Source organism: Amycolatopsis sp. NPDC003861 (assembly GCF_053605405.1).
The window spans coordinates 1-54,022 of the sequence record NZ_JBSGJD010000022.1 but is presented as its reverse complement, the minus strand read 5'-3'; the positions used below and the strand labels follow the sequence as shown (position 1 = coordinate 54,022).

Below are 54,022 nucleotides of genomic sequence, written 5' to 3'. Positions count from 1 at the left end.
GCTCGATGAGCCATTCGACGTAGTCCAGCATCTCGCCGTCGCCGATCTGATGGCTGCCGTAGGTGAACAGCTTGGTGTAGAAGTGATCCGCCGCGACGCCGTCGTGGGTGTTGAGGTCCGCGCCGCTGAAGGTGTTCGGGATGCCGGTGACGAACTCCCAGTTCGGCGGCACCTCCCAGAACACCACCGGCGCGCCGCACGCGTCGAGGGCGTGCATGATCGTGCCGCGGTCCGGGATCGCCACCGGCCCGAGCGTGATCCGCCCGCCGAGGTGCTCCACCCACTCGGCCGCGCTCGCGGTGTGCGGCACGGAAATGTGCGGCATCCACCCCAGCGGCGCGCCCTGGACCGCGCGGTAGAGCCCGCCGACCGGGAGGCCGTTGAGCGCGCCGATGGAGTAGCGGCCGTCGGACGTCGCCGGATCTCGCTGAGTGGTGTACTCCCAGCCGAAGAGGGCACCGTAGAATCTTTCCGCCACGGCCTGCTCCCGGCAGGCCAGCTCGATCCAGCACGGAATTCCGGCCGGGACCGGGGACGGGGTACTGGACGGGCCGATTGCCATGGGTGCTCCTCCCGATACCCACCGGATTCTAGGCGTGATCCGTGAGTTTTCCGCCAAGAATTCGCCACCATGCGGGCACGGCCCGGCGACGAGGACCCGGAAGGAGCAGCGGGGGTGCGGTGGTCGTCGCGGCGCACGGAGGTCGTGCCGAGCCCCAACATCTGGTACTACCAGGCCGATTACGAGCTGGAGAACCGCGCGCAGGACAGCGGCGGGGAGATCTGGCGGGTGCTGCGGGAGGAGCACGACTGGGCCGGTCTGGACGTGCTGGACGTCGGCTGTGGTGACGGGTTTCACTTGCCGCGCTTCGCCCGGGACGCGCGCTCGGTGCTCGGAGTGGAGCCACACGAGCCGTTGGTGCGGAGCGCGCTGAAGCGCATCGAGGGACTGTCGAACGTGGACGTCCGGATGGGCCGCGCGCAGCGGCTGCCGGTCCGCAGCGCGAGTGTCGACATCGTCCACGCGCGCACTGCGTACTTCTTCGGGCCCGGCTGCGAGCCCGGGCTGGCGGAGGCGGAACGGGTGCTGCGGCCGGGCGGCGCGATCCTGATCGTCGACCTGGACGTCACCAGCGAGCCCTACGGCCGCTGGATGCGCGCCGACCTACCGCACTACGACCCGGGCGCCGTGGAACGGTTCTTCGCCCGGGCCGGGTTCGGCTGCCGCCGCGTCGCGACCGAATGGCGTTTCGCGACCGCCGCGGACCTCGAAGCGGTGCTGAAGATCGAGTTCAGCCGGCCGGTCGCCGAACAGGCGATCGCGGAGTCCTTGCAGCGTAACGGGAATCGCGCCGAGGACCTGACGTTGCCGGTGGGCTACCGCGTCCACGCGCGGGTCAAGCCCACCGGCCTCGTCCTGCCTGGTCACTCCGCCTTCTCCGGCGAAGCGGACTCGTCCTCGTCCTCGCCGAGGATGCCGTAGAGCGAGCGCCGGGCGTCGTTGAGGACCTCGGCCGCGCGGGCCTGCTGGCTCTCGGAGCCCGCGCGCATGATCTGCACGACGGCGGCGGCCAGGTTCTTGCCCGCCTTCGCGAGCCCGACCTCGACCGGGTCGACGTCCTGCGCGATCTGCTCCCACGGCGGGGTGCTGTCCTGCTCTTCCGCGGCGGTGCGGCCGGCGTCGGTCAGCTCGAACAGCTTCTTGCCGTTCTCGTCCTTGCTGATCACCAGGCCTTCGTCGGCCAGCATCTGCAGGGTCGGGTAGACCGAGCCCGGGCTCGGGCGCCAGAAGCCGCCGGAGCGTTCGCCGATCTCGCGGATGATCTCGTAGCCGTGCCGGGGCTGCTCGGCGAGCAGCGCCAGGATCGCGGCGCGGACGTCACCGCGGCGGCTGCGCCGTCCGCCGTGACCCCGCCGGTGCGGGCCGTGGCCGCGACCGCGTCCACCGGGGCCGAAGCCCGGGGGGAATTCGCCGAAACCACCGAAGGGCCCGAAAGGTGCGCGCCCACGTTCGTGAGCGAAGGGGTGTCGTTGCCTACGCATGTCATGTTCCTTTCTCGAACTGTTGCGACACGTTCACGATATATCGAAAACGGTCGCCTGGCAACCGGTCTTCGGTGACGCCGGTCACCTGGGAAGATCGGCGGGTGCCGGAAACCATCGACGAGATCGACGCGCGCCTGCTCCAGGCGCTGGGGGAGGACCCGCGGTCCACGGCGGTCGCGCTGGCCGAGCGGCTGGGCCTGTCCCGCAACACGGTGCAGGCCCGGCTCGTGCGGCTGGAGCAGCGCGGCGTCCTAAGGTCGTTCGAGCGCCGCATCGACCCGGCGCGGCTGGGCTACCCGCTGCGGGCGTTCGTCAACGCGCAGGTCGACCAGCGGCGCCTCGCCGAGATCGGCACCGCCCTCGCCGCGATCCCCGAGGTCACCGAGGTGTGCGGGCTGACCGGGGCCAGCGACCTGATGGTGCAGGTCGTGGCCGTCGACGCCGACGATCTGTACCGGATCGCCGGCCACATCCTGGCCTCGCCCGGCGTGGAGCGGACGAACATCTCGCTCGTCATGCGCGAGCTCGTCCCGTACCGGCTGGCGCCCCTCCTGGAGCGCGTGCATTCTGCGCAGCCGGAGGCCTGAGTCCTCGGGATCCGGTGCGCATTCTGCGCACCTGCGGCGGCATCGGTTGTGCGATGCGTCCACCAGTGCTGTCCTGGTGTGCGCTTCCTGCACGAAAGGTGTCGACGATGACCCATGCCCCCGTGACCGCCCCGGCGCTCACCGCGATCGAGCAGCGGGTCCTCTGGCTCGCCACCGCGATCGTGCACCAGGCCAACCGGGTCCGGCCGAACCCGTCCGGGCTCAAGGTGGGCGGGCACCAGGCGTCGTGCGCGTCGCTGGTCTCGATCATGACGTCGCTGTGGTTCCGGCACCTGCGCCCCGAAGACCGTGTCTCGGTGAAGCCGCACGCGTCGCCGGTGCTCCACGCGATCAACTACCTGCTCGGCGAGCTGGACGAGGCCTACCTGCCGACGCTGCGCGAGTTCGGTGGCCTGCAGAGCTACCCGAGCCGCGCCAAGGACCCCGACCCCGTCGACTACTCGACCGGCTCGGTCGGCATCGGCGCCACCGCCCCGATCTGGGGTGCGCTGGCCCGCCGCTACCTGACCACGCGCGGCTCCGACGCGGGCACCGGGCGGCAGTACTCGCTGGTCGGCGACGCCGAACTCGACGAAGGCGCGATCTGGGAGGCTATCCTCGACCCGGCCGTCGCCGAGCTCGGCGAGATCGTCTGGATCGTCGACCTCAACCGCCAGTCGCTCGACCGGGTGGTCCCGAACATCGCGGCCGGGCGGCTGCAGGGCATGTTCGACGCGGCCGGCTGGCAGGTGCTGACCCTGAAGTACGGGCGGCTGCTGGAGGAGCTGTTCACCCGGCCCGGCGGCGCCGAGCTGCGCGCCCGCATCGACGGCATGCCGAACCCCGAGTACCAGCGGCTGTTGCGCTGCGACGCCGCCCAGGTGCGCGACCGGCTGCCCGCGGGGAACGCCGCTTTGGGCGAGCTGGTCGCCTCGCTGGACGACGAGACGCTGCTGGCCGCGATCCGGAACCTCGGCGGCCACGACCTCGGCTCGCTCGACGAGGTCTTCGCGTCCATTGCGGACGACCGGCCGACGGTGATCTTCTGCTACACCGTCAAAGGTCGCGGCCTGCCCACGCAGGGGCACCCGCAGAACCACTCCTCGCTGCTGACCGTGGCCCAGATGGAAGAGCTGGCTGCTTCGCTGGGTACGGACCTCGCTTCGCCGTGGGAGGGCTTCGCTGCCGGGTCGCCCGAAGCCGCGTTGTGCGCTGAAGTCGCTTCGCGCCTTCGCCGTCCGGACGTTCCTTCGGCGCCTTCGCTGGACCTGCCGGTCGACATCGGACGTACACCGTCCGGGACCGCGACGACGCAGGCAGCGCTCGGGCGCGTCTTGCTCGATCTGACGCGCGAAGCGCCCGAAGCGGCGAAGCGCGTGGTGACGGTCAGCCCCGACGTCAGCTCGACGACCAACCTCGGCGGCTGGGTCAACAAGGTCGGCGTCTGGTCGGCGACCGAGCGCCGCGACTGGTTCGAGGACGACCCCGAGACGATCATGCACTGGCGGGAGAAGCCGACCGGCCAGCACGTCGAGCTGGGCATCGCCGAGACGAACCTGGTCGGCCTCCTGGGCGAGCTCGGCGCGACCTGGAGCCGCTGGGGCGAGCCGCTGCTGCCCATCGGCGTCATGTACGACCCGTTCGTCGAGCGCGCGCTGGAACCGTGGTCGTTCGGCATCTACGCGGGCGGGCAGTCGATCCTGATCGGGACGCCGTCCGGTGTCACGCTCGCCCCGGAAGGCGGCGCGCACCAGTCGATCACCACGCCGTCGATCGGCATCGAGCAGCCCGGCTGCGTCAGCTACGAACCGGCGTTCGCGATCGACACCGAGTGGACGCTGCTGGCCGCGCTCGGCCGGCTCGGCAAGCCCGGCGGGACGTCGTCGTACTTCCGGCTCTCGACGCGCCCGGTCGACCAGACGCTCGCCCACGTGCCCGCCGACCCGGCCGCGCGCGAACGTCGTCGCCGTCAGGTCGTGGCGGGCGCGTACCTGCTGCGGCGCGCCGCTTCACCTGCCGTCACGCTCGCCGCGATGGGTGCGCTGGTGCCGGACACCTTGGCGGCGGCCGAGCGGCTGGCGCAGGTCGGCGTCGAGGCGGACGTCGTCTGCGTGACCAGCCCGGGCCTGTTGTTCGAGGCTCTCCAGGCGCGGTCGGGCCGGGGCGGCGCCGAGTCGTGGATCCTGGACCAGGTCTTCCCGGCTTCGCGGGCCAAGCCGCTGGTGACGGTGCTCGACGGGCATCCGCACACGCTGGCGTTCCTGGCCGGGATCAACCGGGTGCCGTCGGTCGCGCTCGGCGTCACCGGCTTCGGGCAGTCGGGGTCGCTGGAGGACGTCTACCGCTACCACGGCATCGACACGGACGCGATCATCCGGGCCGCACTCGACGCCGTCAGCTGAAGGTGGCGCCGGCGAGCAGGGTGTCCATCTTGGCGTCCCAGCCGGGGAAGGACCCGTACTGGACGACCAGGACCTTGCTCGTCGGCAGCCACCACATCCGGACCTGGTTGTTCTGCGCCGAGTTCTCGCAGGTGACCTGCCAGCGGCCGTACTCGGCCTTCTTGGGCCCGATCGGCGCGAAGCCGGAGTCGAGGAGCTTGCTGTCCTTGGCGCCCGAGGCCTTCCCGGGCGGCGAAGCGGGCGTGATGCAGGTCGGCAGATCGGTGCCGGTGTACCAGCCGAAGGGCCGCTTCGTGCTCGGCGGGTTGATCGGGGCATCGGGGTCCGTCTTGCGCAGGTCCAGAACGCGCGCTTCGCAGACCGCGGTGCCTTCGGCGATGCAGCCGTCGAGCAGGCCGTCCGGGCTGTGCTCGGTGTAGGTCGCGCCCGCCGGCAGAGGCAGGTGCAGGGCGCCGACGTTCGCCTGCGGCCCGCTCGGCTTCGCGGGCACGTTCTCCGCCGGGGTGCTGCAGGCGGTGACGCCCAGGGTGAGGGCGACAACCAGGACAAGGTGCCGGAGGGACACGCGCTCACCTCTCTCGTCGGACGCGGTGCACGGTGGATCATCCCTGTGGGTGACCCGGCCCCGCCGACCGGGGGCGGCCCGTGACCTGGGGTACACCTGGTGGGGGCGCCACGGGCAGCCCCGGCGGGCGCGTGGGACACTGGTCCGGTTATGACTGCCCTTCCCCTCGTCTTCGACGCGCCCAAGCGCGGCCTGCCGCCGCGTCACCTCGCCGACCTTTCGGTGTCCGAGCGTGCGGATGCCGTCGCCGAGCTGGGGGAGAAGCCGTTCCGCGCGAAGCAGCTGTCGAACCACTACTTCTCCCGTCTGACCGTGGACCCGGAGGAGATGACGGACATCCCGGCGGCTTCGCGCGCGCGGCTCGTCGAGTCGCTGATGCCGACGCTGCTGACCGAGGTCCGCGCCCTGGCGGCCGACAACGGCGCGACGCGCAAAACGCTGTGGCGCGCCCACGACGGCACGCTCCTGGAGAGCGTCCTGATGCGGTACCCGGACCGCGCGACGCTGTGCATCTCGAGCCAGGCGGGCTGCGGCATGGCGTGCCCGTTCTGCGCGACGGGCCAGGGCGGCCTGGACCGCAACCTGTCGACGGCGGAGATCGTCGACCAGGTCCGTTCGGCGGCGGCGGTCATGCGCGACGGCACGATGCCCGGCGGGCCCGGCCGGCTGTCGAACATCGTCTTCATGGGGATGGGCGAGCCGCTGGCCAACTACAAGCGGGTGGTGGCGGCGGTGCGGCGGATCACCGATCCCGCTCCTGGCGGCCTGGGGATCGGGCAGCGTTCGGTGACCGTGTCGACGGTGGGTCTGGCGCCGGCGATCCGCAAGCTGGCGGACGAGAAGATGCAGGTGCGGCTGGCGGTGTCGCTGCACACGCCGGACGACGAACTGCGGGACACGCTGGTGCCGGTGAACAACCGGTGGTCGGTGGACGAGGTGCTTTCGGCGGCGCGGTACTACGCCGATACCTCCGGTCGCCGGGTGTCGATCGAGTACGCGCTGATCCGGGACATCAACGACCAGCCGTGGCGGGCCGAGCTGCTCGCGAAGCGGTTGCGGCAGCACCTGGGGCAGCTGGTGCACGTGAACGTGATCCCGCTGAACCCGACGCCGGGCAGCAAGTGGGATGCGTCGCCGAAGCCGGTGGAGCGGGAGTTCGTGCGGCTGGTGAACGCCGGGGGAGTAGCGTGCACGGTGCGTGACACGCGCGGCCAGGAGATCGCCGCCGCCTGCGGGCAGCTTGCTGCCGAAGGCTGAGTTTTCGTTTCGGTTATGGAGAAATCGTCGTGATGTATGCGCCCAGCCTGCTGGACCCGGCTGCGGAATCGTTGAAACTGTCGGACTTCACCGGCGCCACGGACGTCGCCCGCCAGGCGCGGACGCTGCTCGGCGAGCGGTTCAGCTCGGTGACGTTCATGTACGTCCTGATGCGGGCGTACGAGGTCGAGTACAACGCGGCGCGCGACGCTTCGCGGTGGCACGAGTTCCACGGCGGCCCGCGGGCGCTTTCGGATGCCGATCTGGAGAAGCTGCTCGCTCCGTGGCTTGCCCGCTGACCGGCACGAATGGCGGCAGACACCCCGCGGCCGCGGTGTTAGAACGGTAGGCATGCCGCATCGGATTGCTCGATACGCCACGGTCGCTGTCGGGGTTGTCGCACTGAGCGGCGCCGGGGTTGCTCCCGCGCACGCCGTCAGTGGCCCGATCCGGAGCTTCACCTTCAGCGGGACCACGCTGACCGCGGTCAACCAGTATTCCTACTTCCCGCTCGGGCCCATCATCCCGTTGCCCGTCTCGATTTCGCGGCTTGCCGACGGTGGCGCGCAGGTCGTGGCCAGCGGCAAGGGTGTCGTGCAGTACGTGTGCCAGGGGACGGCGATCACCACCTACACCGCCAACGGCGCGGAACTCACCGTGCCGTGCGGCTGACCGGGGACGCCAGGGACTCCGACAACGTGACCAGCTCGCGGGCGTCCTCGTCCAGGCTGCCGCCGTCCGGGATGGCGATCGGCATCGGCTCCTCCGGGACCTGGTCCCGGCGGGCGTGGGCGCGCAACGCCTCCGTCAGCCGGTCCGGTAACGGCCCTTCCAGGCGAGCCACATACGGGCTGATCCGGACCAGTCCGTCGCGGCATTCGATCACCCTGCGGTAGTACCGGCGGTGGACGCCCAGGACGCTCAGCGTGTCCCAGTGGCCCCGCGGGGTGCGGCTCAGTGCGTCCTCCGGGAAGGCCTCGTGCAGCTTTGTCCACAGAGGACGGAGGCGGTGGTACGTGCGCAGGTGCTGCCACCACACCCTGGCCGCCGCCAGGCGGGTGGCGACGCCGGGGTAGGACAGACCCACCACGAGCAGGATCGCGCTCGGGAACACCAGGAACACCGTGCCCTGCACCAGCAGCCAGGGGATCGCCGCGCCCGTCCAGCGGACCAGGACCACCGCGATCAGGGTCGCTCCGCCCAACGCGCCGATCGCGAAACCCACCGACGCCACCGACAACCCCCGCGCCAGCCGCGGGGCCGCGCCGCGCGCGTAGCGGCGTGCGAAGAAGCAGGCGCTCGCGATGCCGTACGTGAGGTACAGGTCCGCCGCGAGGTAGAAGACCGATACCGCGGCCCGGGGGTACTGCGCCGGCGGGACGTCCGGCATGAGCACTGTCACCGTGGCCATCACCAGGATCGCCGTGGCCAGCGGAATCAGTTCCAGCAGCGCGCGGCGCCGGGCCCGCGCGGCCGGGAGGGCCGAGAACAGGAAGAAACACGCCAGGGAAAAGACCAGCCCGCACAGGAAGATGTGCTGGAACAGCAGCGGCACGATCCGCCCCGGGTCCGGCTGGTTGACGTCGCCCGCCAGCAGGCCCAGCGGGTACGCGGCCGCGAAGCAGGCCAGGCACGCGGTGACCATCCAGCGCGCGATGTCGCCCGGTGCGCGTGTCAGCTGGTAGATCTTCCACAGCAGCGCCGGGAACAGGATGACGCCCTGGAGCACGATCAGCGTGACTTTGCTGTTCACAGCCAGCCCAGCCGTTCGTCGAGCGCCGCGTCGATCCGCCGGGCGGCGCCCTCGTCCGACGACGGCGGTGCCACCCGGTCGAGGACCGAGGCCCACTCCAGGATGATCGTCGCCACCGTCTCGGCCTCTCGCTCGTGGTCGGTGTCGTAGGACGTGCGCAGCAGGGCGCGCCGGACTGCCTCCGGTTCCAGGCCCGGCGCGAGCTGGGCGACCAGGTCGGGGTTCTCCGCGGTGGCGCCGTGGCCGGCCAGCATGTGGCCCAGCTCGTGCAGGATGATGTGGCGCTGGTGGGCCTTGCTCGTGTCCTGCTGGTAGACGATGTAGTCGGCCTGGGCGGTGGCGATCCAGGCGCCGAACGGCCCCGGCACCGGGATCCGGTGCGGCAGCAGCCGGATCGGGCGGCCGCGCTGCTCGCCGACGCTGCGGCACAGCTCGAGGACGTCCAGCGGGGGCCGGATGCCCAGTTCGTTCAGCAGCCGCCTGCAGCGGCGCCGCAACTCGCGTTCCTTCACCAGCCGCCTTGCCATCGCCGTCGGAGCACACGGACGGTAGCCCGTTCCACCCTTACGGTAGACGACGGCACCCCGGACGATCATCGCCCGCCCTGGGGACCCGGAGCCGCTAGCCGGTCTCCAGCGCGATCTCGCACAGCGACGCGCGCAACGGCGAACTGCCGCTCACCGGGTCGCTCGGTCCCTGGCTCAGCACGAGGTTGAGGTTGGCGCTGCCCTCGCCGGTGACCGGGTAGCCCGGCTCGCCGAGCCCCGCCGCCGGCTGCCACCAGCCGTGCTGGCCGCACACCACGCCCGGGTCGAGGTTGACGTTGAACTTCGCCCGCGCGCGGACGCTGCCCCGGGGCGTCTCCAGCCGCACCCAGTCGCCGGCGGTGATGCCGCGGGCCGCCGCCGTGTCCGGGTGCAGCTCGACCTGGGGGTCGGGGGCGGACTTGCGCAGGCTCGTGATCGCGCGGTGCTGGGTCTCGCAGAAGAACAGCGACTTGGCGCAGGTCAGGACCAGCGGGTAGCGGGCCGCCAGGTCCGGCCGGGACAGCGGGCCGATCGACGGCTCGTCGTAGGTCGGCAGCGGCGGATAGCCCTTCCGGAGCAGCGTTTCGGAGTACAGCTCGACGACGCCGGAGGGCGTCCGGAAGCCCTGCCGTTCGTACTTGCGGTAAACCGTCTTCAGCGGCAGGCGGATGCCCTCCGGGGTGGCCCGCAGCTGGTCGAGGCTCAGGCCGCTCGGGGCGAGCCGGTGGCGCCAGGCCGCCTCGATGTCGCCGTCGAAGAAATGCTCGCCCAGCCCGAGCGCGACGGCCAGGTCGAAGATGATCCGCAGGTCCGGACGCGCTTCGCCGCGCGGGGCGACCAGCCGACGCCGCAGCTGGACGGTGGCTTGCGCGTCCTGGCCGGTCTCGAACCCGATCCGCAGCGCCTCGGCTTCCCACGCGCTCGTCGCCGGCAGCACGATGTCGGCCTGCTCCGCGGTCGGGCTCATGAACAAGTCCGTGTGCACGAAGAAGTCCAGCGCGCGCAAGGCGTCCCGGCCACGCGCGCTGTCGCCGTGGGCGAGCACCAGGTTGGCGCCGAAGTTGACCAGCGCCCGGGCCCGGTACGGGATACCGTCCAGCGCCGCCCGGTAGAAGTCCTCGCCGGTGACGTACTCGAACCGCGCCGGGCCGAGCGGCCGTTCGCCGACGCCGATGGCCTTGGCCCGCTGCCCGTCCGGCAGCAGCGCCGCCCCGTCGACCGGGTTCGCCGGCACGGGCGTGAACAGCACGTTCCCGCCGGGCACGTCGAGGCAGCCGGTGAGGGCGTACAGCTGGCCGATCGCCCGGACGGTCTGCGTGGCGTTGCTGTGCTGCTCCAGCCCGCTCCAGGTGTAGAACGCGACCGGGCGCGCCTCCCACAGCAGCCGGGCCGCGGCGGTGATCCGGTCCGCGGGGACGCCGGTGATCCGCTCGGCGACGTCCGGGGCGAACCGGGCGCACTCTTCGGCGATGAGGTCCCAGACCCGGCGGGTCGCCACCCCGGCCGGCACCGGTGTGCCGGGGGCCAGCAGCTCGCCGGTGTCGGTCCGGACCGACCACGGCGCGTTGGTCCAGCGTTCGACGAAGTCCGGGTCGTACCAGCCGTTTTCGATCATCTCGTGGGTGATCGCCAGCGCGAGGGCGGCGTCCGTGCCGGGCCGGACGCGCAGCCAGTGGTCGGCCTTGCTCGCCAGGCCGGCCCGGCGCGGGTCCACCACGACGAGCTTCGCGCCCCGCCGCAGTGCCGCCGTCGTCGCGGTGGCGTGCGCGAGCCGGGACACCGACGGGTTGTACCCCCAGTAGAGGACGCAGCCGGCGTGGTCGAGATCGGGCAGGTAGGCGCCGGGCACCGGCTCGCCCCAGGTGTACGTGGTGGCCAGGTGCCGGCCCCAGCCGCACAGTTCCATGTAGCTGACCAGGTTCGGGCTCCCGAAGGCCCGCCGGAGCCGGGTCAGCCAGTCGACCGAGTCGGACATCGCCGACGTCGACGGCGAGGCGCTGCCGAACACGACGGCTTCCGGCCCCGACTCGGCGGCGACCGCCGTCAGCCGCGTCGCGACGGTGGCCAGGGCCTCGTCCCAGCCGATGCGCTCCCAGCCGGGGTCGGCCGCTCCCTTCGGAGCGGTCCGCCGCAGGGGTGCAGCAGCCGGCCGGGGTGCTCGACGATCTCCGGCGCGGCCTTGCCCTTGACGCAGAGGGCCTGCCCGGTGGGGTGGCCGGGCAGCGGGCGCAGGGCGAGCAGGCGCCCGTCCTCGACGGTGGCGGTGGCTCCGCACCGGGACACGCACAGCGGGCAGAAGGTCGCCACTTCGGTCGCCATCGGCGCACCTTTCGATACGTCCGTCCGGAGCATTCATCGTGGCACCGGCGCACCCGGGTGGCGCACTACAAGTTGACAAAGGACTTTTCGTGGGGAATTCGCCGGTTTTAATTCGGTGGCGTGGCCGGGGAAGGCGGAGTTGAGTCCGGTCCCATGGTGCAGGTGCACGGAACGTGCGACGAGCGGTTCGGAGAGGTGCGCGACGCGCTCGCGGAGTCGTTGGCCAAGGACGACGTCGGCGCTTCGGTCGCGGTCGTTTTCCGCGGCGAGCTGGTGGCCGACCTGTGGGGCGGGTACGCCGACGCCGGCCGGACCGTGGCCTGGGAGGAAGACACGATCACCAACGTCTGGTCCACGACCAAGACGATGATCGCCTTGTGCGCCTTGATCCTCGCCGATCGCGGCGAGCTCGACCTCGACGCGCCGCTCGTCCGGTACTGGCCGGAGTTCGGCGCCGCGGACGTCCGCGTGCGGCACGTTCTGTCGCACACGGCGGGGCTGCCCGTCTGGGACACGCCGATCACGCTCGAAGATCTCGGCGACCCGGGCAAAGTCACCGCCTTGCTGGCCGCGCAGAAACCGCGGTGGACGCCCGGGGAAATCGGCTGCTATCACGCGCTCACGCAGGGGTTCCTGCTCGGGGAGATCGTCCGCCGGATCACCGGGAAGACGATCGGCGCGTTCTTCGGCGCAGAAGTCGCCGGGCCGCTGGGCGCCGATTTCCACATCGGACTGCCCGAGCGCCACCACCACCGCGTGGCGCCGTCCCTCGCCCCGCCCGGCGGGCTGACCGTGCCGCCGCCCACCGAACTCTTCGACGCCGCCCCCAATCCCGAGTTCGTGCCCGAGGACACGAACACCGCGGCCTGGCGGCGCGCGGAAATCCCGTCGGGGGCCGGCTACGGCAACGCAAGGTCCGTCGCCCGGGTCCAGTCGGTCCTGTCGGCCGGCGGAGCCGTCGGCGGCGTCCGGCTGCTCTCGCGGGCCGGGTGTGAGCGGGCGCTGGAGGAGCAGTACCACGGTCTCGACTACGGCTTCGGCGTACCGATGCGGTACGGCCTGGGCTACGGCATCAGCGGCCGGAACTGCTTCTGGGGCGGCATGGGCGGTTCGCTGGTGTTCAACGACCTCGACGCCGGCCTCACCGTCGCCTACGCGATGAACCAGATGCTCGACGCCATCGCCGGCGACGGCCGCGGCATGACCATGGTCGGCGCGGCGTACAGCGGCCTGGGGTAGGCGTCAGCGCGGCCGTCCCGGCGCCCAGAGGCCGTCCGCGTCACCTGCCTCCAGGCGGCCCCGGTACACCCCGATCTTCCGGTCGATCAGCTTGAGGTTCTCCTCCAGCTCCGCCAGCCTCGCCAGCACGTCGGCGCGGTGTTCCTCCAGCAGGGCCAGGCGCTCCTGCTCGTTGCCGCGGCCGGCGGCGACCAGGTCCGCGTACCGGCGGATCGTTTTGATCGGCATGCCCGTCGCGCGGAGCTTGGTGCAGATCTTGATCCAGTCCAGGTCGAGCTTGTGGTAGCGGCGCCGGCCGCCGCTGGTGCGGTCGACCTGGGTCACCACCAGGCCCGCTCGTTCGTAGTAGCGCAGCGTGTGGGCGCTGACCCCGGTCCGGCGGGCCGCGTCCGCGATCGACAGGCCCTCCGCGGGGATCGGGTTGACTTCGAGCACGCTCTAAATCCTAGCGTCGAAAGCATGACCACCAACCGTCCCGGGCTCGTGCTCGCCATCTGTTGCGCCAGCATCGTCGTCGTGGTGATGGACATCTCCATCGTCACCGTCGCCCTGCCCGCCATCCGCCGTGACCTGGGTGCTTCCGTCTCCGGCCGGCAATGGACCGTCGACGCCTACACGCTCGTGCTGGCGGCCTTCCTCGTGCTCGCCGGGTCCGCCGCCGACCGGTTCGGCCGCCGCCGCGTCTTCCGGTGGGGGCTCGCCCTCTTCGGCCTCGGGTCGCTGCTGTGCAGCCTGGCCCCGGGCATCGGCTGGCTGATCGCGGCCCGCGCGCTGCAGGCCGCCGGCGGCACCATGCTCAACCCGGTCGCGATGGCCATCGTCGCCACCACCTTCCCCGCGCCGGCCGAACGCGCCCGGGCCATCGGCGTGTTCGGCTCGATGTCGGGCCTGGCGCTCGCGCTCGGGCCGATCCTCGGCGGCGCGCTCGTCGACGGCCTCGGCTGGCGGGCCGTCTTCTGGGTCAACGTCCCGATCATCGCCGCCGCGCTCGTCGCGACGACGCTGTTCGTGCCCGAGTCGCGTGCGCCGCGGGCCCGCCGGTTCGACCCGGTGGGGCAGGTGCTCGTGCTGCTGGTGCTCGGCAGCGTCGTCTCCGCGCTGATCGAGTCGCCGCGGCTGGGCTGGACGTCACCGTGGAGCGTCAGCCTGCTGGCCCTCGCCGGGCTCGGCGTCCTGGGCATCCTCGCGTACGAACCGCGCCGCGCCGACCCGCTGCTCGAACTGCGCCTGTTCCGCAGTCTCTCCTTCAGCGGGGCGATAGTCATGGCCCTGTTCGCGCTGTGCGGGTTCGGCGCCTTCCTGTTCGTCACGACGCAGTACCTGCAGGACGTCCGGGGCCTGACCCCGCTGACGGCGGGCCTGTGCCTGCTGCCGGTCGGCGTGCTGGTCCTGGTCCTGTCCCCGCGGACCGGACGGTTCGTCGGCACACGCGGGCCGCGGTGGCCGCTGGTGGCCGCCGGTGCCGCCCTCGCCGTGGGCGGCGTCGTCTCGGCGTTCCTCGGCCCGGCCACGCCGCTGCCCGCCGTGCTCGCGACCTTCCTGCTGTTCGGCGTGTTCCTCGGCACGGTGAACCCGCCGATCACCAACACCGCCGTCTCCGGCATGCCGGGTTCGATGGCCGGGGTGGCCGCGTCGCTGGCCTCCGCCGGACGGCAGACCGGGACCACCCTGGGCGTCGCGCTCTCGAGCGCGGGGCACGGCGTGTGGTGGCTGGTCGCCGGGCTCGGAGCCGGTCTGGTCGTCCTGGCGCTGCTGAGCACCGGACGCCGGGCGGCCGCGACGGCCGGCCGGGCGGCGGCGCTGTTCGACGAGCTCAGCCTCCCGCGACCGACGGGATGATCTGCACCTCGGCGTCCGCGCGCAGCACGGTCGCGGTGCCGTCGCGGCGGCGGCACTCCTCGCCGTCGACGTAGAAGTTGACGTACCGGCGCAGCCCCGCCTGTTCGTCGCGCAGCCGCCGTTCCAGTGCCGGGTACCGCTCGGCGAGCGCGTCGAGCAGGGCGCCCAGGGTGGCCGGTTCGGCGACCTCGACGGCCAGCCGGGCCTCGCCGCCGGCCTTCTCCCGCAGCGTGCCGGGCAGCAGCACGGTGATCCGCACGGTTCACACCCTCGCGGCGCGGACGCTCAGCACGTCGGGCAGGTGTGCGACGACGAGCTGCCAGCTGTCGCCGTCGTCGCGGCTGGCGTAGACGTCGCCGGTCCGCGAGCCGAAGTACACCCCGGCCGGGTCGGCGTCGTCGGTGCACATCGCGTCCCGCATGACGCCGGCCCAATACCCGTCCGGCAGGCCCGGCCCCAGTGCTTCCCACGACTTCCCGGCGTCCTCGCTGCGGTACACCCGGCAGTGGCCCTTGGGCGGGAACCGCATCGCGTCGGCGACCAGCGGGAATGTGTAGATCACCTCGGGCCGGCCCGGGTGCACGACCATCGGGAAGCCGAAGTCGCTGGGCAGGCCCTCGGCGATGGACTGCCAGGTCGCCCCGGCGTCGTCGCTGCGGTAGACGCCGTGGTGGACCTGCGCGAACAGGCGGTCCGGCGCGGCCGGGTGCCGGGCGACCTTGTGCACGCACTGGCCGTATTCGGGGTACGGGTCGGGCACGTGGACCGCCTTGATGCCGGTGTTGCTCGCCGCCCAGGACTCGCCGCCGTCCTCGGTGCGGTAGACGCCGCCGGTGGACATCGCGACCGTGATGCGGCCGGGATCGGTGGGGTGCGGGAGGACGGTGTGGACGGCCTTCCCGCCGCCCCCGGGCGTCCAGTGCTCGCGGTGCGGGTGGTCCCAGAGACCCCGGACGAGCGCGTAGGTGCGGCCACCGTCGTCGGAGCGGAAGAGGGCGGACGGCTCGGTGCCGGCGTAGACGACGTCCGGCTCGCTCTCCGGGCCCGGCACCAGCTGCCACGCCCTGGCCAGGGACTCGCCGGTGTCCGCGGGGAACGCGATCGGCGCGTGGTCCGGTTCGGTCCAGGTCGCGCCGAGGTCGTCGCTGGTGGCCACGCTCGGCCCGTAGTGCTCGCTGGTGACCCCGGCCAGCAGCCGCGGGGTGCCGCGTCGCGTGTCGATGCCGACCGCGTACACCTCGGTCATCGGGTGGTGCGGGCCGGTGACCTCCCAGGTGGCCCGGTCGTCCGTGCTGGTCGCCAGCCACAGGCCTTTGCGGGTACCGATCGCGAGGAGGATGGACATCGGACTCCCTCTCCGTGGTGATGCAGGTCACAGGTACTCTGCCGGAAAAATCTCCCCGGGGAAATGTCGAACGCCGGTCGCGGCCGTTCGACGCGGGGGTGAAGGCCGGTCACCGCGTCCGGGAACGCACCGGACCCCGGCCGACGGAACACCAGGGAGCACACCATGCGGTTTCTCATGATGCACCGGGTCGACGAGCAGGACCCGAAGAGCTGGAACCCGAGCCAGGAGTTCATCGAGCAGATGGGCGGGTTCATCCAGGAGGCGGCGGAGAAGGGCATCCTGATCACCGCGGAGGGCGTCCACCCGACGGAGAAGGGCTCGCTGGTCCGCAAGCCGCGCGGCGCCGCGATCCGCGTGACCGACGGGCCGTTCGCCGAGGCCAAGGAGGTCATCGGCGGGTTCGCGCTGATCAACGCGGCGGACCGGGCGGAGGCCGTCGAGTTCGCCAAGCGCTACGTCGAGCTGTTCGACCAGGACATCGAGGTGGAGGTCCGCCAGGTCGTCGAGTTCGACGAGCTGCCGACGCAGGACTGACGTCCGTCCGGTGGCGCTAGGCTGGCCGGGACGAACGACTCCGGGGGGTTGAGCGGATGTTCCTGGTCACCGGCGCCACCGGCAACGTCGGCGCGGAAGTGGTTTCGGCACTCGCGGCGGCGGGCGCCCCGGTCCGGGCGCTGGTGCGCCGGCCGGACGTCACCCTCCCGGACGGGGTCGAAGCCGCCGTGGGGGACCTCGATTCGCCCGGAAGCCTCACGGACGCACTCAAGGGGGTCGAGGGCGTCTTCCTGCTGTCCGGGTACGAGGACATCTCCGGCCTGCTGCGCGACGCCGGGGTGCGGCGGATCGTGCTGCTGTCCGGCGGCTCGGCGGCGTTGGAGGACATGGACAACGCCGTCTCCCGGTACATGACGCTGTCCGAGCGCGCGGCGCGGGAATCGGGCCTGGACTGGACGTTCCTGCGGCCGCGCGCGTTCATGTCGAACGCCCTGCGCTGGCTGCCGCAGCTGCGCGCGGGCGACACGGTCCGCGTCCAGTTCCCCGACGTCCCGGTGGCGTGCATCGACCCGGCGGACATCGCGGCGGTGGCGGCGCTCGCTCTGGCCGGCGGGCACGAAGGGCTGGTGCACGAACTGACCGGGCCGGTGGCGATGCGGCCGGCGGAGCAGGTCGCGGTGCTGGCCTCGGTGCTGGGGCGGGACCTGGAGTTCGTCGGGCTGTCGAACGACGAGACGCGGGTGGAGCTCGAAGCGGGCATGCCGCGTGAGTACGTCGACGCGTTCTGGAACTTCTACGTCGACGGGACACTGGACGAGGCGACGGTGTACCCGACGGTCCACGAGGTGACCGGGCGGCCGGCGCGGACGTTCGACGAGTGGGCCGAGGCGCACGCGGGCGTCTTCCGCTGACCCGGTGATCGGGCCCGGCCCGACCTGTCCGCCGTGCTCGCCGTCGACTGGCTGGGCACCCCGCCCACGTCAACCGGATCAAGAAGCTGCAGGACCGCGGCTTCCGAGCGTGAGCACGACCTTGCCCGCCGAGTGTCCCTTGTGGACGTAGTCGATCGCGGCCGCGGCGTCGGCGAGCGGGTACGTGCGATCCAGTGCGGGCGTGAGGCCGCCGGCTTCGATCGTCTCGCGCAGGACTTCGAGGTCGGCGCCGCGGACCGCGGAGACGAGGCCGCGCAGCCGGTGACCCACGAACAGGCTCAGCAGCGCCGCGCCGGCGAGCCGCTGGGTGCCGCCCAACCACCGCCCGCCGGTCTCGCTGCCGACGAGCACCAGCGTGCCGCGCGGCGTCAGCGCCCGGCGCAGGTGCGTGAGCCGGCGCGCGCCCGCCGTGTCCAGCACGAGGTCGTACCGCCGGCCGGTGAAGTCCTCGCGCCTGTAGTCGACGACGTGGTCGGCGCCGAGTTCGCGGACCAGGTCCGTCTTGCCGGTGCTGCACACCGCGGTGACTTCGGCGCCGAAGGTCTTGGCCAACTGCACCGCGAACGACCCGACGCCGCCCGCGGCGCCGATCACCAGGACGGACTGGCCGGGCCGGACCCGGCCCGCGTCACGCAGGCCCTGCAGGGCGGTGCACCCGGAGATCGCGACGGCCCCCGCCTGCTCGAACGAGAGCCGGGCCGGTTTCGCGGCGACCCGATCGGCCTTCGCGACGGCGTACTCGGCGAACGCTCCAGTGCACTCGCCGAACACCTCGTCGCCGCGGCGGAACTTCGTGACACCGTCCCCGGTTTCCTCGATCGTGCCCGCGAAGTCGAGGCCGCGCACCGGGTTCTTCGGCCTGCGGACACCGAAACCGAGCAGGCGCACCAGGTACGGCTGCCCGGTGGTCAGGTGCCAGACGCCCGGGTCGACGCCGGCCGCGTGCACGCGCACGAGGACCTCGCCGGGCCCGGGCGCCGGTCTTTCGATGTCGCGCGGTTCGAGAACGCCGGGATTTCCGTAGCGGTCTTGGACAATGGCTTTCACGACGACTCCTCCGGGTACTGGAACACTTCTTCGAGCGGGACCGCGAACACATGCGCGATCTGGAACGCCATTTCGAGTGAGGGCGAGTAGCGGCCCTGCTCGATGGCGATGACGGTCTGGCGGGTCACCCCGAGCCGTGTGGCGAGCTCGGCCTGGGTCATCTGGCCGTGCGCGAACCGGAGGGCGCGCAGCGAGTTCGTGACGCGGGTCGGCTTCACCACGGCTGGAAACCCCGCCGGTAGGCGGAGATCCGGGTGATCGACCCGAGGACCGCCGACAGGACGAAGGCCAGGTAGATGACGTTGGCGATCCAGAAGTGCGGCGCCTCGGCCATCGCCAGCAGCAGCGCGGCGACGGCGCCGATGACGACGAACGAGTGGCCGACGTGCTCGCCCAGCCGGCCGATTTCGACGTCGCGCTGATCCTTCGCGCCGTCCTTCGACACGATCGCGACGACGATGCTCAGCACGATCGTCGCGACGATGGACGTGCCGACCGTCCAGAGCAGCGCCGCGACGTACGGGACCTCGGTCAGCGGCCGCCCGCCGGCCCGGCCGAGGACCAGCACGAGGTACACCGCGTAGCTCACCACCGCGGCGATCCCGAGGATCCAGGCGTTCTTCTCTTCGTGGGTCACCTCGCCAAGGTAAAACAAATCAGACATCGTGTCAAAGTTTCTTGACATGAGAAAATTCCGGCGCAGGGGTGTCCAACGGGCCGGCCGTCGTTCGTAGTGCTGGCGTACGGCAACCGAGCCACAGGAGGAACCGTGAAGTACCTGATGCTGATCAACGCCGCTCTCGACGCCGACGGCGCGCCCACCGGCTGCAGCACGCCGGACGACTGGATGCTGTTCGACAAGTCCCTGAAGGAAGCCGGCGTCCACGTGGGCGGCGATTCGGTCGCCGACTTCACGACGGCGGCCACGGTCCGGGTCGACGAACGCGGCGAGCGGCTGGTCACCGACGGCCCGTTCGCCGAGTCCCGCGAGGTGCTCGGCGGCTACTTCGTCGTCGACGTGCCGGACCTCGACGTCGCCCTCGACTGGGCGGCGCGCTGCCCGGGGTCCCGCGACGGCGGGTCGATCGTGGTCCGGCCGCTCGCCGGTTACGAGGGCTGACGACGGTGGCGGGCGAGGCGCCCCGGCTCACCCTCGAGGCGGTGTTCCGGGAGGAGCGCGGGCTGCTGCTGGCCGCGCTCGCCCGCCGGTTCGGCGACCTCGACCTCGCCGAGGAGGTGACGTCGGAGGCGATCGAGGCGGCGCTGGTGCACTGGCCGGCCGAGGGCGTGCCGCCGAAGCCGGGCGCCTGGCTGATGACGACGGCCAGGCGCAAGGCGGTCGACCGCCTGCGCCGCGACCAGGCCTACGCGGCCCGGCTCGCCGAGATGCAGGTCGAGGCCGAGCGCACGGCGCCCGCCCCGCCCTCGCCGTCGGGTGGCTTGCCGGACGAGCGGCTCCAGTTGTTCTTCACGTGCGCGCACCCGGCGTTGCCGGCGGAGGACCGCGCGGCGCTGACGTTGCGCTGCCTCGCCGGGCTGACGACCCCGGAGGTGGCGCGCGCGTTCCTGGTGCCGAGCGCGACGATGGGCAAGAGGATCGTCCGGGCGAAGAACCGGATCCGCACGCTGCGGATCCCGTTCCGCGTCCCGGACGCTCCCGAACTGCCCAGCCGGCTGCCGGGTGTGCTCCAGGTGGTGTACTCGATCTTCACGGAGGGCTACGCGGCCAGTTCGGGCCCGGACCTCCAGAGGCTCGACCTGGCGGAGGAGGCCATCCGCCTGGCCCGCATCCTCCGGCGGTTGCTGCCGGGGGAGCGGGAGGTCACGGGCCTGCTGGCGCTGATGGTGCTGATCCACGCCCGCCGGGAGGCCCGAACGGGCCCGGACGGCGACCTCGTGTTGCTGGACGACCAGGACCGCACCCGCTGGGACCGCTCGATGATCGCCGAGGGAACGGAACTGGTGGAGCAGGCGCTGACGGGAGGCCCGCCGGGCTGGTACGGAGTCCAGGCGGCGATAGCGGCCCTCCACGACGAGGCGGCGGACGTGGCGAGCACGGACTGGCCGCAGATCGTGGCGTTGTACGACGTGCTGGGCAGGCTGGCACCGTCGCCGGTGGTGGATCTGAACCGAGCGGTGGCGGTGGCGATGAGGGACGGCCCGGAGGCAGGGTTGGCGTTGTTGGAGGGCCTGGCGGGGGAGCCGAGGTTGCGGGGGTACAGCCCGTTTCCGGCGGCGCGAGGGGATTTGCTGAGCCGGCTGGGGCGGGCCGAGGAGGCGGCTTCGGCGTATCGGGAGGCTTTGAAGCTGGCGGGGACGGAGCCGGAGCGGGCCCACTTGCGGGGGCGGCTGGCGGAGGTGGAGGGGTAAGGGGCGCGGGGTGGCGGGCGTTGCCGCTCGCTTCGCGCGGCTCGGCTTCCGCCGCTCCGCGGCTTGCGCCGCCGCGGTCGGCTTCGCCGCGGCGCACTAGCTCGTTCGGCCCGCCGCCGCAGCTTGCCTCGCCGCCGCGGGTCCACTTGCGGGGGTGGCTGGCGGCGGTGGGGGAGTAAAGGGCGCGGGGTGGCGGGAGTTGCCGCTCGCTCCGCCGCCAGCCGCAGCTCGCCGCGGCTTGCTCCGCCGGCCGGCCGAAACTGTCGGTGGTCCCCGGTAAGCTGGATACCGGGGGCCGGAGGCCTACCCCGCCGCCCGCAGAGCCGCCACGGCCGGGGCGAACATCGTTGCCTTGATTGCGCCCAGCGTTCCGCGGTCCTTGCCCGCCAGTTCCTCCACTCGCTCCTGGGCCACCTTCAGCACGTCGCCCTCGGCCGCGACCTCGTCCACCAAGCCGATCTCCGCCGCCGCCGAGCCGCCGAAGCGTCGGGCCGTCGTCATCGAGGCGATGGCCGCCGCGGGGGTCAGTTTTCCCTGGATCAGCGCCGCCATGCCCGGGGTGAACGGGATGTTGATGTCCGCCTCCGGGAAGCAGAAGTAACCCCGGTCGCTGCGCATCACGCGGAAGTCGTGGGCCATCGCCAGCATTGCGCCCGCGCCGAACGCGTGGCCGTTGATCGCCGCCACCGTCGGCACCGGCAGGGTCAAGACCCGCGCGAACAGCTCCTGGACCTCCGCGACGTACTCCGAGGCCCGGTCACCGTTCGCCGTCAGCCATTCGAGGTCCAGGCCGTTCGAATAGAACTTGCCGCTGCCGGTCGTCACCAAAGGACCTTCGACACCGTCCAAATAGGAATGGACGCGCTGGAGCCAGTCCGGCGAGAACCGGTTCTCGTCGGCACCGAGGTCGAGTACGGAAACGGTCACGGTCGGTCCTTTTCTCGAGGGGACACGGTCAGCACGGCCCGCACCGCGGCGGCCAGCCTTTCCCGCACCAGTTGATCGGTGATGTCACGCCGGAAGAACGCCGTCGGCAGGTCGACGACGCACGTCGTGATCACGTCGACGGCCAGTCCGTCCCCGCGGTCCCACAGCTGCCGGGCCAGCCGCACCAGCAGCGCGACCAGGCGCTTGTCCACCGCGTGCAGGGCCTCCGCCAGCTCGTCGGGCAGCTCCGGCCCGAACAGCCGGTCGCCGCGCACCGACAACAGCATCCGCGCGCCGTCGGGGCGCAGCAGCGCGAACTCCGCCGGCGTGTCCGCGGCCGCGACGACCGCCTCCACCGGCGAAGGAGCCTGATCCACCCGGGACGTCTGCAGGTCGAGGAACGCCGTGGCCGCGCGTAGCCAGACCTGAGCCTTCACCGCACTGAGCGACCCGAAAGCGTGGTAAATCGTCCCGTTCGGGACGCCCGCGGCCGCCGCCAGGCCACGGACCGTCACCTCCGTCGAGGAGGCGACGAGCCGCTCGGCGACGTCGAGGAGCGCGTCGAGGTCGTGGACGCGGGGGCGGGGCATGCCGCGACCGTAACAGAGCACGTGCTCTAAAACCAGGGCGGTAAGCTGCCGCCGTGGAAATCTGGATCAACCCGGCCTGCTCGAAGTGCCGGTCCGCCGTGTCGATGCTCGACGAGGCCGGCGCCGAATACACCGTGCGCCGCTACCTCGAGGACCCGCCGACGGCCGCCGAGCTCGAAGCCGTCCTGAAGCGCCTCGGCCTGGAGCCGTGGGACATCACGCGCACCGCCGAGCCCGTCGCGAAAGAACTCGGCCTCAAGACCTGGGGTCGCACGCCCGCGGACCGGCCGAAGTGGATCGACGCGCTCGCCGCGCACCCGAAGCTGATCCAGCGGCCGATCATCACGGCCGACGACGGCACGACGGTCGTCGCCCGCGATCCCGAGACCGTGCGGTCGGTCCTTTAAGGAATCGCGTCGGTCGTCGACAGGAGCGGGACGGCCAGGGGCACCGTCTCCGGGTACTTGATCCCGGCGCCGGTGTTGAGCACGACGACGTCTTCGCTGCCCTCGAGCCACCCCGACTCGCGTAGGTGCTTCAGCGCGGCGAAGCACGCTCCGCCCTCCGGGCAGACGAAGGTGCCTTCGTACGACGTCAGGTCCCGTTGCGCCTTGAGAAGCTCCTCGTCGGTGACGGCGATCGCGGTGCCGCCGGTCGCGTACACGGCGTCGAGCACGAGGAAGTCGCCCAGCGCCTTGGGGACCGTAATGCCGAAGGCGACCGTGCGGGCGTCCGGGAACGGCGTGCTTTCGCGGTCACCGCGCGAAAACGCCGTGACGATCGGCGCGCACCCGGTGGCCTGGACGGCGACGAGCCGGGGCAGCGGCCCGGAAACCCAGCCCAGCTCCCGCATTTCCAGCAGTGCCTTGTAGATCCCGATGATGCCGACGCCGCCGCCGGTGGGGTACAGGATGACGTCGGGCAACCGCCAGCCGAACTGCTCGGCGATCTCGTACCCCATCGTCTTCTTGCCCTCGATGCGGTACGGCTCCTTCAGCGTCGAGACGTCCTGCACGCCGGGCCGCCGCCCGACGGCCGCGGCGACGAGCTTGCCCGCGTCGCCGATGAGACCGTCCACCCGGTACAGCTCGGCGCCCGCCGCGACGCACTCGCGCATGGTGATCACCGGGGCGTCGTCCGGCATCGCGACCAGGCTCGACATTCCCGCGCGCGCCGCGTACAACGCCCACGCCGCGCCGGCGTTGCCGTTCGTCGGCATCGCGATCCCGTGCACCCCCAGCTCGGCCGCCCGCGAGACGCCGACCGCCGCGCCGCGCGCCTTGAACGTGCCGGTCGGGACCAGGCCTTCGTCCTTCATCCACAAGCGTGACAGCCCCAGCTCACGGCCGTAGCGCGGCAGGCGCAGCAACGGCGTCATGCCTTCGCCGAGGCTGACGACGTGCTCGGCCGAGCGCACCGGCAGCACCTCGTGGTAGCGCCACAGCGTCGGCTCGCGCCCGGCGATCTCCTTCGGCGTCACGGCTTCGCGGACCCCGTCGAGGTCGTAGCGCGCGAGCAGCGGCGCGCCCGCCGGGGACAGGCCCTGGACGGCGTCGGCGTCCAGGCAGTCGCCGGTCCGCGAGCACTCGAGGTGGCTGAGGAAGGAGTACGGCACAACGCCGATCCTAGGTCCTAAAGTGAGCACATGGACGCGCTGCGGGTGTGCCTGTACGTCTTCGCCGGGGTGACGCTCGGTACCTGGGTGGCCTCTGTGCTGACCAGGGAATACTCCTGGGTCGACCGGATCTGGTCGATCGTGCCGGTGGCCTACGTGGGGATCTTCGCCGGTTTCGCCGGGTTCGCCGACGCGCGGCTCGACGTGATGTTCGCGCTGGTCGCGCTGTGGGGCGCGCGGCTGACCTTCAACTTCGCCCGCAAGGGCGGGTACGCGCCCGGCGGTGAGGACTACCGGTGGGCCGTGCTGCGCGAGCGGATGGCGTCGTGGCAGTTCCAGCTGTTCAATTTCTTCTTCATCTCGCTCTACCAGAACGTGATCCTGCTGCTGATCACGCTCCCCGCGCTGACCGCGCTGGAGCACCCCGGCGGCTTCGGGGTCGCGGACGTCGTCGTCGCGCTGATCTTCGCCGCCTTCCTGGTCGGGGAGACGGTCGCCGACCAGCAGCAGTGGGCGTTCCACCGCGAGAAGCACGCCGGGCGGGCGCCGACGCGGTTCCTGCAGGCCGGGCTGTTCCGCTACTCGCGGCACCCGAACTTCTTCTTCGAGCAGGCGCAGTGGTGGGCGATCGCCGCGTTCGGCGTCGTCGCCGGCGGTCTGCAGTGGACAGTCCTCGGTGCGGTCCTGCTGACGCTGCTGTTCGTGGGCTCGACGCGGTTCACCGAGAGCATCACGAAGTCGCGGTACCCCGAATACGCCGACTACCAGCGGCGGACGTCGGCCGTGGTCCCGTGGCCGGTCCGCGGATGACGGTCGTCGCCGCGCTGCAGATCGCGACCGGCGTCCCGCTCGAGCGGGTCCTGGCGTTCGAGGACGAGATCCGGGGCGCCGACCTGGTCGTACTGCCCGAGGCCGTGCTCGGCGGCTATCCGGGCCGGACGCCGTTCGTGGAGTACTTCCACGCGGCCGTGACGGTGCCCGGCCCCGAAGTCGCCGAGCTGGCCGGGCTCGCGGCGCGGACCGGCGCGAGCCTGGTCGTGGGCGTCATCGAGCGCGGCGGCTCGACGCTGTACAGCACGGTCGTTTTCCTCGACCCGGCACTCGGCCTGGTGGCCCGGCACCGCAAGCTGGTCCCGACCGCCCGCGAACGCCTGGTCTGGGGCCGCGGCGACGGCTCGATGCTCCCGGTCGTCCCGACGGCGGCCGGCCGCGCCGGCGCGGCGATCTCCTGGGAGAACCACATGCCCCTGCTGCGGGCCGCGATGTACGCGAAGGGCGTCGACATCTGGTGCGCCCCGACGGCGGACGATCGCGACGTCTGGCAGGCGTCGATGCGCCACATCGCCGACGAGGGCCGGTGTTTCGTGGTTTCGGCGTGCCCGTACGAAACCACGGGCGACGACCCGTTCCGCGGCGGCAGCGTGATCGTCGGCCCGCTGGGGGACGTGCTGGCGGGCCCGTTGCGCGGCACCGAAGGCCTGATCACGGCGGAGATCGACCTGGCCGAGATCGTGGCCGCGCGGCACAGCCTCGACGTGTCGGGCCACTACGCGCGGCCGGACGTCTTCTCGCTGACGGTGGACGAGCGACCCCAGGACGGCGTCACCTTCCTGAGGTGACGCCGCCCCGCCGGACTCACACCGCCAGCCGGCCGCCGTCCACCGGGAGGATCGCGCCCTGGACGAAGCTCGCATCGCCCGCTGCCAGGAACGCGATCGCCGCCGCGATCTCCTCCGGGGACGCCACGCGCCCGGCCGGGCCCGCGGCCGCCAGCTCGTCCAGGCCGTCGCCGAAGACCGCCGTTCCTTCGGTGCGGGTCGGGCCCGGGCTGACCGCGTTGACGCGCACGCCCGACGGCCCGAACTCCGCCGCCCACGCCTTCGTCATCAGCTCGATCGCCGACTTCGACGCGCCGTACACCGCCATGCCCGCCATGCCGCGCACCGCGACCATCGTGGACACGTTCACGATCGCGCCGTGGCCGCGTGCCGCCATCTCCGGCCCCAGCGCGGCGACGAGGAAGAACGGCACCTTCACGTTCGTCGTGAAGACCGCGTCGAAGTCCGCCTCCGCGAAGGTTCCGGTCGGTCCGGTCGGGAAGATCCCGGCGTTGTTGACCAGCACGTCGATCGGCCCGGCCAGCTCCCGCGCCCGGTCCGCCAGCGCCCGCGCCGACGCGGCGTCGACGAGGTCGGCCGCGACGAAGTCGGCCTTCCCGCCCGCCGCGCGGATGGTCTCGACGGCCTCGGCGCCGCGCCCGGCGTCCCGGCCGGACAGCACCACGTGCGCGCCGAGCCCGGCCAGCGCCGCCGCCGTCGCGCGGCCGATGCCGCTCGTGGCGCCGGTCACCAGTGCCGCCGACCCGGACAGTTCTGCAGTCATCGTTCAGCTCCTCCGCAACCCGGGTGTTTCCCCGGTCGCAGAGTTCAAGCGAGACCACCCGGAAGGACTTCCGGCTGCGTGTTCGGCCCTCCTTATACCTCCGATCCGTTCCGCCGATGGTCTTCCAGCGCCGCGACGAACTCGGCGACGTCCCGCCGTCGCGACGCCGCCGGCCACACGGCCCAGGTCCGCCGGACGATCGGCGTGCCGGCCAGCGGCACCCACCGGACCGTGTCCGGCAGCGGGTAGGGCCACTCGGGCGGCGCGAACGCGTACGCCCCGCCCGCGCTGACCGCCGGGATCTTCAATTCGACGATCAGCCGCTGCTCCTCCGGCACCTCCGGCCCGACGTCGAGGCCGTGACTGCGCAGGATCGCGGCCAGCTCGTCGTACCAGGCCGGGCTGCCCGCACGCGGGAAGGCGAACCACTCCAGCCCGGCCAGGTCCTCCAGCCGGACCGGTGAACCCAGCTTCTCGGCGACCTCGGTGGCCAGCAGGACACCGACGTCCTCGGTCACCACGAGCGTCGCGTCCAGATCGGGCCCGGGCGGACGCTCGCGGACCAGCCCGACGTCCAGCTCGCCGGCCCGCAGCGCCGCCACCTGCGCCACCGACGACAGGTGCCGCGCCTGCACCCGCGTGTCCGGCAGCCGCGCGAGCGCCGCCGGCAGCAGCTCCGGCGGCAGTTCCAGCGGGACGCCGACGCGCAGCACGCCGCCGCCGTCCGCGGTGTGCCGGGCCATCGCGGCCAGCGCCTGGTCGTGGCGCGCCAGCACCGCGCGGGCCTCGCCGAGCAGCGTCGTCCCGGCGTCGGTGACCTGCACGCCGGTGCTGGTGCGCACCAGCAGCCGGACGCCGAGCCGCCGTTCGAGGGCCGTGATCGTCTGGGACAGCGCCGGCTGGCTCACGTGCAGCTGCCGGGCCGCCTTCGACATCGCGCCCGCCTCGACGACCGCGACGAACGCCCGCAGCTCCCGGATCTCCATCAGACGGCCCACCGGATCGGCAGCGACTTGAGGCCGTTCTGGAAGTTCGAGCGCAGCCGCACCGGGTCGCCCGCCAGGGAAACCTGGCCGAGCCGGTCGAGCACCGCGTCGAACATCGCCCGCAGCTGCACCCGCGCGAGGTGCGCGCCGAGGCAGAAGTGCGGGCCGTGGCCGAAGGTCAGGTGGTCGTTCGGGGTCCGGCCGATGTCGAACGTGTCCGGCTCCGGGAACACCGCGGGATCCCGGTTGGCCGCCGAGAACCAGACCACCACCTTGTCCCCGGCGGCAATGTCCACATCGGACAACCGGACGCCGGTGACGGCCGTGCGCCGGAAGTGCATGACCGGCGTCCACCACCGCAGCATCTCTTCGACCGCCGAGGGCAGCAGCGAGCGGTCGGCCAGCAGCCGGCGGTATTGCGCGGGGTGCGAGAGCAGCGCGAGCAGCCCGCCCGGCAGGCCGTTGCGGAGGGTTTCGTTGCCCGCCACGGAAAAGAGCCAGAACAGGTTCTCGAACTCGGCGAGCGAGACGCGGCCGCCGTCGTCCGCGACGTGCTGCATCAGGTTGCTCATCACGTCGTCACCCGGGTGGGCACGCTTGTACTCGCCCAAAGCGTTCGCGTACGCGTAGAGATCCGGCATGCCCGCGCGCGTCCGCGGGTCGGGCATCGACCCGTCCGGCCCCGGCGACGGCCGGACGGCGAGCGCGGCCCGGGCCAGCTCGCTCACCTCGGCTGCGGATACCGTCGAGCTCACCGCGTACTCGGCGTCCTGGTAGCCGATCACGCGGTTGCTCCAGTCGTACATCAGCCGCCGGTCCTGCTCCGGCACGCCGAACACCTCGGCCAGCGTCAGCAGCGGGAGATCGGCCGCCACCTGCGCGAAGTCACACCGGCCGTCGGAGGCGACGGCGTCGACGAGGTCCCGCGCCCAGGCCTCGATCTGCGACGTCAGCTTCGCGATCGCCCGCGGGGTGAACGCCTTGGTGAGCAGCCCGCGCAGCCGGCCGTGCTCCGGCGGGTCCATGTTCAGCATCATCCGGCGCACGTACGCGAGGTCGGCCGCGTCCCGGATCTGCGTCCCGCCCAGCTGCGAGGAGAACACTCCCGGGTCGCGCAGCACCCGCCGCACCTCGGCGTGCCCGAGCACGGCCCAGAAGTCGTCGACGCGCACCACCGGGCCGGCGCGCCGCAGCCGCGCCAGCTCGTCATACGGGACCCCTCGCACGTAGGTGTCCGGATCGGTGATCGTCACGGGCCGACCCTAGCCGCGGGCACCGACAATTTGGGAGGCTGCGCGGATGGACACGCTCAACATGCGCATCGGCGGCAAGGGCGAACCGGCCGTCCTCCTGCTGCACGGCCTCGGCGCGACCGGCGCCGTCTGGAACCACCTCGCCGTCCAGCTCGACCGGCGCGTCCTGGTGCCCGACCTGCCCGGCCACGGCCCGTCCGCACCCCTGCCGCACTACAGCTTCGCCACGCTCGCCGAAGCGGTGGCGCGAGCGCTGCCGGACGGCGGGCCGCTGATCGTCGCCGGGCACTCACTCGGCGGGGTGCTCGCGCTGGAACTGGCGTCCGATCGCCACGACGTCGAGGTGGCCGGCGTGCTGGCCCTCGGCGTCAAGGTCGAGTGGAGCCAGGACGACCTCAACCGCGCGGCGTCGTTCGCGGCCCGGCCGCCGCTGGTGTTCGCGACGCAGGAGGAGGCCGATCAGGCGTACCTGAAGGTGTCCGGGCTGCTCGGGATCGCGCCGGCCGACCCGGCCGGGCTTCGCGAGACCGAGGGAGGTTGGCGCCTCGCGATGGACCCGGCCGCGTTCGGCCTCGGCGCGCCGGACATGCCGGCCCTGTTGGCCGGGGCGCGCTGCCCGGTCGTGCTCGCCGCGGGGGAAAACGACCCGATGAGCCGTCCGGAGCAGCTGCGGGCGCTCGATCCCGGCGCCGTCACGCTCGCCGGTCTCGGGCACAACGCCCACGTCGAGGACCCGGCCGCCGTGCGGGCCCTGCTCGAACGCTTCGGCGTCTAGAAGGAGCGGGTGCAGCCGTCGTACCCCACTCGACGGCTGCTCCGCCAACCCCTCGCCACCATCGGACGCGAGAAGCCTAGGAAAGCGCGGTGGACGAGCGCCTGTACTCCCGCTCCGCGCCGCCGTCACGGTCCGTACCTGCGGAAACGGTTATCTTCGCCGATCGGTGGTACATCTCGGGCGGCACGATCGTGATGCTGGAGAGGTACGTTCCGCTCGGGGGACGCAGGAGAGGACGCCTGTGGACGAAGGTCCGTCGTTCGCCGGATGGCTGCGCGACCGGCGTGTGCTCGCCGGTCTCACCCAGGCCCAGCTCGCCGAGCGTGCGGGACTGAGCCTGCGCGCGGTGCGCAACGCCGAGCTCGGCAGCGTCCGGCGGCCCCGGCCGGAGACGGCCCGCAAGCTGCGGGAGGCGCTGGCCGAAGCCCCGCCGGAACCCGTGCGGCTCGGCGTCCTGGGCCCGTTGACGGTGACGCGCGGCGCCGAGGCCGTGGAGATCGGCGCGGAGAAGCAGCGCCTCCTGCTGGCGCTGCTGGCCCTGCAGCCGAACCGGACAGTCCGGCGCGAGGACCTCGTCGACGTCATCTGGGACGAGCCGCCGTCGTCGTGCCTGGAGCTGCTCCACACCTACGTCGCCCGGCTGCGGCGGGCGCTGCGGCCGGCCGACCTCATCGCCACGGACAAGGGCGGCTACCGGCTGGCCGTCGGCGAGGACGAGCTCGACCTGCTGCGTTTCGAAGCGCTGCTGGAACGGGACGCCCACAAGGAGGCCCTGGAACTCTGGCGCGGCCCGGCGCTCGCCGACGTCGAACGGCTGCGCCAGCACCCCGCCCGGCTCGCGCTGTCGATGCGGCGCGCGAAGGCCGTGCTGGCCTACGCCGCGGACGCCGACCCCGAGGACGCGGCGGTGCAGCTGCGGGTGCTGACCGCGGAGGAGCCGCTGAACGAGTCCGCGCACGCCAAGCTGGTGCTGGCGCTCGCCGCATCCGGGCGCCAGGCCGCCGCGCTGGATGTCTTCGACGAAGTGCGCCGGCGCCTGGCCGATGAGCTCGGCCTGGAACCCGGTCCCGAGCTGCGGGCGGCTCAGCAGCAGGTGCTGCGCCAGGACTTCGCCGCTCCGGAGCCGCCCGCGCGGGTGCCGGCCCAGCTGCCCGCCGACGTCCCCGGGTTTCGCGGCCGGGCCGCGCAGCTGGCCGAGCTGGACGCGCTGCTGCGGCGCGACGAAGGCGACACCGGCGCGCGCATCGCCGTCCTCTCCGGCACCGGCGGGGTCGGCAAGACCGCGCTCGCGGTCCGCTGGGCGCAGCGCGTGCCCGCGGAGTTCCCGGACGGCCAGCTCTACCTCGACCTGCACGGCTACGGCACGGTCCGGCCGGTGGACCCGGGCGACGCGCTGTCGGGGTTCCTGCGTGCCCTCGGCGTCGACGGCGCGGACATCCCCGCCGAGCCGGACGAGCGCGCCGCGAAGTTCCGGACCGCGCTCACCGGGCGGCGGATGCTGCTGGTGCTGGACAACGCCAACGCGGTCGGGCAGGTCCGCCCGCTGCTGCCCGGCTCGCCGACCTGCCTGGTGCTGGTGACCAGCCGGGACGCGCTGCCCGGGCTGGTCGCCCGTCACGGCGCCCGCCGCGTGCTCGTCGACCTGCTCACCGAGGCCGAGGCGCGTGATCTGCTGCGGGCGCTGCTCGGCCGGCGCGTCGACGACGAACCGGAGGCCACCGCGGCCCTGATCGGGTACGCGGCCCGGTTGCCGCTGGCGCTGCGGCTGGTCGCGGAGCTGGCGCTGAGCCGGCCGGGGGAGCGGCTCGCCGCGCTCGCGGCCGAGCTGGCCGACGAACGGCGCCGGCTCGACCTGCTCGATGGCGGCGGTGACGAACTGACCGCGGTCCGCGCGGTGTTCTCGTGGTCCTACCGCAACCTCGCGCCCGACGCGGCGCGCGTGTTCCGGCTCTGCGGCCTGCACCCGGGCCGCGACTTGACACCGCCCGCGCTGGCCGCGCTCGCCGGCGTCCCCCTGCCGGAGGCCGAAAGGCTGGCCGGCACCCTGGTGCGCGCCCACCTCGTGCAGCAGACCAGTGACGACCGGGTCCAGCTGCACGACCTGCTGCGCGTCTACGCGGCCGAGCTCGCAGCGGAGGACGCCGAGGAGAGCCACGAGGCGCAGCAGCGGCTGTTCGACTTCTACGTCACTTCGGCCGGGCAGGCGATGGACGTCGTCCTGCCGCAGGAACGGCACCTGCGGCCGCGCGTGCCCGACCCGGAGATCAAGGTGCTCGACGCGCCGGCGTGGCTGGAGGCCGAGCGGCGGAACCTGCTGGCGGTCGCCGCGCACGCCACCCGGCACGGCTGGCCCGAGCACCTGCGGCTGCTGTCCGGGATCCTGTGGCACTACCTCGACGTCGGCGGCTACCACGAGGAAGCGCTGGTGCTGCACACGCACGCGTCGGCGCTGGCCCACCACACCGGCGACCGGGCGGCCGAGGCCGAGCCGCTCATCCTGATCGCGCTGGGCCACTGGCGGGTCGGCCGGTCGCCGGAGGCCCTGCGGTACCTGGAGGAGGCGCTCGTCCTGGCCCGGGAAACCGGCGACTGGCGCACCGAAATCCACTCGGTCAACACCCTGGGGCTGGTGTGCCGCGCGCTGGGCCGGTTCGCCGACGGGATCCGGTACTCGACCGAGGCCCTCGCCCTGGCGCGGAAGACGGGCGACCGCACCAGCGAAGGCCTGGTCCTGGTGGTGCTCGGCTGTTCCAGCCGCGGCATCGGCCGCTACGGCGAAGCGATCGGCTACCTGGAAGAGGCCCTCGCCCTGGCGCGTGACATCGCCGACCGCACCAGCGAGGGCTACGCGCTGGTCAACCTGGGCGACGCGCTGTCGGCGCTGGGCCGGCACGACGAAGCCGTCCAGGCCCTGGAGGAAGGGCTGACGCACCTGCGTGCGATGGGCGTCCGGGTGAGCGAGGGGTACGCCTTGAGCATCCTCGGCGACATCGAGCACGCCCGCGGCCGGTACGCCGAAGCCGCGGAACACCTGGAGCGGGCCCTGGAAATCGCGCAGGAGACGGGAAGCCCGCCCAACCGCAGCATCTCGCTGAAGCACCTGGGCGACGTCCGGCTGGCGCAGGGACGGCACGCGGAAGCGGCCCAGCACCTCGAAGAAGCACTGAGCCTGGCCCGCGAATGCGGCGATCGGGGCGTGGAATCCCGCGTCCTCAACAGCCTCGGCAGCCTCTCCGCCGCGCGCGGCGCCACCGCGGACGCGCTGCGGTACCACCGGGAAGCCCTGGCCGTGGCGAAGGAAACGGGCTGCCGTCCGGAGCAGGGCCGGGCCCACTGCGGGCTCGGCGAAGTCCACAGCGGACTCGGTGACCCGGAGGCCGCCCGCTCGCAGTGGGAGCGGGCGCTGGCCTGTTACGCCGGGGAATGCGTGCCCGGCGCGATCCGGGTCCGGAACCACCTGACGGCCCTGGAGCGCGGCGCGCGGTGATCGGGTTCGCGGGCGGCCAGGTCGGCTTCGAGCCGCTGGAGGTCGCGGTCGACGACGTCGGTGCTGCCCGCGAGCCGGGCCCGGGGCTTCACGGCCTGCTCCCGGTGGCCTTGAAGAACGTGTAGTGGAAGGTGCCGTCGTCACGGGTCGTCCGGTGCAGGTCGGCGATGCCCTGGTCCCAGCGGTTCTGCGTGATCAGCCCGCGGCCGACGGCCATTTCGCCGACGCCGTCGACCATCGCGGTGAACGTGTCGCGCGTGAACCCGGTGACCAGGCCGGGCCGGGACGCGTCGGCGTAGACCGTCCGCGGTTCGACCATGACGTCCCCGAACCCGGCGCCGGTCAGCAGCGGGTGGAGGCGGCGGCCGATGAGCGCGTCGCCGCCGGCGTCGGCCTGGAGCCGGATCAGGCAGTCGACGGCGGCCTGGGCGTGCTCGCTGCGCGGGTGGAAGAACGCCGAACCGTGGTCGCCCTCGATCACGGTGATCGTGCCGCCGGGGCGCAGCAGCGTCTTCAGGTGCGCGAGGGCCTTCTCCGGCTCCGGCAGGTGTTCGAGGACGAAGCAGACGAAGACGTGGTCGTACTCGCCGTCGAGGCCGAACAGGTCGGCCTGCCGGAAGTCGACGCCCTCGACCCGGGCCCGGGCCTGGCGCAGGGACGCCGCGGAGACGTCGACCGCGGTCAGGTGCGCGTCCGGGCTGCGGGCCGCGAGGTGGACGGTCTGGGCGCCGACCCCGCAGCCGGCTTCGAGCACGCGGCTGCCGGCGGGGTAGGCCGTCCCGGCGTGCAGGAGGTCGGCGAGGGTGTCGGCCTGGTCGCCGAGGCGGCGGGCTTCGGGTTCGGTGTATCCGTGCACGTAAACGGTGTCCATGCGTCCAGCGTGCTGCGACAATGGCCCGATGGACAGAGCCAAAACAGCGCCCTCGGAGGGGTCCATAGGCTCGGACTTCCTCCAGCTGGACGTCCGGTCGGCGCCACCGGGCGGGCTCGCGGACTGGCTCGCCGGGCAGTTGCGTTCCGCGGTCGCCGACGGCCGGTTGCCGGTGGGCGGACGGCTGCCCGCGTCCCGGGTGCTGGCCGTCGAGCTGCGCGTGTCGCGGGGCGTGGTCACCGAGGCCTACCAGCGGCTGATCGACGACGGCCACGCCGCGGGCCGCGGCCGGGCGGGCACGGTCATCGTCGCCGCGCCCGTGCTGCCGCCGTCCCCTTCGCCGGACCGGCGCTCTTCGGACGTGATCACGGCTTCGCCGGGCGTGGAGGTGTTCGACGCGGTCCGCGCGACCCCGGCCCGGATCGACCTCAGCCCCGGCGTCCCGGACCTGACGGCGTTCCCGCGGGCGGCGTGGCTGCGGGCGGAGCGGGCGGTGCTGGACGAGCTGGAGCCGTCCCACTTCGGCTACAGCGACCCGCGCGGCGCGCCGTCGATGCGGCTGGCGGTGTCGCGCTGGCTGGCCCGCAACCGCGGGATCCGCGTCGATCCGGGCGAGATCATCGTGGTGGCCGGGGTCGCGCAGGCGTTGACGCTGGTCGGCGAGGTGCTGCGGCAGCACGGCGTGACTTCGGTGGCCGTCGAGGACCCGAGTTCGCTGGGGGCGCGGCAGCACCTGCACCACTGCGGCCTGGCGACCCCGCCGGTGCCGGTCGACGACGACGGCCTGCGCGTCTCGGCGTTGACGGCGCCGGCGGTGCTGCTGACACCGGCGCACCAGTTCCCGATGGGCGTGGTGCTGGGCGGCGAGCGCCGTCGTGAGCTGATGCGCTGGGCGTCTTCCGGCGGCATCGTGCTCGAAGACGACTACGACGCCGAGCACCGCTACGACCGGGCGCCGGTGCCCGCGGTCCGGTCGATGGTGCCGGAGGTCTGCTACATGGGCAGCGTGTCGAAGCTGCTGGCGCCGGCGTTGCGGGTGGGCTGGCTGGTGGCGCCGCCGCGGTTCTCCGCCGATCTCGTGGCGGCGAAGCGGTTCGCTGACCTGGGCAATCCGGTGCTGGCCCAGCTGGTCCTGGCGCGCTTGATGGAGACGGGCGAGCTGGAGCGGCAGCTGCGGGTGGTGCGAGGGCGGCACCGGCGCCGGCGGGACGCGATGATCCGGGCGCTGTCGGCGTCGCTGCCCTCGGCGGTGGTCCACGGCGCGGCCGCCGGGTTGCACCTGACGGTGACGTTCGACGCTGACGTGGACGACGTCGCGGTGGCGGCGGCCGCGCTGGCGGAGGGGGTCAAGGTCCAGCCGCTGTCGTGGCACCGGCAGCTCCCGGGGCGGCCGGGCCTGGTGCTGGGGTATGCGGCGCGGACGGCGTCGGAGATCGAGGAGGGCGTGGCCGTTCTGGGCCCTCTGGTAAAGGGTCCCTAAAGGACAGTCAAGCGGCTGTGATCATGCTCTCCCATGCATTTCGCGCTGTTGGTTGCCATACGCAAGCAACTTGCTTAGCCTAGCTAAGGGACTTTGCGAGCAGAAGGGTTGCACAGTGGCGGAACGCCGGACGTATTCGATCGCGGAACTGGGGCCGCGGTACAAGTGGATCGCGCTGTCCAACACGACGCTGGGCATGCTGATCGCCACGATCAACTCCTCGATCGTGCTGATCGCGCTGCCCGACATCTTCAAGGGCATCGGCATCAACCCCCTGGAACCGGCCAACACGAGCTACCTGCTGTGGATGATCATGGGCTTCCTCGTGGTCACCGCGGTGCTGGTGGTGAGCTTCGGCAGGCTCGGCGACATGTACGGCCGCGCGAGGATGTACAACCTCGGCTTCGCGGTGTTCACGGTGTCGTCGATCATGCTGGCCATCACCTGGTTCGACGGCGACGCGGCCGCGTTGTGGCTGATCGGCTGGCGGATCGTGCAGGGCGTCGGCGGCGCCTTCCTGATGGCGAACAGCTCGGCGATCCTCACCGACGCCTTCCCGGCCAACCAGCGCGGCCTCGCGCTCGGCATGAACGGCGTCGCGGCCATCGCGGGCTCGTTCCTCGGCCTGGTCGTCGGCGGCGTGCTCGCGCCGGTCGACTGGAACCTGATCTTCCTGGTGTCGGTGCCGTTCGGCGTGATTGGCACGGTCTGGGCGTACCTCAAGCTGCACGACACCGGCGTCCGCAAGCACGCGCGGATGGACTGGTGGGGCAACATCACCTTCGCCGTCGGCCTGATCGCGGTGCTGATCGGCATCACCTACGGCATCCAGCCCTACGGCTCGTCCCCGACCGGCTGGGGGAGCCCGTTCGTGCTGACCTGCCTGATCGGCGGCCTCGCGGTGCTGGTGGCGTTCGTGGTCATCGAGTCGAAGGTGGACAACCCGCTGTTCCGCCTGTCGCTGTTCCGCATCCGCTCGTTCACCTGGGGCAACGTCGCCAACCTGACGGCGTCCCTCGGCCGCGGCGGGCTGCAGTTCATCCTGATCATCTGGCTGCAGGGCATCTGGCTCCCGCAGCACGGCTACACGTTCGAGCAGACCCCGTTGTGGGCGGGCATCTACATGCTCCCGATGACGATCGGCTTCCTGGTCTCGGCCCCGGCGTCGGGCGTGCTGTCCGACCGCATCGGCAGCCGCCTGCTCGCCTCGGGCGGCCTGCTCATCACGGCGGTGACGTTCCTGCTGCTGATCCTGCTGCCGGTGAACTTCGACTACTGGGCGTTCGCGGCGATCCTGCTGATCAACGGCATCGGCATGGGCATGTTCGCCTCCCCGAACCGCGCCGAGGTGATGAACAGCCTCCCGGCGGACGCCCGCGGCTCGGGCGCGGGCATGATGACGACGTTCCAGAACGCGGCGATGGTCCTGTCGATCGGCTTCTTCTTCAGCTTGATCATCGCGGGCCTCTCGTCGAGCCTCCCGTCGACGATGAGCGCGGGCCTGATCGAGCACGGCGTTCCGGCGTCGTCGGCGGCCCAGATCGCCAACCTCCCGGCGGTGGCGGTGCTGTTCGCGGCGTTCTTGGGGTACAACCCGATCCAGCAGTTGCTGGGCGGTCAGCTGTCGTCCCTGCCGCCGGACCAGGCGTCGTTCCTGACGGGGCGGAGCTTCTTCCCGAACCTGATCTCGGGCCCGTTCCAGTCGGGCCTGGCGGTGGCGTTCGGCTTCGCGATCGTGGTGTGCCTGATCGGCGCGGTGGCGTCGCTGCTGACCAAGGACGCCCGCCCGAAGAACGGCGAGTCGGTGGGGGAGGAACTGGCCGCGGTGGCGGGGGAGTCGAGCGGCGGGCCGAGCGAATTGGTGTCGCCTTCGACCGAGCGCTGACGGTCGTTTCGGGAAGCCGGGTGCCGGGTGGCACCCGGCTTTTTCGCGTCGAAAGCGCCGTTGGAAGTAGGCCGAATGACGCAACTGTCAAAGAACAAGGAACGGCCGGGTCGGGTGATCGATAGGAAGATCGAACAGCTCGCGGGAGGGCGAGCTCGTCTTCGCGCGGCATGGAGGGTGCGGCGCTCCGGAGGAAAGCCGGGCCGACTGGCGCCTCGATCAACGTCCTCACCGATTGCCTGCCGCTGCCGTGCGGCGGGCCGATTCGTGCTGCCCGACAACGCTTTCACGAGGGAATTCCATGCGCCAGGGAACGTTTGCCCGGAGACCCGTCACGCTCTGCTGCGCTTTCACCATCGCCCTCAGCGGCGCCGTCGGTCGCGGGCGGGGTCGTGTCCTCGTCGGCCAGCCTGCCGGCGATGGTGGTGGCGTCGTCGACGGACGACGTCCAGGACGGGGACTCCGTCTACGAGAAGGCCAAGGAGTCGGTGCTCGACCCGAGCAAGCCGGTGGTCCAGGACGCGGCCGACCCGGTCGCTTCGGAGCTCGGCGTCGTCTCCGGGGTGGAAACCGATGCCGACGCTCAGCCGTGCGGCACGACCTGCCCCGACGGCGACGGGTACCTGTACCGAGGCCTTCCGGCATATCACTGGCAGTATCTCGAGGCGCTGCAAGGACGTGCGGTCCCCCGGGGCGGTGACAAGACGCTGGAACAGCACGTGGCCTCCAACAAGGCCACTGACAGCGACTACACGTCGTGGACGCACGACTACGAGGGCATGGCGCTGCCCGCGTCGGAAGACGATACCCGAGGAGGGGGCAATATCGTGCTGAGGATCCGTGAAGAGGACGTGCCCGCCGACCGGAACTTCCCGACTCACCGGCACCCGGAGGTCGAGGTGTATCCGGAAGAGCAGGAGCATACGTTGAAGGGGATCATCGACGGCGCGGAGGTCAGTGTCGACCGCGGGCCGTGGTACCGCCCCGAACCTGTCGAAGGCGAGATCGAAGATCCACGGCCTCCGCACCTGCGCACGCCTTGGTTTGAAAGCAGTGGAGGCTGGGAGTGACAAGCGATTCGGATCGTGAACGGCTCGGAGAGCTGCTTTCCGGACTGGCTCCGGCGGAGATCCCGTTGTTGGCGCTCGATGCGCTGGCGGCCGGGGCCAATTGCGAGATCGAGGGGCCGGTGGGGGTGCTGAGGATGAAGTCGCTGTTCGCTCGGCGGGAGCGCAATTCGCGAAACGCAGGTCAACACTCGGTCGGGTTCGTGGACGGTGTCCGCGCGCTGAAGGCGTACAGCGGGACGCACTGCGTCATCGCCCACATCGACGATCGCCCGCGGGGCGGTTACTTCTTCCAGCTGTTCCTGACCCCGGATGTGTCCGGAGTAATTACTTGCTTCGGAGTGAAGCCGGTCCTCCCGGCAAAGGGGGCTTCATCGGAAAGCGAATGACCTACCAGCCGACCGTGGCTCGCTGGATCTTCACCGGCTTCGCCGGCGCCCCGTCCAGCGGCCCGTCCGGGTCGGTCGGGATGATCCCGTCCGCCACCATCCGATCAAGAGCCGACATCCCCCGGATCACCCGCCCCATCACCGAGTAGTTGGCCGGGATGTTCGCGAACGAGTGCACGATGAAGAACTCCGACCCGTTGGTCCCCGGCCCCTGGTTCCCCATAGCGATCGTCCCCCGCGGGTACGTCTCCGAACCCGAGACCTCGTCCGGGAACTTGTACCCCGGCCCACCCTTTTCCACCTCGTAGATGTCCCCGCATTGAAGAACACCAAGGCGAGCGGAGTTGGACAGCCGCCAGCACTGCGACCGGTCATAGAACCGCTGCAAAACCAGCGAGACCATGTTGTGCACCGCGCAAGGCGCCGCCCCGCCACGGTCCAGCCGCACGGTCACCGGCCCGTAATTGAACCGGAACGTCACGTCGACAGTCCCGCGCGTCAAGGCCACCGGCAAAGGACGCACCACCGGCCGCGCGGCCGGGTTCGAGGGCGTCGGCGTGAACTCGCACCGGACCAGCGGCACCGAAGCCGACGCCGGCGTGGCAGGGGCCACCAAGGCACTCAGAACGACACCGACGAGAGCAAGTCCCCAGCGCAGCTTCATGCCGGGGACGTTAGCGAAAAACCGACTACTTGCGCCAGGCCGTGCGCTGCTTGCGGATGTCCAGCACGAGCAGCAGGATCAGGAACAACGACAGCCCCACCAGCCACACGTTCTCGGTGTTGTTCTCGTGGTTGCCCTTGATCATCACCAGCAGGATGATCGCGCTGACCCAGCCGGCGATGCGGGTGGCCTTCGGGAACGAGCCGTGCCAGCCCCAGGCCGCGGACGGCTCGTCGCGCGGGTCGACCTCGGGCCGCCTCTTCTCGACCGCCTTGCCTGCCACGATGAACTCCTCAAACCCCGTGAACCTCGGACCCGCCGATGATCCCACACCTCCGGGTGCGCCGCGGAGACGCCCCGCGCGACAATGACCGGCGATGACTACCTCGCGAAGCGTTCTCGTGCTCGGCTCGACCGGGTCCATCGGCGTGCAGGCCCTCGACGTCGCCGCGCGCAACCCGCACCTGTTCCGGGTGGCCGGGATCGCCGCCGGTGGGGCCGATCCGGCCGCTCTCGCCGCGCAGGCGATCGCCCACGGCGTCGAAGCCGTCGCCGTGACCAGGGCCACGGCCGCCGAGGACGTCCAGCTCGCGCTGTACGCCGAGGCGCAGAAGCGTGGGTACGCGCAGGGTGACTTCAAGCTCCCGCGGCTGTTCGCCGGCTCCGACGCCGTCACCGAGCTGATCGAGGCCGTCGAAGTCGACACCGTCCTCAACGCCCTGCCCGGCTCCCGCGGCCTCGAGCCCACGCTCAAGGCCCTGGCCACCGGCGCCACCCTCGCGCTCGCGAACAAGGAGTCGCTCATCGCCGGCGGGCCGCTGGTGCTCGCCGCCGCGAAGCCCGGGCAGCTCGTGCCCGTCGACTCCGAACACTCCGCCATCGCGCAGGCGCTGCGGGCCGGGAAGGAAAGCGAAGTCGCCCGGCTCGTCCTGACCGCGTCCGGCGGCCCGTTCCGCGGCCGCAAGCGCGCCGAGCTGGCCGGGGTCACCGTCGAGCAGGCGATGGCGCACCCGACCTGGTCCATGGGCCCGCTGATCACGATCAACTCCGCCACCTTGGTCAACAAGGGCCTGGAGCTGATCGAGGCGGCCCTGCTCTTCGGCATCGCGCCGGAGAAGATCGACGTCACCGTGCACCCGCAGTCGATCGTGCACTCCATGGTGACCTTCACCGACGGCTCGACGATCGCCCAGGCCAGCCCGCCCGACATGCGGCTGCCGATCGCGCTCGCCCTGCACTGGCCCGACCGGGTGCCCGGCGCCGCCGCCGCGTGCACCTGGGACACCGCCGCGACCTGGACCTTCGAGCCGCTGGACGACGAGGCCTTCCCGGCCGTCGAGCTGGCCCGCCACTGCGGCAGCGCCGGCGGCTGCCTGCCCGCCGTCTACAACGCCGCGAACGAGGAGGTCGTGGCGGCTTTCCTCGCGCAGAACACCAGCTTCACGTCGATAGTGGACACTGTTTCCGAGGTGGTGGGAGCCGCCGACGAATGGCGTCGCGAACCACGCGACGTGGAGGACGTACTCGCGGCCGAGCGCTGGGCTCGTGCGCGGGCCGGTTCGATCATCGAGGGGAAGTAGCGGGTGCTCGCCTACATCATCGGTGTGGTGCTCTTCGCGCTGGGGATCTGCGTCTCAGTCGCACTGCACGAGGCCGGCCACATGCTGACGGCGAAGGCCTTCGGCATGAAGGTCCGCCGGTACTTCGTGGGCTTCGGGCCCACGGTGTTCTCCTGGCGCCGCGGCGAGACCGAGTACGGCCTGAAGTGGATCCCGCTCGGCGGGTTCTGCGACATCGCCGGCATGACCGCGCTCGACGAGGTGACGCCGGACGAGGCGCCGCGCGCGATGTGGCGGTTCAAGACCTGGAAGCGCACCGTCGTGATGTCGGCCGGGTCGGTCACCCACTTCATCCTCGGCTTCGTGGTCCTCTACCTGATGGCCGTGACCATGGGCCTGCCGAACCTGGCCCCCGTCGACACCACGCCGGTGCTGGCGGCGACGTCGTGCGCGCAGTCGGCGACGACCGAGGCGCAGGCCCAGGCCCAGTCCGACAACCCGGGCTGCCCGCCGGGCGCGGTGCGGCCGGCCGAGGCGGCCGGGCTGCGGGCCGGCGACAAGATCCTCGCGGTCGGCGGGAAGCCGGTCGCCAGCTGGACCGAGATGCTCGCCGCCGTGCAGGCCACCAGCGGCCGGACCCAGTTCGACGTCCAGCGCGGCGACCAGCGGCTCGCGCTCATCGTCGACGTGCCGCAGGTGCAGCGCTGGACCAGCGCCGGCGTCAAGACGGTCGGCATGATCGGCGCGTCCCCGAAGCAGCCGGCGGTCACCACCCAGTACGGCCCGGTCGCCGCGGTCGGCGCCACCTTCAGCTTCACCGGCACGATGTTCGCCGAGACGGCGCAGCGGCTCGTCGAGTTCCCCCAGCGCATCCCCGCCGTCGTCACCGCGATCTTCGGCGGCGAGCGCGACCCGAACACCCCGGTCAGCGTCGTCGGCGCGAGCCGGATCGGCGGCGAGGCCGTCGAGCGGGGCATCTGGGTGCTGTTCTTCTTCCTGCTGGCCAGCCTGAACTTCTTCATCGGCGTGTTCAACCTGCTGCCGCTGCTGCCGCTGGACGGCGGCCACATCGCGGTGGTCTGGTACGAGCGCGTCCGCGACTGGATCCGGGCCCGGCGGGGCAAGGTCGCCGGCGGGCCTGTCGACTACACCAGGTTGTCCGGGATCACGATGGTGCTGGTGCTCATCGGCGGTGCGGTCACGCTACTCACCGTGACCGCGGACATCGTCAACCCGATCCGCCTGCAGTAGCGAACCGCCACGGAGGGTTCCGGCCCCTCCGTGGCGCGCCACACCGCGCGTAACGCTGCTCACCGTGACGGTTGACATGGTGAAGGTGGCCCAGTAGGGGTAGGTACGCTGGAAGCCGTGACCGTCGCACTCGGTATGCCCGCCCTGCCCCCGCCCGTCCTCTCCGAGCGCCGCAAGACCCGCCAGCTCCAGGTGGGCCCGGTCGGTGTCGGCAGCGACTTCCCGATCTCCGTCCAGTCGATGACGACGACGCTCACCTCCGACGTCAACGCGACGCTGCAGCAGATCGCCGAGCTGACCGCCGCGGGCTGCGACATCGTCCGCGTGGCGTGCCCGTCGGCCGACGACGCCGAGGCGCTGCCCGCGATCGCGAAGAAGTCGCAGATCCCGGTGATCGCCGACATCCACTTCCAGCCGAAGTACGTCTTCGCGGCGATCGAGGCCGGCTGCGCGGCGGTGCGCGTCAACCCCGGCAACATCCGCAAGTTCGACGACCAGGTCAAGGAGATCGCGCAGGCCGCGAAGGACCACGGCACGCCGATCCGGATCGGCGTCAACGCCGGCTCGCTGGACAAGCGGATCATGGACAAGTACGGCAAGGCGACGCCGGAGGCGCTGGCCGAGTCGGCGCTGTGGGAGGCGTCGCTGTTCGCCGAGCACGACTTCCACGACATCAAGATCTCGGTGAAGCACAACGACCCGGTGGTCATGGTGCGCGCGTACGAGCTCCTGGCCGAGCAGTGCGACTACCCGCTGCACCTCGGCGTCACCGAGGCCGGCCCGGCGTTCCAGGGCACGATCAAGTCGGCGGTCGCCTTCGGTGCGCTGCTGCGCCAGGGCATCGGCGACACGATCCGCGTCTCGCTGTCCGCGCCGCCGGTCGAAGAGGTCAAGGTCGGCATCCAGATCCTGCAGTCGCTGAACCTCAAGCAGCGCAAGCTGGAGATCGTCTCCTGCCCGTCGTGCGGGCGTGCGCAGGTCGACGTCTACACGCTCGCCGAGCAGGTCACGGCCGGGCTCGAGGGCATGGAGATCCCGCTGCGCGTGGCCGTCATGGGCTGCGTCGTGAACGGCCCGGGCGAGGCCCGCGAGGCCGACCTGGGCGTCGCTTCGGGCAACGGCAAGGGCCAGATCTTCGTCAAGGGCGAGGTCATCAAGACCGTGCCCGAGCACGCGATCGTCGAGACGCTCATCGAAGAGGCCATGCGCATCGCCGAAGAGGCGGGCGAGTCCCTCGGCGAGGGCGCGCCGGTGGTCACCGCCGGCTGACCACTCCCGCTCGGAGCCCTCCTCGCCGGATCGGTGAGGAGGGCTCCGGCGCGTTTTCAGCCCTGCAGATGGTGCTGGGCGGCGTCGCGGATCTGCAGCCGCACGTTCTCGAGCGCGGCGGCGACCTCGTCGATCTGCTGCGAAGCGAGCTGGATGGCGCCCTGGATCGCGGTCGCGGTGGACGTCTCCCCGAGCAGGCCGAGCACCTGGGCCTGGAGGTCTTCGAGGTCGCTCTTCGTGGCGAGCGCGATGCCGGTCGGCACCTGGTCGGCGAGCAGCTCCAGCTGCTGCGCCTGCTCCTGGATCGTCATCGGGTGGTTCCTTCCGCGGTGGGGACGCACGTCCGTGTTATCAGACCCGGAACTGTCGGTGGTGACGTTTACCCTGGCAATCGTGAGCGTGACCTGGGCCATCCACGAACCGCACCCGGTGGTGCGGCCCCTGGTCACGCGCTACGTCGGGTACGCCCAGGACGACGTCACGCTGCCGGTCCACCGCGGGCTGCCGTCCCGGCATGTGACGCTCGTCATCAGCCTCGCCGGGCCGGTGCGGATGGGCGGGCGGAGCCTCCAGGCGCTGGTCGGCGGGCTCCATACGCAAGCGGTGCTGATCCGGCAGGACCGCGTGCAGGAGGGCATCCAGCTGGAGCTCGACCCGCTGGGCGTGCGGACGCTGTTCGGCGTCACGGCGGCGGAGCTGTCCGGCGAGGTGGCCGACCTCGCCGCATTCGGTCTCGGCTCGCTGCCGGATCGGTTGCGGGAGCTGCCGTGGCGCGAGCGGTTCGCGTTGCTGGACGACGTCCTGGCCGCCCGGGCCGTCGAGCCGGTGGTGCCGCCGCCCGAGCTGGGGGAGGCGTGGCGCCGGATGCGGGGCGCGGACGGGCAGGTGCGCGTCGCGGACCTCGCCGAGGAGGTCGGCTGGAGTCGTCGCCACCTGGGCGAGCGGTTCCGCACGGAGCTCGGCCTGGCGCCCAAGCAGGCGGCGCGGGTGCTGCGGTTCGAGCGGGCCGGGCGGCTGCTGCGGCGCGGCCGGACGGACCTGGCGGCGCTGGCCGCGGAGTGCGGGTTCTACGACCAGGCACACCTGACCAACGAGTGGCGTGCGCTGGCGGGCTGCACGCCGGGCACGTGGATCGCCGAGGAGCTCCCGTTCCTCCAAGACCAGGAGGCGGAGGTGGCGCGAAGCTGACGGCATGACTCCTGAACCGAACGTCTGGCCCGCTCTCCGGTACGACGACGCCCCGGCCGCGGTCCGCTTCCTCGTCGACGTCCTGGGCTTCATCGAGGCGCTGGTGGTGCCCGACGGCGAGCTGATCGCGCACGCCGAGCTGCGCTGGCCCGAGGGCGGCGCGGTGATGCTGGGCAGCGTCCGGCCACCGGACGGCGTCCACGACGCGATGAAGCCGGGCGCGTCCGCGGTATACGTGGTCTCGGACCGGGTGGACGAGGTGCACGCGCGGGTGAAGGCGGCGGGCGCCGAGATCACGGCCGGGCTGACGGACACCGAGTACGGCTCGCACACGTTCAGCCTGCGTGACCCGGAGGGCAACTCCTGGACGATCGGCACCTACCGCGGCGCGGCCTGACCCTGCGAAGGACGCGTCCGGGGCCTCCGGCGGCCCGGATGCGGCGTTCGCGGCTGTTCATCTCACCGTGTCGGGAGGCTTGCGTTCCGTTTAGCAGTCGAATCTGGCACCCTGGAGCCCGTGTTGCGGCTTGCAGGTGCACGGCTGCTCGATGATCGGGACTATCCGGCGGTCCGTGCCGCTCTGGCCGCGGACCCGGTGGGCAGCTGCATGGTCAGCGCCCGGGTCGAGGCCGCGGGCCTCGACCCGTGGAGGCTCGGTGGTGAGCTCTGGGCCGCCGACAGCCGTCCGGTCCGGGCCGGACGGCTCCAAGGGCTGTGCTTTTCCGGGCCGAACCTGATCCCGCTGAGGGGCAACGCGCCCGCGTTGCGCTCCTTCGCCGACCGCGCTCTGAGACGGCAGCGCACCTGCTCCTCGCTCGTCGGCCCGGCCGAACAGGTGCTCGGCCTGTGGGACGAGCTCGAAGGCGAGTGGGGCCCGGCCCGGGAGGTCCGCGACGACCAGCCGCTGATGGCCCTCGACGCCACCCCGCTCGTCGCCGCCGATCCGCTGGTGCGGCCGGTCCGGCCGGACGAGCTCGAGCGGTACCTGCCCGCGGCCGTCTCGATGTTCATCGAGGAGGTCGGCGTCGACCCGCGCAGCGGCGACGGCGGGGCCAGCTACCGGGCCCGGGTCACCGAGCTGATCGGGGCCGGTCGCGCGTTCGCCCGCTTCGAGGACGGCGAGGTCGTCTTCAAGGCCGAGATCGGCGCCATGTCGGCCACGGTCGGGCAGATCCAGGGCGTCTGGGTGCACCCCGACCGCCGCGGCGACGGGCTCGGCACCGCCGGCACCGCCGCGGTCGTGAACCGGCTCGTCCGCGGCCTCGGCCGCACCGCCAGCCTCTACGTCAACGCCTTCAACACCCCCGCCCTCGCGGCCTACCGCAAGATCGGCTTCCAGCAGGTCGGCCAGTACGCGACGGTGCTGTTCTAACCACTCTTCCGTGGCGGTGTTGCGAAGCCGTCACAACGCTCTGACCAGGCATGATCCGGCCATGAGTGCACGTCGACACCGTGCTCTCGCGGCACTGCTGCTGCTCGTCGCCGCGACCACGGCCGGGTGCTCGGGCGACGGTCCCGAGGACGCCCTCTCCGCCTTCCTGGACGCCCTCGCGTCCGGTGACGTCGCCGCCGCGGCCGCGAACACCGACTCACCCGATGCCGCCAAGACCGTGCTGAGCCAGGTCCGCGGCGTGCTCGACCCCGAGGCGCTCGACGTCGACGACGAAGAAGTGAAACAGCCGGAGGGCGACGTCGTGACCGCCGGCTACCGGCTCACCTGGCACCTCCCGCACGGCCGCACCTGGTCCTACCGCGCCGACGCCCAGTTGCGGGCGGCCGAGAGCGGCTGGCAGGTGCACTGGCAGCCGACGGTCGTGCACCCCCAGCTCGCCGTCGGCCAGACCCTCGGCATGCTGCCGCAGCTGCCCGAGACGGCGCCGGTCCTCGACCGCGACGGTGTGGCGCTGATGCGCCCGCAGACCGTGATCGGCGTGGTCGTCGACCCGCAGAAGACCGGCGACGCGACCGCGGTCGCCGGGACGCTGGCCAAGGCACTGCACCGGTACGAGCCGTCGGTCACCGGCCGGTCCGTGCTGGACGGGATGAACAAGACCAAACCCGGCGACGCCTACGCGGTGATCACCCTGCGCGCGGGCGACTACCAGCGGGTCAAGCCGGTGATCTACGACCTGCCTGGCGTCCGCTTCGCCAGCCAGGAGCGGCTGCTGCCGGTGACCCGCGGGTCCGGGCAGCAGGTCCTGCCGGGCATCCGCGCGCTGGTCGAGCAGCAGCTGGCCGGGGCGGCGGGCTGGCGGATCGTCACCCGCGACGTCACCGGGGGCGAGGCCGCCGAGCTCAAGGCCGAGCCGCCGCGGCCCGCCCCGGCTGTCACCAGCACGCTCAGCGCGAAGATCCAGGCCGCCGCCGAGAAAGCCCTCGAAACCGAGCCGTACTCCGCGGCGCTGGTCGCCATCCAGCCTTCCAGCGGGGACATCCTCGCCGTGGCCCAGAACGACGCCGCCGACGAGGAGGGCTCGCTGGCCCTGTCCGGGCGTTACCCGCCGGGGTCGACGTTCAAGATCGTGACGGCGGCGGCCGCGCTGTCGGCGGGGGAGGTCGAAGCGGGCAGCCCGGTCGACTGCCCGGGGACGACGACGATCGAAAACCGCGTCGTGCCGAACGAGGGCCGGTTCGACCTGGGCCGGGTGCCGCTGAAGACGGCGTTCGCGCGGTCCTGCAACACGACCTTCGCCCGGCTCGCCGCCGGCCTCGACAAGGCGGCGCTCACCGACACCGCCCGCTCCTTCGGCCTCGGCGCCGACTTCGTCGTCCCGGGCCTGACCACGGTCACCGGGGACGTCCCGGGCAGCGACTCGGCCGTCCAGCGGGCGGAAAACGGCTTCGGCCAGGGCCGGGTGGTGGTCAGCCCGTTCGGCATGGCGCTGGTCGCGGCCACCGTGCAGGCCGGAAAAGTGCCGTCGCCGTCGATCGTCAAGGGCTTGCCCGCGGCGACGCAGAACGTTGGCGACCCGCCGTCGCAGGAGGTCCTGGACGCGCTGCGCGGGATGATGCGGGAGGTCGTCACGGCCGGCACCGCGACCGGCCTGCGGGACATCCCTGACGTCGCGGGCAAGACCGGCACCGCCCAGTTCGGCGACGGCTCCCACTCGCACGGCTGGTTCGTCGGCTACCGCGGCGACCTGGCGTTCGCCGTGCTCCTCACCGACGCCGGGTCGTCGAAACCGGCGGTGCAGGCCGCGCACCGGTTCCTGGCGGGGATCGGCTGAGCGGACCGTCGTAAGGTGGGGGCATGTCCGTTCGTGCTCCGCTCGTTCCCGGCGTCCAGACGCCGCGCCGTGACGTCCCCAGTTCCATCGCCCGTCCCGAGTACGTGGACAAGCCGGCACCGAAGCGGGACACCGGCAACGGCGTGCGCACGCCCGAGGTGATCGAGAAGATGCGGATCGCCGGCCGCATCGCGGCCCAGGCCCTGGAAGAGGGCGGCAAGGCCGTCAAGCCGGGCGCCACCACGGACGACATCGACAAGGTGGTGCACGAGTTCCTGCTCGACCACCACGCCTACCCCTCGACGCTGGGCTACCGCCGCTTCCCGAAGTCGTGCTGCACGTCGCTCAACGAGGTGATCTGCCACGGCATCCCGGACTCGACGGTGATCGAGGACGGTGACATCTGCAACATCGACGTCACCGCCTACATCGGCGGCGTCCACGGCGACACGAACGCGACCTTCCTGGCCGGCGACGTCTCCGAGGAGGCCCGCCTGCTGGTGGAGCGCACCCGCGAGGCGACCATGCGGGCGATCAAGGCGGTCCGCCCGGGGCGTCAGCTGAACGTCATCGGCCGGGTCATCGAGTCCTACGCCAAGCGCTTCGGCTACGGCGTGGTCCGCGACTTCACCGGCCACGGCGTCGGCCCGGCGTTCCACACGCCCCCGACGGTCCTGCACTACGAAGAGCCCTCCGTCGACACGATCATCGAGGAGGGCATGACCTTCACGATCGAGCCGATGATCACGCTGGGCACCATCGACTACGACATCTGGTCGGACGACTGGACCGTCACCACGAAGGACAAGAAGTGGACGGCCCAGTTCGAGCACACCCTCGTGGTGACGGCCGACGGCAGCGAGATCCTCACGCTGCCCTGAGTCAGTGGCTGGTGGCCTTCTTGTAGCAGCGCACCGAAAGCGGCACGAAGACCACCAGCAGCAGCGCGATCCACAGCACCGAAGCCAGCACGGCGTGCTGCATCGGCCAGGCGGCGTGCACCGGCATGGCCGCGCTCGTGTTGCCGAACAGCTCCCGGGACGCCTGGGTGATCGCCGAGACCGGGTTCCAGTCCGCGATCACCCGCAGCGGGGTGGGCAGGCGGCCGCTGTCGACGAACGTGTTGGCCAGGAACGTCAGCGGGAAGATCGCCACGCTGGAGACGTTGTTGAACACCTCGGGCTTGCGGACGGCCAGGCCGAGCGTGCCCATCACCCACGACAGCGCGTAGGCGAACGCGAGCAGCAGGAGCACCCCGCCGAGCGCTTCGAACACGCCGGTGTGGACGCGCCAGCCGACCAGCAGGCCGACCAGGCCCATGATCAGCAGGCTCGTCACGTTCAGGATGAGGTCCGCGGTGGTGCGGCCGATCAGCACCGCCGCCGGGGACATCGGCAGCGATCTGAACCGGTCGATGATGCCTTTCTGCAGGTCGTCGGTCAGCCCGTAGCCGGTGACGATGCTGCCCATCGCCACCGCGAGGACGAAGATCCCCGGGAGCATGAACTCGCGGTACGACATGCCGGGGATGTCGATCACGCTGCCGAAGACGTAGCCGAAGAGCAGCACGAACATCACCGGCATGAACACGATGGACCCGAGCAGGTCCAGCGACCGGACGATCTTGATCGAGTTGCGCTTGGCGACGGTCACGCCGTCGGTGACGGCCATCTGCACCGCGTTCATCACACGGCCTCCTTCGCGGGTTCGGCCGTCTCGTGGCCGGTCAGGGTGAGGAAAACGTCGTCGAGGGTGGGACGGCGGACGCCGACGTCGCGGACGTCGACGCCTTCCGTGGCGAGGATCGCCAGTGCTTCGGTAAGCGCTTTCGCGCCGTGGGTCACGGGCACGGTGAGCCGGAACGCCTCGGCCTGCGGCTCGCCGCTGGCCAGCCGGGCCAGCGCCCGCCGGGCCACGAGGACGTCGTCGTGGGTGCCGACGGTCAGCTCGATCCGCTCGCCGCCGACCAGGTCCTTGAGCTCGTCGGCGGTGCCGCGGGCGATCACGCGCCCGTGGTCGACGACGGCGATGCTGTCGGCCAGCCGGTCCGCTTCTTCCAGGTACTGCGTGGTCAGCAGCAGCGTGGTGCCGCCCGCGACCAGCTCGGTGATGACGTCCCACAGCTCGGTGCGGGCCCGCGGGTCGAGCCCGGTCGTGGGCTCGTCGAGGAACAGCACCGGCGGGTTCGCCACGAGCGCGCCGGCCAGGTCGAGCCGGCGCCGCATGCCGCCGGAGTAGCCCTTCACCGGCCGGTCGGCGGCGTCCTCCAGGCTGAACCGGGCGAGCAGCTCGCGGCCGCGGGCCTTGGCCCGCTTGGTGCCCAGGTGGTAGAGCCGCCCGACCATCTCGAGGTTCTCCGCCCCGGTCAGTTCCTGGTCGACGGCGGCGTACTGCCCCGAAGCGCCGATGTGCGTGCGCAGTTCGTGGGCGTCCTTCACGACGTCGAACCCGGCGACGGTCGCGTGGCCCGCGTCCGGCTTCTGCAACGTCGTGAGGATCTGGACGGTGGTGGTCTTCCCGGCGCCGTTCGGCCCCAGCACCCCCAGCACCGTGCCCTCCGGTACGCGCAGCGACATCCCGTCGAGCGCGGTGACCTTCCCGTACTTCTTGACCAATCCCTCGGCCACGATGGCGTCCGGCATGGATTTCCCCTGTCTGTGTGGAGTCTTCAGGCGCGTCGGATGACGATGTCGCCGGTGTAGGTGTGGGCCTTGACCTCGACGGTCTCGGTGGTGCCGCCCGGCCCGTCGGACGGCGTGAGGGTGTTGCGCACGGACCCGGTCAGCGAGTTCAACTCGAGCCACGCGGCACTGCCTTCGCGGATGCCGACCTCGATCTCGCCGACGGCGGTCTCGAGGACGACCCGGTCGCGGATGACCTCGCCGAGCCGGATGTCACCGGCGGCGGTCTTCGCGTTGACGGCGGCGTGGGCGACGTCGACCAGGATGTCGCCGTTGGCGGTGCTGACGCGCAGGTCGCCGGTCACCTCGCCGACACGGGTTTCGCCGTTGGAGTTCTTGAGGACCGCGGTGCCGTCGATCTCGCGGATCCGCAGCTCGCCGGAGCCGGTGCCGACCTCGGCGTGCCCGGTGGCCCGGTCGACGAAGACGTCACCGGTCGCGGTGTTCGCTTCGAGCCGCGAGGTTTCGTCGAGGTGGATGTTGCCCACGGACGTCTTGAGCCGGCTGTCGCCCAGGCGGCCGGTGACGTGGAAGTCGCCCATCGCCGACGTCGCCTTGACGCGGGAGCCGGCCGGCAGCTCGACCGTGACGTGCAGCGCGCCGCCCTTGCCCCACAGTTTCGTCGTGTACTTCGGGCCCTTGACCAGCAGCTCGCCGTCGGCGAACTCGACGCGGGTCTTGGCGGCGGCTTTGACGTCCTCGTTGTCGCCGGGGTCGGCCGGCTGGACCTCGACGGTGGTCTCGGTGCGGTCGCCGGCGACGATCCGGACGTCGGCCATGCTGACGTCCAGCGTGGCCGTGATCGGCTCGGGGGTGGCGAAAACTGGCATGGCTGCGCCCTCCTGGGGTGCTTTGGGAGTGTTTTGGCTGGTCAGAACGGGCGGGTCAGCGAACCCAGCCGGTGTACTTCTCGCCGTAGACGGACCGGCGGTGCGCGGGCCGGCTCGCGTCGGCGCCGAGTGCGGTGTTCGCGGCCCGGACGAGCCAGGCGTTGATGGAGAGCCGGTCGCGGCTCGCCGCCTCCTCCACTCGCTGTTTCAGCTGGTCGGGGAGCCGCAGGTTGATCCGGGAGACGGCGCCGTCGTCGGCCTCGGGCGGCGGCGGGGCCTCCGCCGGAGCCGGTTCGGGCGCCGTGGGCACGGAAACCGCGAACTCCGCTTCGCGGCGGCGAAGGCGTACTTCGACGGATCCGGGAGCGAGGTCGCGGGTGATCTCGTCGGCCGCGGCCGACAGCGCGTCGAGCAGGGTGAGCCGGATGGCGGACTCCAGCGGGGAGGCCAGCCGCTCGGCCAGGGTGACAGCGTCCTCGCCGGCCGCCTCGGCGGCTACCGCGAACTCGCGGCGGAGGCTGTCCACGAAGGGTGTCAGGTCCATGGCACAAATATGGCACCACGGTGGTGCCACAACAACCCTGAAATGGCACCCTTAGGGGTCATCGATCGATAAAAAAGCAGGTCAGGCCCGTTCGATGCGCTCCAGAAGTTCGTCGAGGAACCCGCAGGCCTCGGCGGCCGCGCGGTCCGGGTCGCGGTCGGCGATGGCCTCGGCGAGACCTTCGTGCCCGATTTCCGGCACGTGGTCCGCGCCCGGCGCGATGCTGGACGTCGTCGCGATGCTCGCCGCGATGACCTCGGTCAGCCCGCGGTAGAGCTCGGTGAGCAGCCGGTTGTGCCCGGCGGCGACCACCGCGCAGTGGAACTCGGCGTCCGTGCGGGCGAAGTCCTGCCACTGGCCGGCTCGCAGGTCGGTTTCGCGGCGCGCGAGCAGGGCACGCAGCTCGGCGACCTCGTCTTCGGTCCGCTCGACGGCCGCGAGCCGGGCGCCTTCGACTTCGAGGGTGCGCCGGACCTGCAGGACTTCACGCAGTTCCGTGCCGCAGAGCCGGCGGATCGCGCCGGACACCTCGCTCGTGGCGCGCACGTAGGTGCCGTCGCCCTGCCGGACCTCCAGGAGCCCGGTGTGCGCGAGCGCGCGCACGGCTTCGCGGACGGTGTTGCGCCCGACGCCGAGCTGCTCGACGAGCTCGGCCTCGGTCGGGATGCGTTCGCCGATCGGCCATTCGCCCTGCGTGACCGCGGTCCGCAGCTGGTCGATGACCTGGTCGACGAGGCCTGCTCGGCGCGTGGTGGCCAGAGGCACAGGATTATCCCTTCATCCAATCATCCTACGTATGCGATAGTAGCGCCATGCCCGTCGAACACCGTGAACCCGAACTGGACGGCGCCATCGAAGTCCGGACGCCCGGCGTGGTCGCCGCCGGCGCGCTGCTCGCGGTCGCGGTGGTGCTGACCGCCCTCAACTTGCGTCCGGCGATCACCGGCGTCGGGCCGATGCTCGCCGAAATGCGCCAGGACCTGGGCACTTCGGTCGTCTGGGCCGGGCTGCTCACGACGTTGCCGACGCTCTGCTTCGCCGGCGCCGGGCTCGCCGCGCCACTGCTGGCGCGCCGGGCCGGGATCGGCGCCGCCATCGCGATCGCGTTGGTCGCCCTCGCCGCCGGGCTCGTGCTGCGCGTGCTCGACGGCCCGGCCGTGGTGCTCGGCGGGACGCTGGTCGCGACCGCCGGGATCGCCCTGATCAACGTGCTGATCCCGGTCGTCATCAAGGACTCCTTCCCGGCTCGGATCGGCGTGCTGACCGGCGTCTACACCGCCGCGCTGCAGGGCGGCGGCGCGCTCGGGTCGGCGGTGACCCCGCGGCTGGGCGACACCCTCGGCGGCTGGCGCCCGGCGCTGGGTGGCTGGGCGGTGCTCGCCGTCGTCGCGCTGCTGGCCTGGATCTTCGCAGCCCGCGGCACCGGCCGGGCCCCGCGGCCCGCCGAAGGCGCCGAGGGCGGCCGGTCGCTGCTGCGCAACCGGCTGGCCTGGATCGTCACCGGGTTCTTCGGCCTGCAGGCGTTCTACGCCTACGCGGCGATGGGCTGGTTCCCGCAGGTGCTGATGGACGCGGGCGTCCCGCGCGAGGACGCCGGGCTGCTGTTCGGCCTGGTCTCGCTGATCGCCGTGCCGATCAGCCTCGTCGTCGCGCCGATGGCGGCCCGGCAGCGCGGGCAGAGCCCGTGGATCGTCGGGCTCGGCGTCTTCGGTGTCGCCGGGACCATCGGGCTGATGCTCGCGCCGTCGTGGTCACCGCTGCTCTGGAGCATCCTCGTCGGGCTCGGGATGAGCACGTTCTCGCTGGCCCTGACCGTGATCGCGTTGCGCGCGCGGACCGGCGCCGACACCGCCCGGCTGTCCGGGATGGCGCAGGGCTTCGGCTACCTGTTCGCCGCGCTCGGGCCGTTCTTGTTCGGCCTGCTGCACGACCTCGCGGGCGGCTGGACCGTGCCGCTGGCGATGCTGCTCGGCCTGCTCGTGGTCCAGCTGGCGTTCGGCGCCCTCGCCGGCCGCCACCGCTTCGTCTGATTCTTGATTGTTAACGGCTTTCGCCCCGGTTGCCGCGACTTAAGATCACCGGGTGGCCGTGCCGGTGCCCGACCTCGGGACGTTGCTGCGCGAGGGCCCCTTCGACGCGGCTCTGCGCGCGGCCATCCGCGCCCGCGGGCTGAGCCTCGACCGGCTCCGCGAGCACCTGCGCACCCGCGGTGTCTCGGTCACGACGGCGACCCTGAGCTACTGGCAGTCCGGCCGCAGCCGTCCCCGGCGGCGTGACTCGGTGCACGGGCTGCGGCAGCTCGAAGCCGTCCTCGAGGTGCCGGCGGGCTCGCTGGTCGCGCTGCTCGGCCCGCCGCGGGCCGGCCGGTCCGCGCCC

The 54,022-nt window shown here is 72.0% G+C and carries 59 protein-coding genes and 1 pseudogene (1 of these 60 cut by a window edge); 32 read left to right on the top strand and 28 right to left on the bottom strand.

Annotated features, from left to right (window positions below; genetic code table 11):
* On the bottom strand, positions 1-562 hold the 5' portion of the coding sequence (locus ACWEVN_RS08845; RefSeq protein ID WP_449682726.1) for a VOC family protein. 284 nt of this gene lie to the left of the window's left edge; the window shows 562 of its 846 coding nt (coding positions 1-562); it begins with the start codon at positions 560-562; the stop codon falls past the left edge of the window.
* Between the two features lie 114 nt (positions 563-676).
* On the opposite strand from ACWEVN_RS08845, the gene ACWEVN_RS08840 reads away from it, so the two are divergent.
* Entirely contained in the window at positions 677-1,483 is an 807-nt protein-coding gene (locus ACWEVN_RS08840; protein ID WP_449682846.1) for a class I SAM-dependent methyltransferase, read from the top strand.
* On the opposite strand, the gene ACWEVN_RS08835 is transcribed toward ACWEVN_RS08840, so the two are convergent.
* Positions 1,426-2,043 carry a PadR family transcriptional regulator gene (locus tag ACWEVN_RS08835; RefSeq protein ID WP_449682727.1) on the bottom strand — a complete coding sequence of 206 codons (618 nt, stop codon included), beginning with the start codon at positions 2,041-2,043 and terminating at the stop codon, positions 1,426-1,428. The two genes, ACWEVN_RS08840 and ACWEVN_RS08835, sit on opposite strands and share 58 nt — an antisense overlap.
* Positions 2,044-2,147: 104 nt before the next feature.
* Between ACWEVN_RS08835 and ACWEVN_RS08830 the strand changes: the two genes are divergently transcribed.
* The gene (locus ACWEVN_RS08830; RefSeq protein ID WP_310974429.1) at positions 2,148-2,633 is read left to right on the top strand and encodes an Lrp/AsnC family transcriptional regulator; all 486 of its coding nucleotides are present in this window, start codon (positions 2,148-2,150) and stop codon (positions 2,631-2,633) included.
* Positions 2,634-2,740: 107 nt separating this feature from the next.
* On the top strand, positions 2,741-5,035 hold the full coding sequence (locus ACWEVN_RS08825) for a transketolase-like TK C-terminal-containing protein (RefSeq protein ID WP_452050795.1): 2,295 nt from the start codon (positions 2,741-2,743) through the stop codon (positions 5,033-5,035).
* Here ACWEVN_RS08825 and ACWEVN_RS08820 read toward each other — a convergent pair.
* Positions 5,028-5,600: a hypothetical protein gene (locus ACWEVN_RS08820; protein WP_452050794.1), complete on the bottom strand. Its 573-nt coding sequence runs from the start codon at positions 5,598-5,600 to the stop codon at positions 5,028-5,030. The genes ACWEVN_RS08825 and ACWEVN_RS08820 overlap by 8 nt on opposite strands.
* Before the next feature lie 150 nt (positions 5,601-5,750).
* On the opposite strand from ACWEVN_RS08820, the gene rlmN reads away from it, so the two are divergent.
* Genes rlmN through ACWEVN_RS08805 form a run of 3 tightly spaced genes read left to right on the top strand, consistent with a single transcriptional unit; the run spans position 5,751 to position 7,529 of the window.
* Entirely contained in the window at positions 5,751-6,857 is a 1,107-nt protein-coding gene (gene rlmN / locus ACWEVN_RS08815) for a 23S rRNA (adenine(2503)-C(2))-methyltransferase RlmN (protein WP_310974426.1), read from the top strand.
* Between the two features lie 32 nt (positions 6,858-6,889).
* Positions 6,890-7,156 (top strand): hypothetical protein, encoded by a 267-nt coding sequence (locus ACWEVN_RS08810; protein ID WP_449682730.1) that lies wholly within the window; start codon positions 6,890-6,892, stop codon positions 7,154-7,156.
* Between the two features lie 52 nt (positions 7,157-7,208).
* A complete protein-coding gene (locus ACWEVN_RS08805) occupies positions 7,209-7,529 on the top strand; it encodes a hypothetical protein (RefSeq protein ID WP_452050793.1) in 321 nt (106 codons plus the stop codon).
* Here ACWEVN_RS08805 and ACWEVN_RS08800 read toward each other — a convergent pair.
* From ACWEVN_RS08800 to ACWEVN_RS08785, 4 genes are all read right to left on the bottom strand, one after another.
* Positions 7,510-8,610 (bottom strand): MAB_1171c family putative transporter, encoded by a 1,101-nt coding sequence (locus tag ACWEVN_RS08800; RefSeq protein ID WP_449682732.1) that lies wholly within the window; start codon positions 8,608-8,610, stop codon positions 7,510-7,512. The two genes, ACWEVN_RS08805 and ACWEVN_RS08800, sit on opposite strands and share 20 nt — an antisense overlap.
* On the bottom strand, positions 8,607-9,122 hold the full coding sequence (locus ACWEVN_RS08795; protein ID WP_449682847.1) for a hypothetical protein: 516 nt from the start codon (positions 9,120-9,122) through the stop codon (positions 8,607-8,609). The genes ACWEVN_RS08800 and ACWEVN_RS08795 overlap by 4 nt, the downstream gene beginning before the upstream one ends.
* A gap of 109 nt (positions 9,123-9,231) precedes the next feature.
* Complete coding sequence (locus ACWEVN_RS08790) at positions 9,232-11,184, bottom strand: molybdopterin-containing oxidoreductase family protein (protein ID WP_452050797.1); 1,953 nt, start codon at positions 11,182-11,184, stop codon at positions 9,232-9,234.
* Positions 11,181-11,456 (bottom strand): hypothetical protein, encoded by a 276-nt coding sequence (locus tag ACWEVN_RS08785; RefSeq protein WP_452050792.1) that lies wholly within the window; start codon positions 11,454-11,456, stop codon positions 11,181-11,183. Before ACWEVN_RS08785 ends, ACWEVN_RS08790 begins: the two co-directional genes overlap by 4 nt.
* A gap of 153 nt (positions 11,457-11,609) precedes the next feature.
* Between ACWEVN_RS08785 and ACWEVN_RS08780 the strand changes: the two genes are divergently transcribed.
* Positions 11,610-12,695, top strand: coding sequence for a serine hydrolase domain-containing protein (locus ACWEVN_RS08780; RefSeq protein WP_452050791.1), 1,086 nt, complete (start codon positions 11,610-11,612; stop codon positions 12,693-12,695).
* A gap of 3 nt (positions 12,696-12,698) precedes the next feature.
* On the opposite strand, the gene ACWEVN_RS08775 is transcribed toward ACWEVN_RS08780, so the two are convergent.
* On the bottom strand, positions 12,699-13,130 hold the full coding sequence (locus tag ACWEVN_RS08775) for a MerR family transcriptional regulator (protein ID WP_449682735.1): 432 nt from the start codon (positions 13,128-13,130) through the stop codon (positions 12,699-12,701).
* Positions 13,131-13,154: 24 nt separating this feature from the next.
* Between ACWEVN_RS08775 and ACWEVN_RS08770 the strand changes: the two genes are divergently transcribed.
* Positions 13,155-14,534, top strand: a complete 1,380-nt coding sequence (locus ACWEVN_RS08770; protein ID WP_452050790.1) for an MFS transporter — start codon at positions 13,155-13,157, stop codon at positions 14,532-14,534.
* On the opposite strand, the gene ACWEVN_RS08765 is transcribed toward ACWEVN_RS08770, so the two are convergent.
* Together ACWEVN_RS08765 and ACWEVN_RS08760 are read right to left on the bottom strand one after the other, a co-directional pair.
* Complete coding sequence (locus tag ACWEVN_RS08765; protein WP_452050789.1) at positions 14,509-14,793, bottom strand: ubiquitin-like small modifier protein 1; 285 nt, start codon at positions 14,791-14,793, stop codon at positions 14,509-14,511. The genes ACWEVN_RS08770 and ACWEVN_RS08765 overlap by 26 nt on opposite strands.
* A gap of 3 nt (positions 14,794-14,796) precedes the next feature.
* On the bottom strand, positions 14,797-15,879 hold the full coding sequence (locus tag ACWEVN_RS08760) for an exo-alpha-sialidase (protein WP_452050788.1): 1,083 nt from the start codon (positions 15,877-15,879) through the stop codon (positions 14,797-14,799).
* A 165-nt stretch (positions 15,880-16,044) separates the two neighbouring features.
* Here ACWEVN_RS08760 and ACWEVN_RS08755 point away from each other — a divergent pair, with 165 nt between their 5' ends.
* Together ACWEVN_RS08755 and ACWEVN_RS08750 are read left to right on the top strand one after the other, a co-directional pair.
* Entirely contained in the window at positions 16,045-16,416 is a 372-nt protein-coding gene (locus ACWEVN_RS08755) for a YciI family protein (protein ID WP_310974419.1), read from the top strand.
* Positions 16,417-16,472: 56 nt separating this feature from the next.
* Positions 16,473-17,288 carry an NAD(P)H-binding protein gene (locus ACWEVN_RS08750; protein WP_452050787.1) on the top strand — a complete coding sequence of 272 codons (816 nt, stop codon included), beginning with the start codon at positions 16,473-16,475 and terminating at the stop codon, positions 17,286-17,288.
* 78 nt (positions 17,289-17,366) lie between these two features.
* Here the strand turns inward: ACWEVN_RS08750 and ACWEVN_RS08745 are convergent, their stop codons facing one another.
* Genes ACWEVN_RS08745 through ACWEVN_RS08735 form a run of 3 tightly spaced genes read right to left on the bottom strand, consistent with a single transcriptional unit; the run spans position 17,367 to position 19,020 of the window.
* Positions 17,367-18,356, bottom strand: a complete 990-nt coding sequence (locus tag ACWEVN_RS08745; protein ID WP_452050786.1) for an NAD(P)-dependent alcohol dehydrogenase — start codon at positions 18,354-18,356, stop codon at positions 17,367-17,369.
* Entirely contained in the window at positions 18,353-18,577 is a 225-nt protein-coding gene (locus tag ACWEVN_RS08740; protein ID WP_449682741.1) for a helix-turn-helix transcriptional regulator, read from the bottom strand. The genes ACWEVN_RS08745 and ACWEVN_RS08740 overlap by 4 nt, the downstream gene beginning before the upstream one ends.
* The gene (locus ACWEVN_RS08735; protein WP_452050785.1) at positions 18,571-19,020 is read right to left on the bottom strand and encodes a hypothetical protein; all 450 of its coding nucleotides are present in this window, start codon (positions 19,018-19,020) and stop codon (positions 18,571-18,573) included. Before ACWEVN_RS08735 ends, ACWEVN_RS08740 begins: the two co-directional genes overlap by 7 nt.
* Before the next feature lie 105 nt (positions 19,021-19,125).
* On the opposite strand from ACWEVN_RS08735, the gene ACWEVN_RS08730 reads away from it, so the two are divergent.
* On the top strand, positions 19,126-19,476 hold the full coding sequence (locus ACWEVN_RS08730) for a YciI family protein (protein ID WP_310974413.1): 351 nt from the start codon (positions 19,126-19,128) through the stop codon (positions 19,474-19,476).
* A gap of 5 nt (positions 19,477-19,481) precedes the next feature.
* Positions 19,482-20,726 (top strand): RNA polymerase sigma factor, encoded by a 1,245-nt coding sequence (locus ACWEVN_RS08725; protein WP_452050784.1) that lies wholly within the window; start codon positions 19,482-19,484, stop codon positions 20,724-20,726.
* A 303-nt stretch (positions 20,727-21,029) separates the two neighbouring features.
* On the opposite strand, the gene ACWEVN_RS08720 is transcribed toward ACWEVN_RS08725, so the two are convergent.
* Positions 21,030-21,653 (bottom strand): enoyl-CoA hydratase/isomerase family protein, encoded by a 624-nt coding sequence (locus ACWEVN_RS08720; protein ID WP_452050783.1) that lies wholly within the window; start codon positions 21,651-21,653, stop codon positions 21,030-21,032.
* Entirely contained in the window at positions 21,650-22,243 is a 594-nt protein-coding gene (locus tag ACWEVN_RS08715; RefSeq protein WP_452050782.1) for a TetR/AcrR family transcriptional regulator, read from the bottom strand. The genes ACWEVN_RS08720 and ACWEVN_RS08715 overlap by 4 nt, the downstream gene beginning before the upstream one ends.
* Positions 22,244-22,296: 53 nt before the next feature.
* Between ACWEVN_RS08715 and ACWEVN_RS08710 the strand changes: the two genes are divergently transcribed.
* A complete protein-coding gene (locus ACWEVN_RS08710; protein WP_310974409.1) occupies positions 22,297-22,650 on the top strand; it encodes an arsenate reductase family protein in 354 nt (117 codons plus the stop codon).
* Here ACWEVN_RS08710 and ACWEVN_RS08705 read toward each other — a convergent pair.
* The gene (locus tag ACWEVN_RS08705) at positions 22,647-23,858 is read right to left on the bottom strand and encodes a threonine synthase (protein WP_452050781.1); all 1,212 of its coding nucleotides are present in this window, start codon (positions 23,856-23,858) and stop codon (positions 22,647-22,649) included. The two genes, ACWEVN_RS08710 and ACWEVN_RS08705, sit on opposite strands and share 4 nt — an antisense overlap.
* 30 nt (positions 23,859-23,888) lie before the next feature.
* On the opposite strand from ACWEVN_RS08705, the gene ACWEVN_RS08700 reads away from it, so the two are divergent.
* Both ACWEVN_RS08700 and ACWEVN_RS08695 read left to right on the top strand, forming a co-directional pair.
* Entirely contained in the window at positions 23,889-24,668 is a 780-nt protein-coding gene (locus tag ACWEVN_RS08700; protein ID WP_449682748.1) for a DUF1295 domain-containing protein, read from the top strand.
* A complete protein-coding gene (locus ACWEVN_RS08695; RefSeq protein WP_452050780.1) occupies positions 24,665-25,477 on the top strand; it encodes a carbon-nitrogen hydrolase family protein in 813 nt (270 codons plus the stop codon). The genes ACWEVN_RS08700 and ACWEVN_RS08695 overlap by 4 nt, the downstream gene beginning before the upstream one ends.
* 16 nt (positions 25,478-25,493) lie before the next feature.
* On the opposite strand, the gene ACWEVN_RS08690 is transcribed toward ACWEVN_RS08695, so the two are convergent.
* The 3 genes from ACWEVN_RS08690 to ACWEVN_RS08680 form a co-directional block, all read right to left on the bottom strand.
* Positions 25,494-26,240, bottom strand: a complete 747-nt coding sequence (locus tag ACWEVN_RS08690) for an SDR family NAD(P)-dependent oxidoreductase (protein ID WP_449682750.1) — start codon at positions 26,238-26,240, stop codon at positions 25,494-25,496.
* Positions 26,241-26,332: 92 nt separating this feature from the next.
* Positions 26,333-27,226 carry a LysR family transcriptional regulator gene (locus ACWEVN_RS08685; protein ID WP_449682751.1) on the bottom strand — a complete coding sequence of 298 codons (894 nt, stop codon included), beginning with the start codon at positions 27,224-27,226 and terminating at the stop codon, positions 26,333-26,335.
* Complete coding sequence (locus ACWEVN_RS08680) at positions 27,226-28,479, bottom strand: cytochrome P450 (protein ID WP_449682752.1); 1,254 nt, start codon at positions 28,477-28,479, stop codon at positions 27,226-27,228. The genes ACWEVN_RS08685 and ACWEVN_RS08680 overlap by 1 nt, the downstream gene beginning before the upstream one ends.
* A 46-nt stretch (positions 28,480-28,525) precedes the next feature.
* Between ACWEVN_RS08680 and ACWEVN_RS08675 the strand changes: the two genes are divergently transcribed.
* The 3 genes from ACWEVN_RS08675 (at position 28,526) to ACWEVN_RS08665 (ending at position 32,866) form a co-directional block, all read left to right on the top strand.
* On the top strand, positions 28,526-29,254 hold the full coding sequence (locus tag ACWEVN_RS08675) for an alpha/beta fold hydrolase (RefSeq protein WP_452050779.1): 729 nt from the start codon (positions 28,526-28,528) through the stop codon (positions 29,252-29,254).
* A gap of 241 nt (positions 29,255-29,495) precedes the next feature.
* Complete coding sequence (locus tag ACWEVN_RS08670) at positions 29,496-32,741, top strand: tetratricopeptide repeat protein (protein WP_449682753.1); 3,246 nt, start codon at positions 29,496-29,498, stop codon at positions 32,739-32,741.
* Positions 32,738-32,866 (top strand): hypothetical protein, encoded by a 129-nt coding sequence (locus ACWEVN_RS08665; protein WP_449682754.1) that lies wholly within the window; start codon positions 32,738-32,740, stop codon positions 32,864-32,866. The genes ACWEVN_RS08670 and ACWEVN_RS08665 overlap by 4 nt, the downstream gene beginning before the upstream one ends.
* On the opposite strand, the gene ACWEVN_RS08660 is transcribed toward ACWEVN_RS08665, so the two are convergent.
* Positions 32,830-33,612, bottom strand: coding sequence for an L-histidine N(alpha)-methyltransferase (locus tag ACWEVN_RS08660; protein ID WP_452050778.1), 783 nt, complete (start codon positions 33,610-33,612; stop codon positions 32,830-32,832). The two genes, ACWEVN_RS08665 and ACWEVN_RS08660, sit on opposite strands and share 37 nt — an antisense overlap.
* A 28-nt stretch (positions 33,613-33,640) precedes the next feature.
* Here ACWEVN_RS08660 and pdxR point away from each other — a divergent pair, with 28 nt between their 5' ends.
* The 4 genes from pdxR (at position 33,641) to ACWEVN_RS08640 (ending at position 38,433) form a co-directional block, all read left to right on the top strand.
* Positions 33,641-35,092, top strand: a complete 1,452-nt coding sequence (gene pdxR, locus ACWEVN_RS08655) for a MocR-like pyridoxine biosynthesis transcription factor PdxR (protein ID WP_452050777.1) — start codon at positions 33,641-33,643, stop codon at positions 35,090-35,092.
* 115 nt (positions 35,093-35,207) lie between these two features.
* Positions 35,208-36,977 carry an MFS transporter gene (locus ACWEVN_RS08650; protein ID WP_449682757.1) on the top strand — a complete coding sequence of 590 codons (1,770 nt, stop codon included), beginning with the start codon at positions 35,208-35,210 and terminating at the stop codon, positions 36,975-36,977.
* 392 nt (positions 36,978-37,369) lie between these two features.
* On the top strand, positions 37,370-38,047 hold the full coding sequence (locus tag ACWEVN_RS08645; protein WP_452050776.1) for a hypothetical protein: 678 nt from the start codon (positions 37,370-37,372) through the stop codon (positions 38,045-38,047).
* A complete protein-coding gene (locus tag ACWEVN_RS08640) occupies positions 38,044-38,433 on the top strand; it encodes a hypothetical protein (RefSeq protein WP_452050775.1) in 390 nt (129 codons plus the stop codon). Before ACWEVN_RS08645 ends, ACWEVN_RS08640 begins: the two co-directional genes overlap by 4 nt.
* 1 nt (position 38,434) lies before the next feature.
* Here the strand turns inward: ACWEVN_RS08640 and ACWEVN_RS08635 are convergent, their stop codons facing one another.
* Complete coding sequence (locus tag ACWEVN_RS08635; RefSeq protein WP_452050774.1) at positions 38,435-39,097, bottom strand: peptidylprolyl isomerase; 663 nt, start codon at positions 39,095-39,097, stop codon at positions 38,435-38,437.
* Between the two features lie 25 nt (positions 39,098-39,122).
* Positions 39,123-39,380 carry a DUF2631 domain-containing protein gene (locus tag ACWEVN_RS08630; RefSeq protein ID WP_003057577.1) on the bottom strand — a complete coding sequence of 86 codons (258 nt, stop codon included), beginning with the start codon at positions 39,378-39,380 and terminating at the stop codon, positions 39,123-39,125.
* Between the two features lie 94 nt (positions 39,381-39,474).
* Here ACWEVN_RS08630 and dxr point away from each other — a divergent pair, with 94 nt between their 5' ends.
* The 3 genes from dxr (at position 39,475) to ispG (ending at position 43,176) form a co-directional block, all read left to right on the top strand.
* Positions 39,475-40,677, top strand: coding sequence for a 1-deoxy-D-xylulose-5-phosphate reductoisomerase (dxr, locus tag ACWEVN_RS08625; RefSeq protein WP_452050773.1), 1,203 nt, complete (start codon positions 39,475-39,477; stop codon positions 40,675-40,677).
* Positions 40,678-40,680: 3 nt separating this feature from the next.
* On the top strand, positions 40,681-41,907 hold the full coding sequence (locus ACWEVN_RS08620; RefSeq protein ID WP_449682762.1) for a M50 family metallopeptidase: 1,227 nt from the start codon (positions 40,681-40,683) through the stop codon (positions 41,905-41,907).
* Between the two features lie 135 nt (positions 41,908-42,042).
* Positions 42,043-43,176, top strand: coding sequence for a flavodoxin-dependent (E)-4-hydroxy-3-methylbut-2-enyl-diphosphate synthase (gene ispG, locus ACWEVN_RS08615; RefSeq protein WP_310974753.1), 1,134 nt, complete (start codon positions 42,043-42,045; stop codon positions 43,174-43,176).
* Positions 43,177-43,232: 56 nt separating this feature from the next.
* On the opposite strand, the gene ACWEVN_RS08610 is transcribed toward ispG, so the two are convergent.
* Positions 43,233-43,487: a hypothetical protein gene (locus tag ACWEVN_RS08610; protein ID WP_003057586.1), complete on the bottom strand. Its 255-nt coding sequence runs from the start codon at positions 43,485-43,487 to the stop codon at positions 43,233-43,235.
* 82 nt (positions 43,488-43,569) lie between these two features.
* Here ACWEVN_RS08610 and ACWEVN_RS08605 point away from each other — a divergent pair, with 82 nt between their 5' ends.
* From ACWEVN_RS08605 to map, 5 genes are all read left to right on the top strand, one after another.
* Complete coding sequence (locus ACWEVN_RS08605) at positions 43,570-44,364, top strand: helix-turn-helix domain-containing protein (RefSeq protein WP_452050772.1); 795 nt, start codon at positions 43,570-43,572, stop codon at positions 44,362-44,364.
* A gap of 4 nt (positions 44,365-44,368) precedes the next feature.
* A complete protein-coding gene (locus ACWEVN_RS08600; RefSeq protein ID WP_452050771.1) occupies positions 44,369-44,761 on the top strand; it encodes a VOC family protein in 393 nt (130 codons plus the stop codon).
* Between the two features lie 120 nt (positions 44,762-44,881).
* The gene (locus ACWEVN_RS08595; RefSeq protein WP_310974389.1) at positions 44,882-45,736 is read left to right on the top strand and encodes a GNAT family N-acetyltransferase; all 855 of its coding nucleotides are present in this window, start codon (positions 44,882-44,884) and stop codon (positions 45,734-45,736) included.
* A gap of 61 nt (positions 45,737-45,797) precedes the next feature.
* Positions 45,798-47,591 (top strand): penicillin-binding transpeptidase domain-containing protein, encoded by a 1,794-nt coding sequence (locus ACWEVN_RS08590; protein ID WP_452050770.1) that lies wholly within the window; start codon positions 45,798-45,800, stop codon positions 47,589-47,591.
* A gap of 23 nt (positions 47,592-47,614) precedes the next feature.
* Complete coding sequence (gene map, locus ACWEVN_RS08585) at positions 47,615-48,472, top strand: type I methionyl aminopeptidase (RefSeq protein ID WP_449682766.1); 858 nt, start codon at positions 47,615-47,617, stop codon at positions 48,470-48,472.
* A 1-nt stretch (position 48,473) separates the two neighbouring features.
* On the opposite strand, the gene ACWEVN_RS08580 is transcribed toward map, so the two are convergent.
* The 5 genes from ACWEVN_RS08580 to ACWEVN_RS08560 form a co-directional block, all read right to left on the bottom strand.
* On the bottom strand, positions 48,474-49,277 hold the full coding sequence (locus ACWEVN_RS08580; protein ID WP_452050769.1) for an ABC transporter permease: 804 nt from the start codon (positions 49,275-49,277) through the stop codon (positions 48,474-48,476).
* Entirely contained in the window at positions 49,277-50,233 is a 957-nt protein-coding gene (locus ACWEVN_RS08575) for an ATP-binding cassette domain-containing protein (protein WP_452050768.1), read from the bottom strand. The genes ACWEVN_RS08580 and ACWEVN_RS08575 overlap by 1 nt, the downstream gene beginning before the upstream one ends.
* A 26-nt stretch (positions 50,234-50,259) precedes the next feature.
* Positions 50,260-51,102 carry a DUF4097 family beta strand repeat-containing protein gene (locus tag ACWEVN_RS08570; protein WP_449682769.1) on the bottom strand — a complete coding sequence of 281 codons (843 nt, stop codon included), beginning with the start codon at positions 51,100-51,102 and terminating at the stop codon, positions 50,260-50,262.
* Positions 51,103-51,157: 55 nt separating this feature from the next.
* The gene (locus ACWEVN_RS08565; protein ID WP_449682770.1) at positions 51,158-51,646 is read right to left on the bottom strand and encodes a hypothetical protein; all 489 of its coding nucleotides are present in this window, start codon (positions 51,644-51,646) and stop codon (positions 51,158-51,160) included.
* An 81-nt stretch (positions 51,647-51,727) separates the two neighbouring features.
* Positions 51,728-52,411, bottom strand: a complete 684-nt coding sequence (locus tag ACWEVN_RS08560; RefSeq protein WP_452050767.1) for a FadR/GntR family transcriptional regulator — start codon at positions 52,409-52,411, stop codon at positions 51,728-51,730.
* Positions 52,412-52,458: 47 nt separating this feature from the next.
* On the opposite strand from ACWEVN_RS08560, the gene ACWEVN_RS08555 reads away from it, so the two are divergent.
* Together ACWEVN_RS08555 and ACWEVN_RS08550 are read left to right on the top strand one after the other, a co-directional pair.
* The gene (locus tag ACWEVN_RS08555; RefSeq protein WP_452050766.1) at positions 52,459-53,676 is read left to right on the top strand and encodes a CynX/NimT family MFS transporter; all 1,218 of its coding nucleotides are present in this window, start codon (positions 52,459-52,461) and stop codon (positions 53,674-53,676) included.
* A gap of 52 nt (positions 53,677-53,728) precedes the next feature.
* Positions 53,729-54,022: pseudogene (locus ACWEVN_RS08550) on the top strand (XRE family transcriptional regulator); the annotation flags it as partial.

Bases quoted from the DNA above. Each gene is read 5' to 3' on its own strand.
- ACWEVN_RS08835 (WP_449682727.1), bottom strand. From the start codon at position 2,043: ATGCGTAGGCAACGACACCCCTTCGCTCACGAACGTGGGCGCGCACCT.
- ACWEVN_RS08825 (WP_452050795.1), top strand. From the start codon at position 2,741: ATGACCCATGCCCCCGTGACCGCCCCGGCGCTCACCGCGATCGAGCAG.
- rlmN (WP_310974426.1), top strand. From the start codon at position 5,751: ATGACTGCCCTTCCCCTCGTCTTCGACGCGCCCAAGCGCGGCCTGCCG.
- ACWEVN_RS08810 (WP_449682730.1), top strand. From the start codon at position 6,890: ATGTATGCGCCCAGCCTGCTGGACCCGGCTGCGGAATCGTTGAAACTG.
- ACWEVN_RS08805 (WP_452050793.1), top strand. From the start codon at position 7,209: ATGCCGCATCGGATTGCTCGATACGCCACGGTCGCTGTCGGGGTTGTC.
- ACWEVN_RS08785 (WP_452050792.1), bottom strand. From the start codon at position 11,456: ATGGCGACCGAAGTGGCGACCTTCTGCCCGCTGTGCGTGTCCCGGTGC.
- ACWEVN_RS08780 (WP_452050791.1), top strand. From the start codon at position 11,610: ATGGTGCAGGTGCACGGAACGTGCGACGAGCGGTTCGGAGAGGTGCGC.
- ACWEVN_RS08770 (WP_452050790.1), top strand. From the start codon at position 13,155: ATGACCACCAACCGTCCCGGGCTCGTGCTCGCCATCTGTTGCGCCAGC.
- ACWEVN_RS08760 (WP_452050788.1), bottom strand. From the start codon at position 15,879: ATGTCCATCCTCCTCGCGATCGGTACCCGCAAAGGCCTGTGGCTGGCG.
- ACWEVN_RS08755 (WP_310974419.1), top strand. From the start codon at position 16,045: ATGCGGTTTCTCATGATGCACCGGGTCGACGAGCAGGACCCGAAGAGC.
- ACWEVN_RS08750 (WP_452050787.1), top strand. From the start codon at position 16,473: ATGTTCCTGGTCACCGGCGCCACCGGCAACGTCGGCGCGGAAGTGGTT.
- ACWEVN_RS08735 (WP_452050785.1), bottom strand. From the start codon at position 19,020: ATGTCTGATTTGTTTTACCTTGGCGAGGTGACCCACGAAGAGAAGAAC.
- ACWEVN_RS08715 (WP_452050782.1), bottom strand. From the start codon at position 22,243: ATGCCCCGCCCCCGCGTCCACGACCTCGACGCGCTCCTCGACGTCGCC.
- ACWEVN_RS08700 (WP_449682748.1), top strand. From the start codon at position 23,889: ATGGACGCGCTGCGGGTGTGCCTGTACGTCTTCGCCGGGGTGACGCTC.
- ACWEVN_RS08695 (WP_452050780.1), top strand. From the start codon at position 24,665: ATGACGGTCGTCGCCGCGCTGCAGATCGCGACCGGCGTCCCGCTCGAG.
- ACWEVN_RS08690 (WP_449682750.1), bottom strand. From the start codon at position 26,240: ATGACTGCAGAACTGTCCGGGTCGGCGGCACTGGTGACCGGCGCCACG.
- ACWEVN_RS08685 (WP_449682751.1), bottom strand. From the start codon at position 27,226: ATGGAGATCCGGGAGCTGCGGGCGTTCGTCGCGGTCGTCGAGGCGGGC.
- ACWEVN_RS08675 (WP_452050779.1), top strand. From the start codon at position 28,526: ATGGACACGCTCAACATGCGCATCGGCGGCAAGGGCGAACCGGCCGTC.
- ACWEVN_RS08660 (WP_452050778.1), bottom strand. From the start codon at position 33,612: ATGGACACCGTTTACGTGCACGGATACACCGAACCCGAAGCCCGCCGC.
- pdxR (WP_452050777.1), top strand. From the start codon at position 33,641: ATGGACAGAGCCAAAACAGCGCCCTCGGAGGGGTCCATAGGCTCGGAC.
- ACWEVN_RS08635 (WP_452050774.1), bottom strand. From the start codon at position 39,097: ATGAAGCTGCGCTGGGGACTTGCTCTCGTCGGTGTCGTTCTGAGTGCC.
- dxr (WP_452050773.1), top strand. From the start codon at position 39,475: ATGACTACCTCGCGAAGCGTTCTCGTGCTCGGCTCGACCGGGTCCATC.
- ispG (WP_310974753.1), top strand. From the start codon at position 42,043: ATGCCCGCCCTGCCCCCGCCCGTCCTCTCCGAGCGCCGCAAGACCCGC.
- ACWEVN_RS08610 (WP_003057586.1), bottom strand. From the start codon at position 43,487: ATGACGATCCAGGAGCAGGCGCAGCAGCTGGAGCTGCTCGCCGACCAG.
- ACWEVN_RS08600 (WP_452050771.1), top strand. From the start codon at position 44,369: ATGACTCCTGAACCGAACGTCTGGCCCGCTCTCCGGTACGACGACGCC.
- ACWEVN_RS08590 (WP_452050770.1), top strand. From the start codon at position 45,798: ATGAGTGCACGTCGACACCGTGCTCTCGCGGCACTGCTGCTGCTCGTC.
- map (WP_449682766.1), top strand. From the start codon at position 47,615: ATGTCCGTTCGTGCTCCGCTCGTTCCCGGCGTCCAGACGCCGCGCCGT.
- ACWEVN_RS08580 (WP_452050769.1), bottom strand. From the start codon at position 49,277: ATGAACGCGGTGCAGATGGCCGTCACCGACGGCGTGACCGTCGCCAAG.
- ACWEVN_RS08575 (WP_452050768.1), bottom strand. From the start codon at position 50,233: ATGCCGGACGCCATCGTGGCCGAGGGATTGGTCAAGAAGTACGGGAAG.
- ACWEVN_RS08570 (WP_449682769.1), bottom strand. From the start codon at position 51,102: ATGCCAGTTTTCGCCACCCCCGAGCCGATCACGGCCACGCTGGACGTC.
- ACWEVN_RS08565 (WP_449682770.1), bottom strand. From the start codon at position 51,646: ATGGACCTGACACCCTTCGTGGACAGCCTCCGCCGCGAGTTCGCGGTA.
- ACWEVN_RS08555 (WP_452050766.1), top strand. From the start codon at position 52,459: ATGCCCGTCGAACACCGTGAACCCGAACTGGACGGCGCCATCGAAGTC.